Annotated in this window: 56 protein-coding genes and 2 tRNA genes (2 of these 58 cut by a window edge); 52 read left to right on the top strand and 6 right to left on the bottom strand. The window is 60.6% G+C overall.

What is annotated here, in order from left to right; genetic code table 11:
- The 4 genes from HMPREF9161_RS08465 to HMPREF9161_RS08480 form a co-directional block, all read left to right on the top strand.
- Window positions 1-848: the 3' portion of an efflux RND transporter periplasmic adaptor subunit gene (locus HMPREF9161_RS08465; protein WP_009729254.1), read on the top strand. The gene continues 274 nt to the left of window position 1, outside the view; 848 of the gene's 1,122 nt are visible here — the last part of the coding sequence; its start codon lies off the left edge, out of view; it ends in the stop codon at window positions 846-848.
- A gap of 14 nt (window positions 849-862) precedes the next feature.
- Window positions 863-1,585, top strand: a complete 723-nt coding sequence (locus tag HMPREF9161_RS08470; RefSeq protein WP_037348871.1) for an ABC transporter ATP-binding protein — start codon at window positions 863-865, stop codon at window positions 1,583-1,585.
- Window positions 1,575-2,792 carry an ABC transporter permease gene (locus tag HMPREF9161_RS08475; protein ID WP_009729256.1) on the top strand — a complete coding sequence of 406 codons (1,218 nt, stop codon included), beginning with the start codon at window positions 1,575-1,577 and terminating at the stop codon, window positions 2,790-2,792. Before HMPREF9161_RS08470 ends, HMPREF9161_RS08475 begins: the two co-directional genes overlap by 11 nt.
- A 66-nt stretch (window positions 2,793-2,858) precedes the next feature.
- A complete protein-coding gene (locus HMPREF9161_RS08480) occupies window positions 2,859-3,470 on the top strand; it encodes a hypothetical protein (protein WP_009438683.1) in 612 nt (203 codons plus the stop codon).
- Between the two features lie 144 nt (window positions 3,471-3,614).
- Here HMPREF9161_RS08480 and HMPREF9161_RS08485 read toward each other — a convergent pair whose 3' ends face one another.
- The gene (locus HMPREF9161_RS08485) at window positions 3,615-3,959 is read right to left on the bottom strand and encodes a cupin domain-containing protein (protein ID WP_009729257.1); all 345 of its coding nucleotides are present in this window, start codon (window positions 3,957-3,959) and stop codon (window positions 3,615-3,617) included.
- A gap of 125 nt (window positions 3,960-4,084) precedes the next feature.
- Between HMPREF9161_RS08485 and HMPREF9161_RS08490 the strand changes: the two genes are divergently transcribed.
- Both HMPREF9161_RS08490 and HMPREF9161_RS08495 read left to right on the top strand, forming a co-directional pair.
- A complete protein-coding gene (locus tag HMPREF9161_RS08490; protein ID WP_009729258.1) occupies window positions 4,085-4,840 on the top strand; it encodes a YdcF family protein in 756 nt (251 codons plus the stop codon).
- Entirely contained in the window at window positions 4,837-6,189 is a 1,353-nt protein-coding gene (locus HMPREF9161_RS08495) for an MATE family efflux transporter (protein ID WP_009729259.1), read from the top strand. The genes HMPREF9161_RS08490 and HMPREF9161_RS08495 overlap by 4 nt, the downstream gene beginning before the upstream one ends.
- 59 nt (window positions 6,190-6,248) lie before the next feature.
- On the opposite strand, the gene HMPREF9161_RS08500 is transcribed toward HMPREF9161_RS08495, so the two are convergent.
- Genes HMPREF9161_RS08500 through HMPREF9161_RS08510 form a run of 3 tightly spaced genes read right to left on the bottom strand, consistent with a single transcriptional unit; the run spans window position 6,249 to window position 8,525 of the window.
- The gene (locus tag HMPREF9161_RS08500; protein ID WP_009729260.1) at window positions 6,249-7,034 is read right to left on the bottom strand and encodes an amino acid ABC transporter ATP-binding protein; all 786 of its coding nucleotides are present in this window, start codon (window positions 7,032-7,034) and stop codon (window positions 6,249-6,251) included.
- Window positions 7,015-7,659: an amino acid ABC transporter permease gene (locus HMPREF9161_RS08505; protein ID WP_009729261.1), complete on the bottom strand. Its 645-nt coding sequence runs from the start codon at window positions 7,657-7,659 to the stop codon at window positions 7,015-7,017. Before HMPREF9161_RS08505 ends, HMPREF9161_RS08500 begins: the two co-directional genes overlap by 20 nt.
- A gap of 59 nt (window positions 7,660-7,718) precedes the next feature.
- Complete coding sequence (locus HMPREF9161_RS08510) at window positions 7,719-8,525, bottom strand: amino acid ABC transporter substrate-binding protein (protein WP_009729262.1); 807 nt, start codon at window positions 8,523-8,525, stop codon at window positions 7,719-7,721.
- A gap of 224 nt (window positions 8,526-8,749) precedes the next feature.
- Between HMPREF9161_RS08510 and HMPREF9161_RS08515 the strand changes: the two genes are divergently transcribed.
- Entirely contained in the window at window positions 8,750-9,769 is a 1,020-nt protein-coding gene (locus HMPREF9161_RS08515; protein ID WP_051010583.1) for an HD-GYP domain-containing protein, read from the top strand.
- A 60-nt stretch (window positions 9,770-9,829) separates the two neighbouring features.
- Here HMPREF9161_RS08515 and HMPREF9161_RS08520 read toward each other — a convergent pair whose 3' ends face one another.
- Window positions 9,830-11,053: an EAL and HDOD domain-containing protein gene (locus HMPREF9161_RS08520; protein ID WP_009729264.1), complete on the bottom strand. Its 1,224-nt coding sequence runs from the start codon at window positions 11,051-11,053 to the stop codon at window positions 9,830-9,832.
- 161 nt (window positions 11,054-11,214) lie between these two features.
- On the opposite strand from HMPREF9161_RS08520, the gene HMPREF9161_RS08525 reads away from it, so the two are divergent.
- The 14 genes from HMPREF9161_RS08525 (at window position 11,215) to HMPREF9161_RS08590 (ending at window position 28,433) form a co-directional block, all read left to right on the top strand.
- The gene (locus HMPREF9161_RS08525) at window positions 11,215-12,030 is read left to right on the top strand and encodes an energy-coupling factor transporter transmembrane protein EcfT (protein WP_009729265.1); all 816 of its coding nucleotides are present in this window, start codon (window positions 11,215-11,217) and stop codon (window positions 12,028-12,030) included.
- 13 nt (window positions 12,031-12,043) lie between these two features.
- Window positions 12,044-12,820: a tRNA pseudouridine(38-40) synthase TruA gene (gene truA, locus HMPREF9161_RS08530; protein WP_037348873.1), complete on the top strand. Its 777-nt coding sequence runs from the start codon at window positions 12,044-12,046 to the stop codon at window positions 12,818-12,820.
- 14 nt (window positions 12,821-12,834) lie between these two features.
- Window positions 12,835-14,079 (top strand): GspE/PulE family protein, encoded by a 1,245-nt coding sequence (locus HMPREF9161_RS08535; RefSeq protein WP_009729267.1) that lies wholly within the window; start codon window positions 12,835-12,837, stop codon window positions 14,077-14,079.
- On the top strand, window positions 14,072-15,070 hold the full coding sequence (locus HMPREF9161_RS08540; protein ID WP_009729268.1) for a type IV pilus twitching motility protein PilT: 999 nt from the start codon (window positions 14,072-14,074) through the stop codon (window positions 15,068-15,070). The genes HMPREF9161_RS08535 and HMPREF9161_RS08540 overlap by 8 nt, the downstream gene beginning before the upstream one ends.
- Window positions 15,067-16,284 (top strand): type II secretion system F family protein, encoded by a 1,218-nt coding sequence (locus HMPREF9161_RS08545; RefSeq protein ID WP_009729269.1) that lies wholly within the window; start codon window positions 15,067-15,069, stop codon window positions 16,282-16,284. Before HMPREF9161_RS08540 ends, HMPREF9161_RS08545 begins: the two co-directional genes overlap by 4 nt.
- Before the next feature lie 777 nt (window positions 16,285-17,061).
- Window positions 17,062-17,136, top strand: a tRNA-Gly gene (locus HMPREF9161_RS08550).
- A 6-nt stretch (window positions 17,137-17,142) separates the two neighbouring features.
- Window positions 17,143-17,216 (top strand) — tRNA-Cys (locus tag HMPREF9161_RS08555).
- A gap of 69 nt (window positions 17,217-17,285) precedes the next feature.
- The gene (miaB, locus tag HMPREF9161_RS08560; protein WP_009729270.1) at window positions 17,286-18,596 is read left to right on the top strand and encodes a tRNA (N6-isopentenyl adenosine(37)-C2)-methylthiotransferase MiaB; all 1,311 of its coding nucleotides are present in this window, start codon (window positions 17,286-17,288) and stop codon (window positions 18,594-18,596) included.
- Between the two features lie 63 nt (window positions 18,597-18,659).
- A complete protein-coding gene (gene mutS, locus HMPREF9161_RS08565; protein ID WP_009729271.1) occupies window positions 18,660-21,272 on the top strand; it encodes a DNA mismatch repair protein MutS in 2,613 nt (870 codons plus the stop codon).
- Complete coding sequence (gene mutL / locus HMPREF9161_RS08570) at window positions 21,269-23,143, top strand: DNA mismatch repair endonuclease MutL (protein WP_009729272.1); 1,875 nt, start codon at window positions 21,269-21,271, stop codon at window positions 23,141-23,143. The genes mutS and mutL overlap by 4 nt, the downstream gene beginning before the upstream one ends.
- Entirely contained in the window at window positions 23,140-23,937 is a 798-nt protein-coding gene (locus HMPREF9161_RS08575; protein WP_009729273.1) for a class I SAM-dependent methyltransferase, read from the top strand. The genes mutL and HMPREF9161_RS08575 overlap by 4 nt, the downstream gene beginning before the upstream one ends.
- A 357-nt stretch (window positions 23,938-24,294) precedes the next feature.
- A complete protein-coding gene (locus HMPREF9161_RS08580) occupies window positions 24,295-24,672 on the top strand; it encodes a TIGR02530 family flagellar biosynthesis protein (protein WP_009729274.1) in 378 nt (125 codons plus the stop codon).
- Between the two features lie 172 nt (window positions 24,673-24,844).
- Window positions 24,845-26,875 (top strand): flagellar hook-basal body complex protein, encoded by a 2,031-nt coding sequence (locus tag HMPREF9161_RS08585; RefSeq protein ID WP_009729275.1) that lies wholly within the window; start codon window positions 24,845-24,847, stop codon window positions 26,873-26,875.
- A gap of 214 nt (window positions 26,876-27,089) precedes the next feature.
- On the top strand, window positions 27,090-28,433 hold the full coding sequence (locus HMPREF9161_RS08590) for an anaerobic C4-dicarboxylate transporter (RefSeq protein WP_009729276.1): 1,344 nt from the start codon (window positions 27,090-27,092) through the stop codon (window positions 28,431-28,433).
- A gap of 145 nt (window positions 28,434-28,578) precedes the next feature.
- Here the strand turns inward: HMPREF9161_RS08590 and HMPREF9161_RS08595 are convergent, their stop codons facing one another.
- Window positions 28,579-29,475, bottom strand: a complete 897-nt coding sequence (locus HMPREF9161_RS08595) for a LysR family transcriptional regulator (protein ID WP_009729277.1) — start codon at window positions 29,473-29,475, stop codon at window positions 28,579-28,581.
- A 243-nt stretch (window positions 29,476-29,718) separates the two neighbouring features.
- Here HMPREF9161_RS08595 and motA point away from each other — a divergent pair, with 243 nt between their 5' ends.
- The 31 genes from motA to HMPREF9161_RS08750 all read left to right on the top strand — a co-directional run.
- Entirely contained in the window at window positions 29,719-30,510 is a 792-nt protein-coding gene (motA, locus tag HMPREF9161_RS08600; RefSeq protein ID WP_037348712.1) for a flagellar motor stator protein MotA, read from the top strand.
- A gap of 1 nt (window position 30,511) precedes the next feature.
- On the top strand, window positions 30,512-31,447 hold the full coding sequence (locus HMPREF9161_RS08605) for a flagellar motor protein MotB (RefSeq protein ID WP_009729279.1): 936 nt from the start codon (window positions 30,512-30,514) through the stop codon (window positions 31,445-31,447).
- Window positions 31,448-31,534: 87 nt separating this feature from the next.
- Entirely contained in the window at window positions 31,535-31,912 is a 378-nt protein-coding gene (gene acpS, locus HMPREF9161_RS08610) for a holo-ACP synthase (protein WP_009729280.1), read from the top strand.
- Window positions 31,909-33,456 (top strand): bifunctional ADP-dependent NAD(P)H-hydrate dehydratase/NAD(P)H-hydrate epimerase, encoded by a 1,548-nt coding sequence (locus HMPREF9161_RS08615; protein WP_009729281.1) that lies wholly within the window; start codon window positions 31,909-31,911, stop codon window positions 33,454-33,456. The genes acpS and HMPREF9161_RS08615 overlap by 4 nt, the downstream gene beginning before the upstream one ends.
- A 59-nt stretch (window positions 33,457-33,515) precedes the next feature.
- Complete coding sequence (locus HMPREF9161_RS08620; protein ID WP_255344695.1) at window positions 33,516-34,562, top strand: branched-chain amino acid aminotransferase; 1,047 nt, start codon at window positions 33,516-33,518, stop codon at window positions 34,560-34,562.
- A gap of 216 nt (window positions 34,563-34,778) precedes the next feature.
- A complete protein-coding gene (cdaA, locus tag HMPREF9161_RS08625) occupies window positions 34,779-35,618 on the top strand; it encodes a diadenylate cyclase CdaA (RefSeq protein WP_009729283.1) in 840 nt (279 codons plus the stop codon).
- The gene (locus HMPREF9161_RS08630) at window positions 35,615-36,547 is read left to right on the top strand and encodes a YbbR-like domain-containing protein (protein WP_037348714.1); all 933 of its coding nucleotides are present in this window, start codon (window positions 35,615-35,617) and stop codon (window positions 36,545-36,547) included. Before cdaA ends, HMPREF9161_RS08630 begins: the two co-directional genes overlap by 4 nt.
- A complete protein-coding gene (locus HMPREF9161_RS08635; RefSeq protein ID WP_009729285.1) occupies window positions 36,544-38,154 on the top strand; it encodes an NAD(P)/FAD-dependent oxidoreductase in 1,611 nt (536 codons plus the stop codon). The genes HMPREF9161_RS08630 and HMPREF9161_RS08635 overlap by 4 nt, the downstream gene beginning before the upstream one ends.
- A 42-nt stretch (window positions 38,155-38,196) precedes the next feature.
- Entirely contained in the window at window positions 38,197-39,552 is a 1,356-nt protein-coding gene (glmM, locus tag HMPREF9161_RS08640) for a phosphoglucosamine mutase (RefSeq protein WP_037348874.1), read from the top strand.
- Window positions 39,553-39,558: 6 nt separating this feature from the next.
- Complete coding sequence (locus tag HMPREF9161_RS08645) at window positions 39,559-40,464, top strand: DMT family transporter (RefSeq protein ID WP_009729287.1); 906 nt, start codon at window positions 39,559-39,561, stop codon at window positions 40,462-40,464.
- Window positions 40,461-41,090, top strand: coding sequence for a hypothetical protein (locus HMPREF9161_RS08650; RefSeq protein ID WP_009729288.1), 630 nt, complete (start codon window positions 40,461-40,463; stop codon window positions 41,088-41,090). The genes HMPREF9161_RS08645 and HMPREF9161_RS08650 overlap by 4 nt, the downstream gene beginning before the upstream one ends.
- 35 nt (window positions 41,091-41,125) lie before the next feature.
- Window positions 41,126-42,097, top strand: a complete 972-nt coding sequence (locus tag HMPREF9161_RS08655; RefSeq protein ID WP_009729289.1) for a PhoH family protein — start codon at window positions 41,126-41,128, stop codon at window positions 42,095-42,097.
- Window positions 42,097-42,558, top strand: a complete 462-nt coding sequence (gene ybeY / locus HMPREF9161_RS08660; RefSeq protein WP_037348876.1) for an rRNA maturation RNase YbeY — start codon at window positions 42,097-42,099, stop codon at window positions 42,556-42,558. Before HMPREF9161_RS08655 ends, ybeY begins: the two co-directional genes overlap by 1 nt.
- Window positions 42,555-43,451, top strand: a complete 897-nt coding sequence (era, locus tag HMPREF9161_RS08665) for a GTPase Era (RefSeq protein ID WP_009729291.1) — start codon at window positions 42,555-42,557, stop codon at window positions 43,449-43,451. The genes ybeY and era overlap by 4 nt, the downstream gene beginning before the upstream one ends.
- A 15-nt stretch (window positions 43,452-43,466) precedes the next feature.
- The gene (locus HMPREF9161_RS08670) at window positions 43,467-44,174 is read left to right on the top strand and encodes a DUF502 domain-containing protein (RefSeq protein ID WP_009729292.1); all 708 of its coding nucleotides are present in this window, start codon (window positions 43,467-43,469) and stop codon (window positions 44,172-44,174) included.
- A gap of 3 nt (window positions 44,175-44,177) precedes the next feature.
- Window positions 44,178-44,906, top strand: a complete 729-nt coding sequence (gene recO / locus HMPREF9161_RS08675) for a DNA repair protein RecO (RefSeq protein ID WP_009729293.1) — start codon at window positions 44,178-44,180, stop codon at window positions 44,904-44,906.
- A 150-nt stretch (window positions 44,907-45,056) separates the two neighbouring features.
- Entirely contained in the window at window positions 45,057-45,257 is a 201-nt protein-coding gene (locus HMPREF9161_RS08680; RefSeq protein WP_009729294.1) for a flagellar FlbD family protein, read from the top strand.
- 119 nt (window positions 45,258-45,376) lie between these two features.
- On the top strand, window positions 45,377-45,895 hold the full coding sequence (fliL, locus tag HMPREF9161_RS08685) for a flagellar basal body-associated protein FliL (protein ID WP_009729295.1): 519 nt from the start codon (window positions 45,377-45,379) through the stop codon (window positions 45,893-45,895).
- Window positions 45,896-45,934: 39 nt separating this feature from the next.
- Window positions 45,935-46,939 (top strand): flagellar motor switch protein FliM, encoded by a 1,005-nt coding sequence (gene fliM, locus HMPREF9161_RS08690; protein WP_009729296.1) that lies wholly within the window; start codon window positions 45,935-45,937, stop codon window positions 46,937-46,939.
- Window positions 46,929-48,113 carry a flagellar motor switch phosphatase FliY gene (gene fliY / locus HMPREF9161_RS08695; protein ID WP_009729297.1) on the top strand — a complete coding sequence of 395 codons (1,185 nt, stop codon included), beginning with the start codon at window positions 46,929-46,931 and terminating at the stop codon, window positions 48,111-48,113. Before fliM ends, fliY begins: the two co-directional genes overlap by 11 nt.
- A 164-nt stretch (window positions 48,114-48,277) precedes the next feature.
- Entirely contained in the window at window positions 48,278-48,640 is a 363-nt protein-coding gene (locus HMPREF9161_RS08700; protein WP_009729298.1) for a response regulator, read from the top strand.
- On the top strand, window positions 48,640-49,155 hold the full coding sequence (locus HMPREF9161_RS08705; RefSeq protein ID WP_009729299.1) for a flagellar biosynthetic protein FliO: 516 nt from the start codon (window positions 48,640-48,642) through the stop codon (window positions 49,153-49,155). Before HMPREF9161_RS08700 ends, HMPREF9161_RS08705 begins: the two co-directional genes overlap by 1 nt.
- A gap of 14 nt (window positions 49,156-49,169) precedes the next feature.
- Window positions 49,170-49,937, top strand: a complete 768-nt coding sequence (gene fliP / locus HMPREF9161_RS08710) for a flagellar type III secretion system pore protein FliP (protein WP_037348716.1) — start codon at window positions 49,170-49,172, stop codon at window positions 49,935-49,937.
- A gap of 15 nt (window positions 49,938-49,952) precedes the next feature.
- On the top strand, window positions 49,953-50,222 hold the full coding sequence (gene fliQ / locus HMPREF9161_RS08715) for a flagellar biosynthesis protein FliQ (RefSeq protein ID WP_009729301.1): 270 nt from the start codon (window positions 49,953-49,955) through the stop codon (window positions 50,220-50,222).
- 12 nt (window positions 50,223-50,234) lie between these two features.
- Window positions 50,235-51,017, top strand: coding sequence for a flagellar biosynthetic protein FliR (gene fliR / locus HMPREF9161_RS08720; RefSeq protein ID WP_009729302.1), 783 nt, complete (start codon window positions 50,235-50,237; stop codon window positions 51,015-51,017).
- Window positions 50,980-52,104, top strand: coding sequence for a flagellar biosynthesis protein FlhB (gene flhB, locus HMPREF9161_RS08725; RefSeq protein WP_037348718.1), 1,125 nt, complete (start codon window positions 50,980-50,982; stop codon window positions 52,102-52,104). Before fliR ends, flhB begins: the two co-directional genes overlap by 38 nt.
- A gap of 121 nt (window positions 52,105-52,225) precedes the next feature.
- On the top strand, window positions 52,226-54,310 hold the full coding sequence (gene flhA, locus HMPREF9161_RS08730; protein WP_009729304.1) for a flagellar biosynthesis protein FlhA: 2,085 nt from the start codon (window positions 52,226-52,228) through the stop codon (window positions 54,308-54,310).
- Complete coding sequence (gene flhF, locus HMPREF9161_RS08735; RefSeq protein ID WP_009729305.1) at window positions 54,311-55,696, top strand: flagellar biosynthesis protein FlhF; 1,386 nt, start codon at window positions 54,311-54,313, stop codon at window positions 55,694-55,696.
- Window position 55,697: 1 nt separating this feature from the next.
- The gene (locus tag HMPREF9161_RS08740) at window positions 55,698-56,612 is read left to right on the top strand and encodes a MinD/ParA family protein (RefSeq protein ID WP_009729306.1); all 915 of its coding nucleotides are present in this window, start codon (window positions 55,698-55,700) and stop codon (window positions 56,610-56,612) included.
- 18 nt (window positions 56,613-56,630) lie between these two features.
- On the top strand, window positions 56,631-57,323 hold the full coding sequence (locus HMPREF9161_RS08745) for a flagellar brake protein (protein WP_009729307.1): 693 nt from the start codon (window positions 56,631-56,633) through the stop codon (window positions 57,321-57,323).
- Window positions 57,316-57,408, top strand: the beginning of a protein-coding gene (locus tag HMPREF9161_RS08750) for a CheB methylesterase domain-containing protein (protein ID WP_009729308.1). The gene runs 537 nt beyond the window's last position; the window shows 93 of its 630 coding nt (coding positions 1-93); it begins with the start codon at window positions 57,316-57,318; its stop codon lies off the right edge, out of view. The genes HMPREF9161_RS08745 and HMPREF9161_RS08750 overlap by 8 nt, the downstream gene beginning before the upstream one ends.

The raw sequence follows: 57,408 nt of genomic DNA on the forward strand, positions 1-57,408 counted from the left end.
CGCTCGACGGCAAGGACTACGAGGCGAAGCGGGACCAGGCGCAGTACCGTGTGACGAATACGCGTGCAAAGTACAACCGTATGAACTATCTCGCGGGCATCGGGGCAAAATCCCAGCAGGATCTTGAAGATGCGGCATATAACTACGATACGGCGCAGTCGACGCTCGAAGAGGCGGTCTCCGACGCGAACGAGACCATCATCACCGCGCCGATCTCGGGCGTCGTCGTCGGCGAACCGAAGACGGCGGGGACGATGGCCGTGCAGGGGTCGGACAACCCGACCGTCATCATGCGCATCGCGGATCTCTCGCGCAAGCAGATCAAGGCGAAGGTTGATGAGACCGATATCGGCAATATCCGCGTGGGGCAGGATGCGACGTTCACGGTCGACGCCTTTACGGATCAAAAATTTACGGCGCGCGTCTCGAAGATCTCTCAGACCGACGTTTCAAACAGCTGGGATACGAGTTCATCGAGTTCGTCGAGTTCCTCGTCCTCGAGCGCGAGCGTTATCTATTACTACGTCACGCTCGACGTGGACGATCCGGACAGTATGCTTCTGCCCGCGATGACCGCGCGCGTCGTGATCAATACGGCGGACAAAGCGGATGCGCTCGTCGTTCCCCTTTCCGCGCTCAAGACGGATGCGCAGGGGTCCTACGTGTTTGTCCTCAAGGAGGACGGCACGCAGGAGCAGCGCTATGTCGAGACGGGCATCTACAGCGACGAATACGTCGAGATTCTTTCGGGGCTGGACGAGGGGGAACGCGTCGTCAATACCTACACGTCAAAGGCGGCAAAGGCGGCAAGCAGCGTGAAACAGGACGGCGGACCGCCGCCGTTCTGATGCGGGGGGACATCATGCAGACCAAAGAAACACATCCCGCGGCCATTCGTCTCCACGGCATCCGCAAGGTCTACCGCATCGGCGGGGAGGAGCTCGCGGCGCTCGACGGCATCGACCTCGACATTCATCGCGGCGAGTTTGCCGCGCTGATGGGACCCTCGGGTTCCGGCAAGTCTACGCTGATGAATATTCTCGGCTGTCTTGACCGTCCGACCGAGGGCTCCTACCGGCTCGACGGCGACGAGGTTGCGGGGCTCGACGACGACGCGCTCGCCGTCACGCGCAACAAAAAGATCGGCTTCGTCTTTCAGAATTTCAACCTGCTCCCGCGTATCTCCGCGCTTGAAAACGTCGCTCTCCCGCTTGTCTATGCGGGCGTACGCAAAAAAGAGCGCCTGGCGCGCGCACAGGAAGTGCTCGCATCCGTCGGTCTGGCCGACCGCGGCGGACATCTGCCGAACGAACTCTCGGGCGGCCAGCGCCAGCGCGTCGCGATCGCCCGCGCGCTCGTCAACGAGCCGCATATCATCATGGCGGACGAGCCGACGGGCAACCTCGACACCAAGTCCACGAAAGAGATCATGGATATCTTTGAAAAGATGCATGAGAAGGGGCATACGATCATCCTTGTCACGCACGAGCCGGAAATCGCCGTGCGCGCGAGCCGCCAGCTCCTCGTCCGCGACGGCAGGATCACGCGCGACGAAGGAAAGGGGGTCGTGATGGATGTTGTTTAAGGAATGCTTCGCCATGGCGCTGAATGCGCTCCTTGCGAACAAGCTCCGCTCCCTCCTCACGATGCTCGGTATCATCATCGGTGTCGGCGCGGTCATTGCGATGGTCTCCATCGGCATGGGCGTCCGAACGAGCGTGACGAACTCCTTTGCCAGTCTCGGTACGAATATGCTCATCGTTATGCCGGGCTCCACCAATAAGGGCGGCATCCGCGGTGCAGCAGGCTCGCGCAAATCCCTCAAATACGACGACGCTAAGGCGATTGCAGCCAAAATCAAGGGCATTGACTATGTTTCGCCGACGGTAAACACCTCCTATCAAGTCGTCAACGGCAACCTCAACTGGAATACGGAGGTGATGGGAGTCACGCCGGAGCTGATGCAGATCCGCTCGCTCAAGGTGGAAAACGGCTCTTTCATCACGGCGAGCGATCTCAGCAAACGCAGCCGCGTCGCCGTGATCGGCGCGACCGTCGCCGCGAATCTGTTCGGCGCGGAGAATCCGGTCGGTCAAAATATCCGCATCAATAATCAGCCGTTTAAGGTCATTGGCCTCATCGCTTCGAAGGGACAGTCGTCCATGGGGCAGGATCAGGACGATGTGATCTATATTCCGCTGACCACAGCGCAGGAGCGCATGCTTGCGATCACCCATGTGCAGTCGATCAATATTCAGGTGTCCGACCCGGCGCGCATGGATCAGGTACAGAGCGAGATCGAGACCTTGCTGCGGTCGCGGCATCATATACGTACCGGTACGGAGGACGACTTCACTGTGCGCAATATGACGAGCCTTATGGAGTCCTTTACAGAGAGCACAAATATGATCACGCTGCTGCTCGGCTCGATTGCGGGGATCTCTCTGCTCGTCGGCGGCATCGGCATCATGAACATCATGATGGTTTCTGTTACCGAGCGCACACGCGAGATCGGCATCCGCAAGGCGCTAGGGGCGACCTCGTCGAATGTCCTTATGCAGTTCATGATCGAGTCCATGGTGATCGGCATTGTCGGCGGGGTGATCGGGATTGTGATGGGCGTCTCGCTCTCGGAGACCATTGCAAAATTCGGCGCGCTCGAGACGACGATTTCACTGTTGCCGATCGTCGTCTCGTTCACCTTCGCGGTCGGCATCGGTCTCTTTTTCGGCATCTATCCCGCACGCAAGGCGGCGCGGCTCGATCCCATCGATGCTCTGCGCTACGAGTAAGCGGGAGGATATAGTTTTCGTTTTGTGATGTGTCCCGTGCGGACATGCAAGAGAGGAGAATATCTTATGCGAAAAAAACGTTCTTTCAAGATTCTTTCCGGGATGCTCGTGGCAGCGGCAGTGCTCGTCGCCGTTCCCCTGAACGTCCCTGCAGCACAGGCGCGCTCCTATACGTCTGCGCAGGAGATGGACGGTATGCCCAATCCGATGGTTGAATATCAGTCCGTTGCAGAGGCGGCGCAGGCGGCGGGCTATTATCCCCTGTCACTGTCGGAACTCACGGGCTATCAGGCGGAGCATATCTACGTCATTGCGGGCGACCTCATCGATATCCGTTATGCACGCATCCGGAACGACAACGCAAAGCTGCTCGTGCGCACGGCGCCCGCCAATCTGATGCAGAATGACGATATCAGCGGCATCTATGGCGCAACGTGGAAGAAGGTGACCATGCGCGGTGTCCCCGTGTCGATTGCGGAGGTCAAAGATGAGAACGGGATGACGACCAACTACGCCGCACATTGGGCAGTTGGCGACTATCTCTTTGCGGTACAATCTGAAGGGATTTCCTACACGGCGTTCATGCGCGCCTTGTTGGACGGGCCGGTCGATTTGTCGGTGAACTATTTTACGAAGATAGAGCATCACTCCATGGATGACGATACGATTCCGTATTGAAAAACAGAGATGCAGTACATCGCCGTTCGTTGTTATAGGGAACAGCAGCACGGCGCCGCTGCGAGGGCAGCGTCATTACGTTCAATTACAAATAAAAGAGCCGCATCTTTATCGGGTGCGGCTTCTTCGTTTGTGTACAAATATTTACTTATTGATGACGAGCGCCATAAAGACGAGATCCTCGTTGTCCGAGATGTTCTCGATGGCGTGCGCTTCGCCGTCGCCGCAGAACGTCGTCGTCCCGGGGCCGATCTCGACCTCCGTGCCGTTGTCGTTATAGCGGGCGCGGCCGGAGAGAATATGGTAGGTCTCCGTGTTGCCCTCGTGCCGATGCAGCCCCATCGAGGCGTGCGGCGGGATGGTGACGCGCGCATACATCGCGCATTTGCCGTCGAGCTCTGCCGGACCGAGGAGCTTTTCAATATGGATGGTGCCGCTGCCGCCGAAGCGGTTCTCGGCAGAGATGCGTTCGTGCCGTGTGATCGCCATGCGTGGATCTCTCCTTTTCTTTTTCCATAGAGTTTGATAGAATACAAAAGAGGGCGTTTAGAGAAATATACGCTCCCTATATCTTCTAAAAAAAATATTCGCGGTGGAGGCGCATTTTCCTTTTTATGATCTACGTTTTGAAATTTGGCGCGGCATGGATTCTGCCGCCGGGCATCTTCATCCTCGCGCTTTTTTGTATCGCCGTATATCTTTGGCGGCAGCGTATGAAGGCGGCTGCGGGGCTCCTCGCGGGAATTGCGCTCGTTTTCTATCTCCTCACGACGGGCGCGGTCGCCGACCTCCTGATGGGCGGCCTTGAGCGTACCTATGCAGTGCCGGCGCAGCCGCGGGGAGATATCATCGTCATGCTCGGCGGCGGCGCGATCGGCGGCGTGCAGGATGTGGACGGCGAGGGGATGCTGGCGCCCAGTCCCTCCTCCCGCCTCTTGACCGCCGTGCGCCTTCATGACAAACTCGGGCTGCCGATCCTGCTCTCGGGCGGCAGGGTGTTTAAGGACACGGGCTCGGAGTCCGAGATCGGGCGGCGCGTCCTCATTTCGCTCGGGGTGCCCGCGGATCAAATCTACGTGGAAGCGGACAGCCTCACCACGGGGCAAAATGCGCGCAACACGGCGGAGATCCTGCGCCGCGAAGGTTTTACGCATCCGATCCTCGTGACGTCGGCATTCCACCTGCCGCGCGCCGTGCTGAACTTTGAGAAGCAGGGCGTCGAGGTGACGCCTTATCCGTCGGATTTTTGGGTGCCCGCGCATCCGAACCTCAACCCGCTGAAATTCGCGCCGAGCGTCCCGCCCTTTCAGACCAATGTCACGTTCCTGCGTGAAGAACTGCGGACGTTCATCACGAGGTATTTGGAATGACGAAGAATTTGACCGTAGGCGATCCGCTGCGGCTGCTCTTCTTCTTTACGCTGCCGCTCGTTGCGGGGAATATGATGCAGCAGCTCTATGCGTTCGTCGATACGCTGATCGTCGGGCGGTTCCTCGGGGTCTCGGCGCTGGCGGCGGTCGGCTGTACGGGCAGTTTGATGTTCCTTGCGCTCGGTTTCATCATGGGTTTTTGCGTCGGCATGACCATCTGCACGGGCCAGCGCTTTGGCGCGGGGGATATGGAGGGCGTGCGGCGGAGCGCGGCCGCGTGCCTTGTGCTCGGGACGGCGGTGACACTCCTTCTTACGGCGCTTGTCCTGCCGCTCACACGCCCGCTGCTCATGCTTATGGAGACGCCCGCGGAGATCATTGACGGCGCGCAGGATTTTATCAGCGTTGTTTTCGCAGGGCTCGTCATCTTCCTCTTTCTCTATCTGCAAAACTGCCTCGTGCGCGCGCTTGGAGACAGTAAAATCCCGACCCTGATGCTTGGTATCGCGCTCTTTCTCAACATCGTCCTCGAGCCGATCGCGATTCTCGTGCTGGAATGGGGGATTCCCGGCGCAGCGCTCGCGACCGTCATTTCGCAGGGGCTTGGCGCGCTGATATTCTTCGCCTACATTCGGCGGCGCATCCCCGCGCTCCATGTGCGGCGGTCGGATTTTTTCCTTAACCGAGCGCTGCTTTGGGAGCATCTGCGCGTGGGTCTGCCGATGGGATTTCAGGGCACGGTCATTGCCGTCGGCGCGGTGATTCTCCAAATCGCGCTGAACAATCTCGGCGCGGTTGCCGTTGCCGCGTATGCGGCGTCGCAGAAAATTGACGCCGTCGCCGTCATGCCGATGCTGTCTTTTGGCTACGCGATGGCGGCGTACACCGCACAAAACTATGGCGCGCAGCAGTATGACCGCATTCGTGCGGGGGTGCGCGCCTGCCTGAAACTTTCGATGGGCTTTGCCGTGTTGATCGGAGCGCTGCTCATCGCGTTCGGTACGAATATTCTCGCGCTCTTCGTCGGTGACGATGCGGCGGCAGCCGATGTCATTTCCTACGGTCGTATGTTTCTTATCGTCAACGGTTCCTGCTATCTGATTCTCGCGCTCCTGCTCGTCTACCGGAACGTCCTGCAGGGACTCGGGCAGAGCGTGATGCCGACCGTTGCGGGGGCGATGGAACTCCTTATGCGCGCAGGTGCGGCGATCTTCCTCTGCGCGCAGTTCGGCTTCCTGGGAGCCTGCTTTGCAAACCCTCTCGCATGGATCGGCGCGGGGGTGCCTGTTGCGATTGCGTATTATTGGACGGAGAAAACGCTCGGCGCGGATCGGGATGTTTGCGCCTGACTTTTCACTAAAAAAGCTGCTGCACGAAGGGCGATACGTTCGTGCGGCAGCCTTTTTATCTACAGCATATTTCTCAAAAATTCCTTTGTCCGTTCCTCGCGCGGTGCGGAGAAGAGCGCGTCCGGCGCGCCCTCTTCGACGATGCGGCCGTGCTCCATGAAGATGACGTTCGTCGCGGCCTCGCGCGCGAACGCCATCTCGTGCGTGACGACGATCATCGTCATGCGCTCGGCGGCAAGCGCGCGCATCGTGCGCAGCACTTCGCCCGTCAGTTCGGGGTCGAGCGCGGAGGTGGGCTCGTCAAAGAGCATGATGTCCGGACACATCGCGAGCGCCCGCGCGATGGCGACGCGCTGCTGCTGGCCGCCCGAGAGCTGTGCGGGATAGGCGTTCTCGCGATCCGCAAGCCCGACCTTTTGGAGAAGTTCCCGGGCGTAGGGGAGAATCGCGCTCTTTGCCATCCCCTTGACATGACACGGCGCCTCGATGAGGTTCTCGATGACCGTCATATGGGGGAAGAGATTGAACTGCTGGAAGACCATCCCCGTGGAGGCGAGGATATCGCGCGCCGCACGCGGCTCCGCGTAGGCTGCCTGCATCTCGCCCGGCTTTGTTTGGCAGAGCGCCCTGCCGCGGATGACGATATCGCCGCTGTCGACGGTTTCGAGCTTGTTGATGCAGCGGAGCAGCGTGGATTTCCCGGAACCCGAGGGGCCGATGATCGCGAGGACTTCGCCGCGCGCGAGCGAGAGATCGATGCCGCGCAGCACCTCCGTTCCGCCGAATGTCTTGCGGATGCCGCGCATCGTGAGCATCGTTTCCGTATCAACGGTCATATCTGCCATAGTGCGCCTCCAATTTTTTGAATCCCCAAGTGAGCACGGCGGTCATCGCAAGGTAGAACGCCCCCGCAATGACGAGCGGCGTCATGTCGAACTCGCGCTGAACGATCGTGCGCGCAACGCGCAGGAGGTCGTTCATGGCGAGGATGTAGACCAGCGACGTGTCCTTGACGAGATTGATCGTCTCGTTGCTGACCGGCGGCAGCGTAATGCGCAGCACCTGCGGCAGAATGATCCGGCGCAGGGCGAGCGGATAACTCATACCGAGGACGCGCGCCGCCTCGTACTGTCCGCGCGGCACCGCCTGGATGCCCGCGCGGAAGATCTCCGCGAAGTACGCCGCGTAGTTCAGCACAAAGGCCAGGAACGCGGCGGAGAGATCCGACAGCTTGATGCCGATCATCGGCAGGGCAAAGTATACGAAGAGCAGCTGGAGCATCAGCGGCGTGCCGCGCATGACCCAGATGTAGAAGTCGATCAGTCGGCCGAGGATCCGGCTGCGCGAAAGGCGTCCCAGCGCAACGAAGAAGCCGAGCGGCAGCGAAAGCGCGAGCGTAACGCAGAAAATCTCGAGCGTGACCGTCGATCCCTCGAGCATGAGGAGGGCGGTATCCAGTATTTTATCCATCATATCTCCCGGCGTGAAAAAGGCTGCCGCAGGGAGCGCGGCAGCCTCGTTCCGTGCAGTTACTTAACCAAATTCGTTTGGAACCACTCTTCCGAGATCTTTGCGGCCGTGCCGTCCGCCTTCATCTCGTTCATGACCTTCTGCACTTCGTCGCGCAGCGCCGTATTGTCTTTTGCAAAGGCGATGCCGAGCTCGCCCTTGGGGCCGATCGGGATGTTGCGCTCTTCGATTTTATCGGGGTGTTTGCTCATGTAGTAGCGCCCGACAATCCGGTCGCCGACCACCGCGTCGAGACGCCCGTTCTCAAGATCCATAAAGGTCGCGACGAAATCGGGATATTTCTTGACCTCTTTGACGTCCTTTTTATAGAAGTCAGTCGCGTCGATGTATTCCTCCGCCGTACTTGCGCTCTGCGTGCCGATCACCTTGCCGGCGAGGCTTTGCTCGTCGGTAATCGCAGTGTCGCCTTTGCGGACGAAGATGACCTGTTGGCTGTCCATGTAGGGATCGGAGAAGAGCATGTTCTCTTTGCGTTTTTCCGTGATATCGAGTCCGTTCCACAGGATTTGGACGCGGCCGCTCTTGAGCTCGGCTTCCTTGCTCGACCAGTCGATCGCCTTGAACTCAACCTCGCGCCCGAGCCGCTTTGCCGCTTCCTTCGCGAGGTCGATGTCGAAGCCGACGATCTCGTTCTTTTCGTCCTTAAAGCCCATCGGCGGGAAATTGTCGTCGAGTCCTACGACAATTTTCCCCTTGTCTCCGTCCTTCGCAGGCGCGCCGGTCTTATCCCCTCCGCCGCAGCCCGCGAGCAGAGCGGCGGACATCATGGTCACGGCGGCTCCGGTCAAGATTGTTTTCCAATTCATCTTTTCCACTCTCCTTTTGCTGTTCTTTAACAAGATAAAGTGATGACGTGTTGATATTATAAGCGAAAGGATAAAATTATGTCAAGTATTTATTTTGTACAGGCAGGTTTTTTCTAAGAAAGGTAGAAATACATTATAGATATCATATTCGTATAACATTGACCGCGTAAACCGGGGGAGGGCTTACATTGCGTGCAATATCCGTGGACGATCTTGACAATGGAATGATACTTGCGCGAACGATCGTCAATGCCAAGCGCGTCGTCGTCGTGTCCGAGAACACCGAACTGACGCAGGCGCACATCACACGGCTTAAATTCCTGAAGATTCCCGTCGTTTACATCAAGGATGAGAACGAGCTGAAAGAGGCGATATCGCCGATTTTCTCGCGCAGCAATCTCTTCATCAAACAGTATGAAAACGTTGTCGGCACGGCAAAGTCCATCTTTGAACAGACGAAGAAGACGGGGAAGGTGCCCGTTGAAGAGACGAACGATATGGTGCAGGGGGATCTCCTGCCGCTCTCGCGCCGCAGCGGAGCAATCGATTACCTCAACGAGCTGAACCACCTCGCGAGCGACATCTACAACCACTCGCTGCGCGTGTCGATCCTTGCGGGCGTCTTTGCGAAGTGGATGCGGCTCGACCGTGAGACGGCAAAGGATATCGTGATGGCCGGTTTCCTGCACGATGTGGGAAAGGCAAGGTTCGATCAGCGGCTGCTCGAGAAGAACATCGATACGCTTACGGGGGAGGACTACGAGCGCTACATCCAGCATACGGTCGACGGGGCGCAGATCCTCAACGGGATTGCGGGGCTCACGGAGGGCGTGCGTCTGACGGCGCTGCAGCATCATGAGCGCATGGACGGGAGCGGGTTCCCGTTCAACGTCAAGGGAGACGATATCCATCTCTACGCGCGCATCGTTGCCGTTGCGGATCTCTACGACAATATTACGATTGAGCGCGAGGGCTATCCTCGCCGGACGCCGTTCGACGCGGTGGCGGTGATCGCCGGACAGATGTATACGAAGCTCGATCCCACGGTCTGTATGGCCGTTCTGACGAATATTAAAAATGCGTTCCTCGGGTCGCGCGTGCTCCTCAGCAACCATCGCGAGGGGACGCTCGTCTCCTACCCGCACGGCGTCGTTCCGATGCCGATCGTTTCAATAGGCGACGACGAGATGATCGATCTCAACGAGCAGAGGGAAATTTCGATTCTCGAATACAACCCGAAGTAAATCAAACGGCATATGAAAACGCCCGTCGGATGATTCCGACGGGCATTTGCGTTTCGTTTTTTACTCTACCGACTGGATCACGTTGTACCATTGGAGCACGGCGTCGTAATTCTGTTTGAGCCGGCGCGGCGGGATGTTCTCTTCGCCGCACAATGTGATCACGCGGTCCCAGTCGCCCTGTTCGTAAGCGACGGCAAGATCGAGAACTCTGCGCAGGTCGTTTTCCTCGCCGAGCAGCGCGGCGTTGAGTTCGGGCGAGAGCGCGATCTCTTTGAGGATTTCCTCCATCGGCTGGTTCAGCAGCGCGTCGATGAGGGAGAACATGCCGAGCAGGAAGCCGGTGTCCGGCGTAACGTTCGGACGGTTGAGATCCTCTGAGATCAGCTCGCAGAACTTCGCGCGCAGGAGCGAGATGGTGAAGAGTTCGGACGGCTTGTCCTTCGAGAATGTCTGCAGGCTGACGAGCGTCACCCAGCGGCGGATCCCTTCGAAGCCGAGCAATACGGTCGCTTGATGCAGATTCGACACGTTGTGCGTGAGACCTATGCCGACGGAATTGATGTAGGTGAGCAGCTTATGCACGAGATTGGTATCCGACGAGATGGCGTCGGTGATGGAGGAAAAGTCGAATTCGGGGCGGTTGATCTCCTTGAGCAGACGCATCTGCGAGAGCATACTGCTGCTGAGTTTTCTTTTGCTCAGCACGGTCGGCTTGCAGAAGAAGTACCCTTGGAAAAGCACATAACCAAACGCCAGCGCCTGTCGGAACTCGTCCTCCGTCTCGATCTTTTCGGCGAGCAGACGCACGTGGGCGGGGAGAATCTCCCGCAGTTTCCGGCGCTCTTCGGGATCCGTCGTGATGCGGAAATCCACCTTGATGATGTCCGCCATTTGGATCAGCGGCTCGTAGCCGGGCATGAGGACGAAATCGTCCAACGCGATCTTGTAGCCCGCTTCTTTCAGTTCCTTCACGGCGTTGAGGATCTCGGAGCGAGCCTGCACGGTCTCGAGAATCTCCACCACGATGGTGTCGGCGGGCAGGAGTTTTGGCGCGCGGTCGAGCAGGTTTTTCTCCGTGAAGTTGATGAACGCTTTCTTATTCGAGACGAGCTTCTTCATACCGAAATCCAGCATCGCGTTCACCATGACGCTCTGTGTGGCGACGTTGCCGTCCAAGCGCGGGTCGAAAGCGTTCTTTAGTCCGCTGCGAAAAAGTATTTCGTAAGCGAATACGCCTTTTTTCTTGTCCAAAATGGCCTGGCGTCCGATGAATAATTCGTCCATAAGATCGGCCTCTTTCTGTCGGTGAAAAATCCCAAAGGTTCCGTTGTGTCGTCATACGTAATTTTATGTGACGCATATTATAACATAGTTCCTGCGAAAAAGAAATGAAAAAGCGCCGCTTTATGATATAATGAGAAAAAACAACCGGGATGTGGTAACTTTTGCTTCAGGATATCCAAATCGGCCGATATTTGCCGGGGGATTCCTTCCTGCACCGTATGGACGCGCGCGTGAAGATCCTCCTGCTCGTCGGCTTTTTGCTGCTCGTTTTCTTTGTGGAAAATCCGGCGGGCGTCGCTGTGCTTTGCGCAGCGACGGCGCTCCTCATGGTGACCTCGCGGGTTCCTCTCATGCTGCAGCTGCGCTCCGTCCGTCCGATTCTGTGGATCGTCGTCTTTACGTTTCTTGTGCATCTCTTTATGACGCCGGGCACGGCGGCGTTCCGCCTCGGCGTGTTCACGGCAACGTGGGAGGGACTCGCGCGCGGCGGCTATATCGGCCTGCGTCTCATCCTGCTCATCCTGCTCAGCACGCTGCTGACGCTGACGACGAGCCCGCTGCGGCTGACGGATGGGCTTGAGGCGCTCATGTCTCCGCTGCGCCGTGTGGGCATCCCGGTACACGAGCTCTCGATGATGATGACGATCGCGCTGCGTTTCGTACCGACGCTGCTCGAGGAGATGGACCGCATTATGAAGGCGCAGAAAGCGCGCGGGATGGATTTTGAGCAGGGAAATATCCTGCGCCGCCTGCGCGCGGTTGTCCCCATCCTTGTGCCGCTCTTTCTCTCGGCATTCCGGCGCGCGGACGAACTTGCGCTCGCAATGGAAGCGCGCTGCTATCACGGGGGCGAGGGGCGCACGCGGATGAAGGAGATGCGCGTGGGGCGGCTCGACTATGCGGCAATCGGGATCTTTTTGGCGGGCGCGGCGTGCGTCTACCTTGCGAGCCTTGGAGGACTGCGTCTTGCGCCCTGAGCATGTGGAGATGATGAAGGCGCGCGCACGGAACCTTGCTCTGCGCGTTGCCTATGACGGGACGAACTACCGCGGGTTCCAGCGGCAGTCGCCGCCCGTCGTCGCCGTACAGAACGTGCTCGAGGTGGCGCTCGCGCAGGTCTGCGGAGAGCCGGTGGAAATTGCCGCGGCGGGGCGGACGGACGCGGGCGTGCATGCCTACGGGCAGGTGGTGAATTTCTTCACCGACGGGCGGATTCCTGCCGCGCGTCTGCCGCGTGCGGTGAACGGGCTCCTGCCGCCCGACATTGCCGTCACGGAGGCATGGGAAGCGGCGCGGGATTTCAGCGCGCGCCATGCGGCGACAGGCAAGGCGTATCTCTATCGTATCGAGCGGTGCGCGGTTCCAAATCCGTTTACGCGCAGCTATGCGTGGCAGATCTTCCGGCCGCTCGATGTCGAGGCGATGCGTACGGCGCTTGCGCTCCTCGTCGGAACGCACGACTACAGCTCGTTCCGTGCGGCGGGAGGGAAACCGATGTCGCCCGTGCGGACGCTGGACGAGATCCGGTTGGAGGCGGAGGTGGACGGGCGCCTTACCTGCTATATCCACGGCAACGGATTCCTCTATCATATGGTGCGGAATATTATGAGTACGGTCGTGCATGTGGGACTTGGGGATATTTCGACGCGGCGGTTTGCCGAGATCTTTGCCGCGCGGAACCGGAAACTGGCGAGTCCGACGGCACCGGCCTGCGGGCTGTATCTCCTTCGCGTGGACTACGAAGGGAATCCCCGTACGGCGGAATGAAAGGAGCGGAGGACATGGAGCGGCAGGCGGCAGAGCGGCTGGTGGCCGAGGCGGCGCGCGAGGTGCGCCGCGGATCGCTCGATGCGGGGGCACACGGCAGTCATGTCGTGGCGCTCGTCAACGAGATTCTCGATGCGGCGATCGCCGCGGGCGCGACGGATATTCACCTCGAACCGCAGCGCGACGGACTCCGCATCCGCCTGCGTGTCGACGGTCTGCTGCAGGAGCGCCCCGTTCCTCTGCCTGCGGAGCTCGCCCCGGTCGTCATTGCGCGGCTGAAGGTGATGGCGGGCATTGATATCGCCAAGCGCAACCGGCCGCAGGACGGACAGCTGAGGCGTGCCAGCGGCGGGCGTGCGGTCGATATGCGTGTCGCGGTGCTTCCCGTCGTCGACGGGGAGCGCATGGTCGTGCGCATTCTGGATGCCGACGCACGCTTCCTCGGCTGTGCGGAACTCGGCTTTTCATCCAAAAATCTCGCGCTGTTCGAGGGCCTGATCCGTCGCCCTACCGGATTGCTGCTCCTCTGCGGACCGATGAACTCGGGCAAGACGACGACCCTCTATGCGGCGCTTTCGGCGCTCAATGATCCGAGCTGCAATATCATGACGCTCGAGGATCCCGTGGAGCGGCGCATTGAGGGCGTCAGCCAGATTCAAGTGAATCCGGAAGCGGGGCTGACTTTTGTGGCGGGACTGCGCGCCGCGCTGCGGCAGGATGCGCAGAAGATTCTGCTCGGCGAGATCCGCGATCGCGAGACGGCGGAGATGGCCGTGCGCATCGCGCTCACGGGGCACGCGCTTTTCTCGACGCTCCATACGGAGGACGCGGTGTCGGCCGTGTTCCGCATGGTGGAGATGGGCGTGCCGCGCTATCTCCTCGCCGCGACGCTCTCGGGCGTCATTGCACAGAGGCTGGTGCGGCGGATCTGTCCGCACTGCCGCGAAACCTATGAAGTGGCGCCCGCGTCGCATGAGGCACTTCGGTTGGGGCCGCTGTACCGAGAAGGCCTGACCCTCACGCGCGGCGGCGGGTGCGTTCATTGCCGCGGCACCGGGTACCGCGGACGCATGGCGATTCACGAAGTGCTCCCCATCTCGGGGCGCATTCGTGCGGCAATCCTTCGGGAGGAAGATAAAGAAACGCTGCGTGCGGCGGCGGAAGCAGACGGCGTGGAGACGCTGTGGCAGGACGGCCTTGCAAAGGCGATTGCAGGCGAGACGACCTTGGATGAAGTCGGGAGGGCACTCTATGGATGAGCAGGCGCTGTGGGAGGATATTCTTCGGCGCGCGATGACGGCGGAGGCATCCGATCTGCATGCCGCGGCGGATCAGCGCGTGCAGATGCGCCGCGACGGCGTGCTTTATGCCGAAGAAATGGTGCCGAGCGCGGCGTTTATGCGCGCGCTCGCGGTGCAGATGCTCTCGGAAGCGCAGAGGGCGGAGCTGGCCGCGCACCGCGACGTCGACTTTTCATGGCGGTATGAGGGCCGGCGGTTTCGCGGCAATATATACGGCGTCCGGGATGTGCCGGCGCTTGCGCTTCGCCTTCTGCCCGCACGGATCCGAAGTGTGGAGGAGATCGGGATGCCCGCGGCGCTCCGCACCTTGTGTACCGCACGCGAAGGTCTGGCGCTTGTCTGCGGGGCGACCGGCTCGGGCAAGACGACCACGATTGCCGCTTTGCTGCAGGCGGTCAATCAAACGCGTGCGGCGCATATTGTGACGCTTGAGGATCCGATCGAGTATATTTTTGAGCCGGCCCGCGCGTTTGTAAGCCAGCGCGCCTTGGGGCGCGATTTTATTTCGTTCCCGGCGGCCGTGCGGAGCGCCCTGCGGGAAGACCCGGATATCGTGCTCATCGGTGAGATCCGCGACCGCGAGACGATGGAGGCTGCCCTTTCGGCCGCGTCGACGGGGGTTCTTGTCCTTGGCACGCTCCATACGCGGAGCGCGGAGCAGACGGCAATGCGTGTGGAGAGCATGTTTCCCGCGGATGTGCGCGACGCCGTGCGGGCACAGTTTGCAGACGTCGTGACGGGGATCTTTGCCCAGCGGCTCGTACCGGGAAAGGACGGCGGCCGCGTTGCCGTGATCGAGGCGCTCTGCGCGACGCCCGCGGTGCGCAACATGATCCGCCAAGGGCATTACGGGCAGCTCGGCTCCGTGATGATGAGCGGCGCCGCACAGGGGATGCAGACGTCCGCGATGGCCGAGGCGGCGCTGCGTGCCGCGGGGCTTATCCTATGAAGCCCTTTTCCTATCGTGCCTGTACGTCGGACGGCCGGCGCGTTAAAGGGCGGATCGAGGCGGAGACCGCGGTTGCTGCGGCGCGCGCTCTTGCCGCCGACGGGTTGGTCGTCGTGCAAATCGAGGAGCGGCGGCATATTTTTCCGATGAGGCGCATGCCTTTGCAGCTGCGCGGCCGCGTGGCGGAGGAGGAACGGATCGCTCTTTTTCAAGAGCTTGCCGCGCTTCTTGCCGCGGGGCTGCCTCTCCATGAGGCGTTGGGCAGGCTTGCGGACGGAACGAACGAAACGTCTGCGTTCGGCAGACTTGTCCGCGCGCTGCATGCAGAGGTGCTGCGCGGCACCGCATTGTCGCGGGCGATGGAACGGCACCCCGAGGATTTTCCGCCCAGTATTGTCGGTATGGTGCGCGCGGGCGAGGAGAGCGGAACGCTGGACGTAATCTTTGCCGAGGCGGCGGCGTTTTTGACCGAGGCGCATACGCTGCGGGAGTCTCTCAAGAGCGCGTTGGCTTATCCGATTTTTCTCCTTGCGGCAACGGCATGTTCTATTGTGTTGATGACGATATTTGTGCTGCCTGTGTTTGCCTCGCTCCTGCGGGATCTTGGCACGGAGCCGCCGCTGCCGACGCGGATCCTGCTGACGGCCGCGGATACGGCCGCCGCGCATCCCTATCTCTTGATTTTTGCACTCTCGGCACTGCTCATGGGAGGCGTTGTCTTAGTGCGTATCCCCGCGCTGCGGTTCCGGATCGACGCCGCGCTCCTGCGTATTCCTATCCTCGGACGTTTCATTCGCTTTGCGGCCTGGGGGATGATCCTGCGGACGCTTGCCATCCTCATGCACAGCGGCATCCGCCTCGATCGCGCCGTGCATCTAGCGCGGTCCGTGGCGGGGAACCGTGTGCTCGCCCGCTCGTTGGAACGGGTGGAGCGAGGGCTCCTTCAGGGGCAGACCCTGGCGCGGGCGCTGTCTCGGGAAAATCAGCTGCCGCAGATCCTGCAGGGAATGCTTGCGGCCGGGGAGTCCGCCGGGGATCTTGAACGCCTCCTGCGTCAGGCGGCGGAGTATTGTAAACGCATGTCGCAGCAGCTCTCCGCGCGTATGGAATCATTGGCCGAGCCTGTGATGATCGTCATGATTGCGTGCGTCATCTTCTTTGGCGTTCTTTCCTTTTTGCTGCCGGTTTTTGAGGCGATGGATCAATTGATGTAGAGGGGAACGCGCTCCGCGCCCCGCCTTATACGTCGGCGACGATTTTCAGATCAGCCGTATGGAAAATGCGGCATTGAACAGCGGGAAATAAACGCACTAAAAAACCGGCAACCGCTCTCTTTCGAACAGGCTGCCGGTTTATACCGATATCATCATAAAACTTAGATCCGTCCTTATTCAGTTGTGGCGGCTCGTCTCCGTCGTGCGAATCGCCGCGTGCGTTCGCGCCGGCGGAACCGGTCTATTTTGTACGTTCAGCTGAAACCGTTTTGGAGATCTCGTAGATTCATCCAATTTGCGCGCTTGGTTTTCGAAATCGAATCGTACAGATGGACATGTCATCTGCCCCGACAGTCGGGGAGTGACGACGCTGCGACCAGCCTTGCTGACACTATGCCATGGGAGCGCCGATGTGTCGTGCGCTCGTTGATTCTTCAAAGATGCATTCCCGTCAAGGGGCCCGGTCGCCGCGCTGAAGAATTTGTGTCAATAGACATTCTCCTTTCTGCTACTGTCGAACTGAGGAGATATATCTCTTTTCTGTGTTTATCATAGCATAAATGCGTATCCGGAGCAAGCTTTTTTTGCAAAATTACAGGATATTTGATACGATGGGTTATACTAAATACAGTCTAGATTTTTCTCCGGGAATCTCGCTTGCTGCCGCAATTCAGGGTCGACCGGCTAAAGCGATGCCGCGGGATTTTAGACTTGACAGCATTCCTGATTGTGGCTATAATATCCCATGTCGCGCATAACGCGGCGGGAAGACATTGTGCGGAAGTAGCTCAGTGGTAGAGCACCACCTTGCCAAGGTGGGGGTCGCGAGTTCGAGCCTCGTTTTCCGCTCCATTGTTCGGCGACATAGCCAAGTGGTAAGGCCGAGGTCTGCAAAACCTTTATCCCCAGTTCGATTCTGGGTGTCGCCTCCAAATAAGAAACACAGTCCGGAAAGCGTCTTCCGGACTTTTTTACTATCTGTGTCATGGGGAAGGAAACGAATGTCCACGGGACGCTATAAGATACTCGTCTACGGATGCCAAATGAATATCGCGGATGCCGAGCGCATGGAGGGGCAGCTCCAATCGGTCGGCTACGCGCGGTCGGAGGATATGGAGACCGCCGACGTGATTCTCATCAACACATGCTGTGTGCGCGAGTCCGCGGAGGATAAAGTCTACGGCAAGATTGGCGAGATAAAAAAACTCAAAGAGCGAAATCCGAATCTCATCTTCGGCATCGCGGGCTGCATGGCGCAGAAGGAGGGCGACCGCCTCATGCACCGCGCGCCGCACATCGACTTCGTGCTCGGCACGGGCAAGGTCCAGGAGCTGACGCGCATCATCGCGGAGATCGGCGCGGAACGCTCGCCCGTCGTCGATACGGCGATTGGGAGTGCCATTGCGGAGAACCTTCCCATCGCGCGCGGCGGCCGGTTCTCGGCGTGGGTGCCGATCATGTACGGCTGCAATAATTTCTGTACGTTCTGCATCGTCCCCTATGTGCGCGGGCGCGAGCGCAGCCGCACGCCCGGGGACGTCGTGGCGGAGGTGCGCCGCGCGGTCGAGGGGGGGTATACCGAGGTGACGCTCCTCGGGCAGAATGTGAACTCCTACGGAAAGGACCACAAGCAGGCAGACTTTGCCGACCTCCTGCGCATGGTGGACGAGGTGGAGGGCATCCGTCGTGTGCGCTTTATGACGTCGCATCCGAAGGACATCAGCGATAAACTCATCGATACCATCAAAAACGGGCGGCACATCTGCGAGCATATCCATCTCCCCGTGCAGTACGGCAGCAACCGCATCCTGAAGGCGATGAACCGCGTCTACACGGTGGAGTCCTACCGCGAGCGCGTGCGGCGCGTGCGTGAGGCGCTGCCCGAAGCGAGTCTCACGACCGATCTCATCGTGGGGTTCCCGGGGGAGACGGAGGAGGATTTCGCCGCAACGCTCGACTTCCTGCGCGAGATCCGCTACGACTCGGCGTATACGTTTCTCTACTCGAAACGTTCGGGCACGCCCGCGGCGCGCATGGAGGATCAGGTGCCGGACGACGTGAAGCACGCGCGGCTGAACCGCCTCATGGAGGAGCAGAACAGAATCAGCCGCGCGATCAACGAACGGCTTGCGGGTGAGACGCTCGAGGTCATGGTCGAGGGGGAGAGCAAGAACGACCCGGCCGTTTGGAGCGGGCGTACGCGCACGAATAAGATCGTGCTCTTCCCCCACGGCACGGAGCGGGCGGGCGATTTCGTCCGCGTGCATATCGACCGCGCGCAGACATGGGTGCTGAAGGGCGAAATCTGTTAAGGGTGCAGAAACAGACGCAAAAGAATCCGATGTGAAGAACATACCATAATAAGGAGGATCGCCGTGGAGCAACAGAATATCACGCCGATGATGCAGCAGTATCTCGCGGCAAAAGAAGCGCATCCGGGCGAGCTGCTCTTTTTCCGTCTCGGCGATTTCTACGAGATGTTCTTCGACGACGCGAAGATCGCGGCGAAGGAGCTCGGCCTGACGCTGACGAGCCGCAGCGGCGATCTCGACAAGAATCCCATGTGCGGCGTGCCCTACCATGCGGCCGACAGCTATATCGCGCGCCTCGTTGCGAAGGGGTTCAAGGTCGCGATCGCCGAGCAGATCGGCGATCCGAAGGCGAAGGGGCTGACGCCGCGCGAGGTGGTCAAGGTCGTGACGCCCGGCACCGCCCTCTCCGACGAAGTGTTAAAGGATGCGTCGAACGTCTACATTGCCCTCCTGCACGAGACGGCGCCGGGATGCTGCGCGCTCGCGGGGGCGGATATTTCGACGGGCGAATGCTTCTACGCCGCGTATGCGGGGGAGAGCGCCGCGCAGCAGATCCTCGACGAACTCTATCGGCGGATGACGGCGGAGCTGCTCTTTACCGAGGGACTGTCGATTGCGGACGATGTGCGCGCGTTTGTACGGCAGCGCCTGCCGCACTGCGCGATTTCGATCGTCTCGGCGGATGCGGGGGCGGAGGCTCTGCTCGCGCGGCATTTCCCGCCGGAGGAGATTCCGGCGGATGCGGGCGCGCGTACGGCGGTCGCGGCGCTTCTGCGCTATCTGCACGACACGGTCATGGCCGATCTCTCGCAGATCAATCGCCTTGCCTTCCTCGATGCGGCGGCGAGCATGCAGCTTGACACCTACACGCTGCGCAATCTCGAGATTACGCGCAGCCTGCGGGACGGCGGCAAGAAGAACACCCTCTTTGACGTGCTCGACTTCACGCGCACGCCGATGGGGACGCGTCTCCTCAAATCGTGGCTCGAGCACCCGCTGCTTGCGCCGCACCGCATCGACGCGCGGCTTGACGCCGTGGCGGAACTCGCGGATGCGTCGTCCCTGCGCGGCGCGCTGCGTGAACACCTGCGCTCGGTCTACGACTTCGAGCGCCTTTTGACGCGCATCGAAACGCAGTCCGCGAACGCCCGCGATCTCGTCGCGCTGCGCGTGTCTCTGGCGGCGCTCCCCGCTGTGCGCGAGACGCTTGCAGCGGCACGGAGCCGTTTGCTCATGCGCGCCGCCGCAGGCATCGAGACTTTTGACGACCTGCAGGGTCTCCTCATGCGGGCGATCGTCGACGAGCCGGGGCTTTCCGTTCGCGATGGAGACATCATCCGCAGGGGCTACAACGCGGAGCTCGACGAGCTGCACCGCTTTTCCCATGACAGCAAGTCGCTCCTGCAGGAGATGGAGGAGCGCGAGCGGGAACGCACGGGCATCAAGACGCTCAAGATCGGCTACAATAAGGTGTTCGGCTATTATATAGAAGTGCGCCACAGCGGCAGCGACCGCGTGCCCGCGGACTACATCCGAAAGCAGACGCTCGCGAATGCGGAGCGTTTCATCACCGAGGAGCTGAAGGAGTTCGAGACGAAGATTCTCGGCGCACAGGAAAAGATTACTGCGCTCGAGTACCATTTGTTCACCGAACTGCGGGACCGCGTGAAGGAGCGGCTCGTCCCCATTCAAGCCGTCGCCCGCACAATTGCGCGCGTCGACGTTCTCCAGAGCATGGCGGAGGCTGCCGCATCGTACCGCTACGTGCGCCCCGTAATCCGCCCCGCATCCGACGGCGAGATCGTCATCAAGGACGGGCGGCATCCGCTCGTGGAGCGGCTCCTGGGGCGCGACATCTTCGTGCCGAACGACACGCACCTCAGCCACGGCGGGACGGAGACCATGCTCATCACGGGGCCGAACATGGCGGGCAAATCCACCTATATGCGGCAGGTCGCGCTCTTAACGCTCATGGCGCAGGTCGGCAGTTTCGTTCCCGCGCGGTCGGCGGAGATCGCGCCCGTCGACCGCATCTTTACGCGCATCGGCGCGAGCGACGACCTCGTGAGCGGGCAGAGCACGTTCATGGTCGAGATGAACGAGGTCGCGCAGATTCTGCGCGAGGCGACGCGGGACAGCCTCGTCATTCTCGATGAGATCGGACGCGGGACGAGCACGTTCGACGGCATGAGCATCGCGCGCGCGGTCGTGGAGCATATCGACGCGCGCATCCATGCCAAGACGCTCTTTGCAACGCATTATCACGAGCTCACGGAGATGGCGAATGAGCGTATCCGCAACTACTGCATCGCCGTACGCGAAAAGGGGCGCCGGGTCGTGTTCCTGCGGCGCATCGTCGCGGGGGCGGCGGATAAATCCTACGGCATTCATGTCGCGCGGCTCGCGGGACTCCCGCCGAAGGTAACGGAGCGTGCAGAGGAGATTCTGCATACGCTCGAGCAATGCGCCGTGGGGCAGCGTGCCGCGGCGGCTGCGGGGCAGCCAGAGCCGGATATGCCGCCCGCGCCGGAGGAGCCGGGGATGGCGTCGCTCTTTGAAGGCGGCATGCTTGAAGAGCTGCGCGGACTCGACGTGATGACGATGACGCCGCTCGAGGCGATGAACACACTCTACCGCCTGCAGGAGCAGGCGCGGAAGGAGGCGGGGCAGATATGACGCGGATTCATGTGCTGGACGATGCGACCATCAATAAGATCGCGGCGGGCGAGGTCGTTGAACGCCCCGCCTCCGTCGTGAAGGAACTCGTGGAGAACGCGATCGACGCGGGCGCAACCGCCGTTGAGGTGGAAATCATGGGCGGCGGAACGAGCTTCATCCGCGTGACGGACAACGGGCGCGGCATGGCGCGCGCGGACGCCGAGACGGCGATTCTGCGCCATGCGACGAGTAAAATCGCCTCCGCCGCCGATTTGCAGACGGTCGGCACGCTCGGCTTCCGCGGCGAGGCGCTGCCGACGATCGCCTCCGTATCGCGCTTTTCCCTCCTCACGCGTACGGCGGACGCCGACCTCGGCACGCGTGTCGACATCATCGGCGGCAAGCCGCCCGAGATCGAGGAGGCGGGCTGCGACGCCGGAACGACCGTGCGCGTTGAGGAGCTCTTTTTCAACACGCCCGCGCGGAAAAAGTTCCTCAAAACGGACCGCACGGAGGCGGGCAAAATCAGCGACTACGTGATCATGCTCGCCCTTTCGCGCCCCGATATTGCGTTCCGGTTCGTCAACAACAACCGGCTGACCCTCATGACGGCGGGGGACGACAGCCTCCGTCGGACGATCGAGAGCATCTACGGCGGCGACGCCGCGGGGGCGCTCATCCCGCTCGACTTTACGGACGAGGCGGGGGACATCCGCATCACGGGGTACATCTCAAAGCCCTCCATGATCCGCAGTAGCCGCGCGTGGCAGACCTACATCGTCAACGGGCGCACGATTCAAAACCGTGCGATCGCGAAAGCCGTCGACAACGTCTATCGCTCCCTCGTGCCGAAGATGGGCTTCCCGCTCGCGGTGCTGCGCATCGAGGTGCCGCAGCGCACGATCGACGTGAACGTGCATCCGCAGAAGACGGAGATGAAATTCGAGGACGAGGGGCGCATCTTCAAGGCCGTCTATAAGGCTGTGCTCGACGCCGTACGCGGCGCAGCGGGCGAGACGGCGGCGATCGCGGCGGCGGTCGAGAAGCCGAAGTTCCGCTGCGAGGCGATGCCGCTGAACATTCCCGCCGCCGCCCCGCCCCGCATATCCGCGGCGCGCCCTTACGCGGTGCCGGAGACGCGCCCGCAGACCGTTCACGAGGCGGTCCGGCGGGCAGCGGGCGGCGTCGACCTGCGGACGGCGCAGGATGCGATCGGCAGGGCGCGGGCAGAGGACCGCGTGGCGCTCGCGGCGGCGGAGGACGCATCGCCCTACGGCCGGCGGGAGAATCATCCGGAGGGGACGATCGAGGGCGGCCTCCTGCCCATCGGACAGGTGGACCTCACCTACATCGTCGCGCAGAGCGCGCAGGCGCTCTATATCATCGATCAGCACGCGGCGCACGAGCGCATTCTCTTTGACCGATTTTCCGCGCGCGCGGAGGGGATCCCGTCGCAGCAGATGCTCGTCCATGCGATCCTTTCGTTCGATGCGCGCGAGGCCCAATATATTGAAGAAAACAGCGAACTCTTTTCCCGTTTAGGGTTTCGGTTAGAGCCGGCAGGCGACCGCGAATACCGTCTCACGGAGGCGCCCGCCGACGTGCCGACGGACGAGGCGGAGCACGTGATCCGCGAGATTCTCGTTTCGCTCGGCGATCTTCATGCGGCGACGCCCGCCGAGCTGCGGCAGGCGGCGCTTGCAACGATGGCATGCCGCGCCGCGATCAAGGCGGGCGAGGAACTGAACTTTCGTCAGATGGAAATTCTACTCGAGGAGCTGCGCGGGACGCCGTTCCCCTTCACCTGCCCGCACGGACGGCCGACAATTCTCAAATTCGACACGACGGATCTCGCGAAGATGTTCAAGCGCACGGGGTTCAACCTATGACGGCGGAGATTGACGCCGTCGTGACGACCGTGCGGCGCGGACATCGATTCGCGGAGGCGAATCGGCGGCTTGCGGCCGAGACGGCGGCGCGGCTCGGCATTCCGAACGTGCCGCGCGGGAACGATTCGCTCGACGATCTGCGCGCGCGCTGCGGCGTGCGGAATGTTCTTGTGGCGCGCAATGGACGCCTTACCCTCGACACGCCGTCGGGGGCACTTTTTTTTCACCCCGGCATGTCGCATCTGCGCATCAAGAACCTCACGCGCGGACAGGGGGATCATCTCGTCGCAGCGCTTGCGCTCTCGGAGGGGATGCGCGTGCTTGACTGTACGCTCGGCGCCGGGGCGGACGCCATCGTCGAGAGTTATGCCGTCGGGGAGACCGGGCGCGTCACGGCGCTCGAGTCGAATCCGCTCATAGCGGCGGTGATCGGCGACGGGCTTGCGCACGCCGCGGGGGACAACTACGAGATGCACGCCGCCATGCGGCGCATCGCCGTGCATGCGGCGGATGCGCTGACCTATCTGCGGGAGCAGCCTGACGGCAGCTTTGACGTCGTGTACTTTGATCCCATGTTCCGCCGTCCCCTGCATGAGAGCGCGGGGATGAACGCCCTGCGGGCGAGCGCCGACATGCGCGCGCTCACCCCCGAGACCGTCGCTGCCGCGTACCGCGTTGCCCGCCGGCGTGTCGTGATGAAGGAGCGGCGCGGGAGCGGCGAGTTTGAACGGCTCGGATTTAGTGAGGTTGTGGGAGGGAGGTATAGCAGAGTTGCTTACGGCGTGATGACGTGACAGCCGATCTTGGCGCCTAGCGTCGTTATTCGTCGAATACTTCGCTCGACATAGCTCTTAACTACGCCTTCGCTTGTATTCTCCTCATGCCTAGCTATGCATCCAAGCTTGACTGTCACTCGGGTTGCGGTATGACGTTGCGGCGTAACGCGGTATTTTCACACCTAGCATCGTCATTTTGTACGGGGATACGTTATGTCGCCCTCTTCCGAACGATGCGCGCCTTACATCGTGGGCAAATGCGCCTCACTGCAACGCGCCGAAAAACCTTCACCTAAATTTAAGTTTTTCCAATATCCTGCCGATATACACGGTGGAGCATTTTATTTATTTACATAGACCGGAGGAGGTGATGCGATGAGAATTGCAGACGAGCTGACGGCGCTGGTCGGGCAGGGAAGCGGGGGGACCCGACAGGGACGAAGAGCGATAGGCGGCAGCAAAGCGTCGTTTGCACAGGTACTCGAGGGAGAGAGACAGCGCGTCCGTTTCTCGCAGCATGCGGAAGAGCGGCTGCAAAAGCGCGGCGTGATGCTCACGAACAGCGAGCTCGAGAAGCTCGCCGGTACGATTGACCGCATGCGGGAAAAGGGCGCGAGGGAAGCCCTGATCTACATGAAGGACAGTACGGCGATGGTCGTCTCCGTGACGAACCGCACCGTGATTACGGCGCTTGACGACGTGACCGCGGCAGACAGTATTTTTACGAACATTGACAGTGCAGCCATTATCTGAGAAAGCTGGACCTACGGGAGGCTTTTGACCGCGCTCGACTAGTGCGGTCGGCATGGGGACACTGCGTATGATCGGTGTTTCCCGCGGCGATACGGACCTATAGGGATCCCGTCCGCCGCAAAGATAACGGCTCTTCCTTTGCACTGTCGCACAAGCAAAGGAGAGATTCATTATGATGCGTTCCATGTTCTCGGGTGTTTCGGGCCTCAAGGGCCATCAGACCCGCATGGATGTGATCGGCAACAACATCGCGAACGTCAACACGACGGGCTTTAAGGCGAGCCGCGTGACGTTTGCGGATATGATTTCGCAGAACCTTTCGGGCGCGTCCGCACCGCAGGGGACGATCGGCGGCGTGAACCCGAAGCAGGTCGGTCTCGGCATGTCGGTGGCGAGCACCGATCTCCTCTATACGAACGGTTCCGTGCAGTCCACGGGCAAGAATACGGATATCGCGATCTCGCGCGGCGACGGCCTTTTCGTCGTCTCGCGCGGCGAGCAGAAATACTATACGCGCAACGGTGCGTTCGAGTTCGACGCGCAGGGCAACCTCACGATCCCGAGCACGGGTCTCTATGTGCAGGGCTATATGGCGAACAACGGCGTTGTGCGGCCTGCGGGCGAGAATACGACAAAGATTAACGTCCCCGCGGGCAAGTCGATGGAGGCGACGACGACAACGACGGCGTCCTTTACGAAGAATCTCAATGCGAGCACGCCGGGCTACGAAGTGGCGAATACGCTCGTGCGCTATGCGGACGGCACGACGGGCACGGTCAGTTCCTATACGCCGACGGAGTCCGGCAGCTATATTCTGACGACCAGCACGGGGAAGAAAATCAGAATCGCAAATACGGCGCCGGCACAGGCAATCGGTTCCGCGCCCACCGGTACGCTCTATACGTCCAACATCTCCAATATCACGGCGAAAACCGGCGGTACGGTGGATTTGCAGCTCGACGTAGATACTTCCAATCCGTCGAGCCCACTCTCTATCGGCGGTGCGGCTACGGCGAACCGTACGGGGCTGACGACGGGCACCTATGCCTTCGGCGACACCTACAATATCAGCGGCTCGATCACGGCGGCCACGACGATTGCGGGGACGCCGCCGACAGTGAAGCTGACACTTGACACGGACAATAACATCAATCCGGGATCTACCGTCGACGTGGTCGTCCCCAACCCGACGAGTTTCACTTATAAAGTGGGAGATAAGTATACGGGCCAGCTCAAAATCAAAAAGGTTACGGGTCATAGTGGCGCCACGGTGACGACGGCAGACGGCAATAAAGCCGAACTCACCGGAACGCTTGCCGTGACGAGCGCGACGCAGTCATACTCGCATACGGGCAGCGCAACGGACGGCACGATCACGGCGATTACGCGCGAATCCTCCTATGAGTTTGGCGGAAAAACCGTATCCAGTATTTCGCTGAATACGAAGAGCGGCACCACTGTCGACGGTCTTGTCGGCCATAACTATGCTGCGGGAGATACGTTCTATCCTTCCGTCACGGCGATGATCGAGGTGTATGACTCGCTCGGCGCGAAGCACTCCGTGCCCGTGGTATTTACCAAATCGGCAAACAACAAGTGGACGATGTCGCTCGGCAGCGGCGGAGACACCTACAATATTACCGAGGCGGACGGGACCACGACGACCGTCGCGCTCACAAAGACCGATCTGACATTCGATACGTCGGGCGCTTATGTGAGCGGATCGGCATCGCTCAATATGACCTATACGAACGGCGCCGCGCCGCAGCAGCTGACGCTGAATCTGTCTCCCATCACGCAGTACTCGGGTACGAGCACGGTCTCGGGGACGGCGGACGGCAACGCGGCGGGCACGCTCTCGAAGGTCGAGATCGACAGCGCGGGCGTCATCACGGGCGTCTATACCAACGGCGTGCGTCGGACCGAGGCGCAGATCGCCATGGCGCAGTTCAACAACCCCTCGGGTCTGACGAAGATGGGCGGCAATCTCTATCAGGAGTCGAACAACTCCGGCACGCGCACGGTGAGCGGCGCGGCGGATATCGGATCGGAGCTGACGACTTCGGCACTCGAGATGTCAAACGTCGATATCGCGGATCAGTTCTCCGACATGATCATCACGCAGCGCGGATTCCAGTCGAACTCGAAGATCATCACGGTCTCCGACGAGATGCTGGAGACGCTCATCAACATGAAGCGGTAAGAATTTCATAGGATTTACGGGCGAGCCTGCTGCAATATGCGGCGGGCTCGTTTTTTGTTTGTAAGTATAGATTTTATTTATATATACGATACTTTACCTATAAAATGATCTGATGTATAATGAGGACATTGTGAGGACTGCATATAAGATGAAGAACTTGTGTGGGAAGCGTTGCGGGCGCGATGCTTTCTAAAAGAATGGAGGAATTATATTCATGGAAATGCTGTTAGGCTTCATCGTCCTCCTCGTCTGTCTGATCGTCGGCGTACGGCACGGCGGACTTGGTCTCGCGGTGATCAGCGGCTTCGGCCTCGTGATCTACACGTTCGGGTTCGGCTATCAGCCGGGCAAACCGCCCGTTGACGTCATGCTGATCATCCTCGCGGTCGTCACCTGCGCGGGATTCCTGCAAACCTCGGGCGGCCTTACGGTCATGCTGAAATATGCGGAGAGATTTCTGCGGAACAATCCGAAGCATATCACCATCCTCGCGCCGCTCACGACGTGGTTCCTGACGGTGCTTTGCGGGACGGGACACGTCGTCTATACGATGTTCCCGATCATCTACGATATCGCGATCAAGCAGAACATCCGTCCGGAACGTCCGATGGCGGTTGCGTCGGTCGCTTCGCAGATGGCGATCTGCGCGTCCCCCGTCTCCGTGGCCGTCGTTTCGCTCGTCGCATTTCTCTCGGTATCGGGGCATGAGTTCACGGTGTTCCAGGTGCTCTCGGTGTCGATTCCGGCGACGTTCTGCGGCGTGCTTTGTGCGGCGCTTTGGAGTTACCGCCGCGGCAAGGATCTGGATCAGGACGAACGGTTCCAAGAGTTCATCCGCGACCCGGAGAACAAGCAGTATGTCTACGGCGACTCCGAGACGCTGCTCGATAAGGAGCTCCCGAGGGAATATTACCGCGCGATGTTTATTTTCTTCGCGGGCATCATCGCTATTGCACTGCTCGGCAATTTCCCCGAACTCCTGCCGAAATTCGCCGCAAAGGAGGGCGCGGCGCCGAAGCCGATCTCGATGGTCGTGGTCATTCAGATGATCATGTTGCTTGTCGGCGGTTTGATTCTCGTCAGCTGCAAACTCAAGGCGAAGGATGTCGGCAACTCGCAGGTATTCCGCTCGGGCATCGTTGCGCTTGTCTCCGTCTACGGCGTCGCATGGATGGCCGACACCTATTTTATGAATCATATTACTTTCCTGAAGGGCTTCCTCGGTTCCGCGGTGCAGACGTATCCCTGGGCCTATGCGGTGCTGGTATTCCTGACGTCGAAACTTGTCAACTCGCAGGGGGCGGCGATCGCGATTGTTGTGCCGATGGCGATTAACGTGGGCATGGATCCCGTGCTCATCCTGTCGTTCGTATCGGCGTGCTACGGCTACTTCTTCCTGCCGACCTATCCGTCCGATCTCGCGTGTATCGGGTTTGACCGCTCGGGTACGACGCGCATCGGCAAATACATCCTGAACCATTCGTTCATGATCCCCGGCCTGATCGGCGTTATTTCGGGCTGCTGCGTCGGGTATGTCGTCGCGCATCTGCTCTTCTGAGCATAAGGCAAGGCGCGCGCGGCTTCCGGTAAGGAACGGCAGCGCCGCGCTCCTGCGAGATACATCATATAAATGTGCGCAAAAAATCCCATGCACCGTTGTGCATGGGATTTTTATATTTATGGGTATTGTTTTTCGCCGCGGTTCAGAGTATGCTGTGATCGTCGCTGCGGCTGAGGGTATCCTTGCTAAAGTCGATGAAGGACTGCGCCGCGCGCGAGATGTAGCGGTCGCGCTTCCACGCGAGCCCCACGTCGACATAGGTGGGCGTCGCGAGCGGAACGGCGCGGATGCCGGGCACCTCGCGGACGACCATATCGAGCAGGAAAGCGATGCCGACGCCGCTCGCCACGAGTCCCATGATGGTGACCACCTGGTTGGACTCGAGGACGATGTTTGGGGTGATGTCCGCCGTTTTCATTTTTTGCAGCATCGTCTGACGGAGGAAGGATCCCTCTTTGAGCATGATGAGGCTGCTGCCCTCGATGTCCTGCATCGTGATCGCCTTGCGGGCGGCCAACGGACTGTCCTCCGGGACACAGCAGACGACCTGGCTGCGTGCCATCGGCAGCAGCTGAAGACTGGGCGACGCCTCCGGGATGATGATGATGCCGAAGTCCAGTTCGTCGCGTTCAAGCTGCTCCCGGATCGCGACGGAGCCCTCTTCATGAAGATAGACCTCGAGGTGCGAGTAACGCCGTTGGAAGCTCGAGAAAATCTTCGGGAAGAGATACGCGCCCATCATGGGCGGGATGCCGATCTTGATCGTGCCTTTCTGGAGCTGCTTGTAATCGTTCACTTCGAGCACAGCATCCTGTATGCTGCGCAGCGCGACCTCGACGCGGCCGAGAAAGACGGCGCCCTCGGGTGTGAGCGCGAGCTGTTTCTGGCTGCGGTCGAAGAGTTGGATACCAAGCTCATTTTCCAGTTTTTTGATGGCAACGGTGATGTTCGGCTGGGAGACGCGAAGGCGTTCGGCGGCGCGCGTGATATTCTTCAAGCGGCTCGCCATTTGGAAATATTCCAATTGCCGTAGTTCCATGAAACCATCCTCCTAATAATTTTTTTTTATATGGGTTCTATTATATCATATTTTTGACGAATATATGATTGGATAATGTAAATTTATTGAAAAAATTTCTAGGATTTTTGAGAGTTTTTTTAAAAAGCAGGTAGGATTTTTCGGGGAATTATGGAATAATATAGGAAGATGTGGACGTGCGTCCGATACCTACGCTGTATGGGGCAGTCATGAGACGCGCGTTCGACGACCGCGAGAAATGGATTGGGGGCTTTTGCGTTGGAAAAATCAACGGTCATCGGGATTTGCATGGGACTTATCTCGGTCTTTGTTGGTATGATCCTAAAAGGCGCGCCGCTGACGGCAATGAACAACCCGGCGGCGTTCCTCATCATCATCGGAGGTACGTTCTCGTGCCTCTTTATCGGCTTCCGTATGGAGCAGCTGGGGAATTTTCTTAATCTCATCAAGAAGACCTGTAAGGTTCCGCAGCTCCAGGAAAAGGGACAGCTGGTACAGCAATTCATCGAACTGTCGCAGATTGCGCGGCGCGAGGGGATCCTCGCGCTCGAGAGCAAGGCGCAGGAGATAGAGGATCCGTTCTTCCGCACGGGCCTCGGCATGGTCATCGACGGCATGGACCCGGACTTTGTCGGCGACGTGCTCGATGCCGAGCTCGCCATCATGCAGGAACGTCACGCCGAGGGGCGTTCGATGTTCACGCAGGCCGGCACCTATGCCCCGACGCTGGGCGTTTTGGGCGCCGTCGTCGGTCTGATCGCGGCGCTCGGCAACCTGAACGATATCGATAAGCTCGGTCACTCCATTGCGGCGGCATTCGTCGCGACGATTCTCGGTATCTTCACGGGCTACGTTCTGTGGATGCCGTTCGCGAACAAACTCAAGATCATGTCCGAACAGGAAGTCAGTCAGAAACGCATGATCATTGAGGGGATTCTCTCGCTCCAAGCGGGCGACTCGCCCACGGCGATTGAGGCGAAACTCATGGTCTTTATCCCCCAGACGGAGCGTGAGGCGCTGAAGGGAGAGGGCTGATATGGCACGGAAAAAGCATCCGAAACCCCATGAGGAGGAAGTGGGTGAGGCTTGGCTGCTGCCTTATTCCGATCTGATGACGCTGCTGCTCGCGCTCTTTATCGCGCTGTTCGCCATGTCCCAAACCGACGCGTCGAAGATGCAGGCGCTTGCGGAGGCCTTTACGGCGGCGTTCAATATGGGCGGGCCGTCGTTCTTCTCGGGCATGGGGCCTTCGACGTCGCAGAACGCGCCGCTGGTGAGCGGCTCCGATAACGGCAACGGCGCCTATCTGAAGGAAAATGAAAACCTCTCGGAGGTACAGGAAAAGCTCGATCAGTATATCAAGGAACATGACCTCCAGGATCAAGTGAGTACGGAACTGTCCGAAGACGGACTGATGATCCGGCTCAAGGAGAGGGCTCTGTTCGAGTCGGGCTCGGCCGAACTGCAGGGACAGGCGGAGCAGATCGTTCCCGTGATCGCGGCGCTGCTCACGTCGTTGCCGGAGCGTGTGACGATCTCCGGACATACGGATAATGTGCCGATTTCTACGGCGCAGTTCCCGTCCAACTGGGAACTGAGTTCGGCGCGCGCCGTCAGCCTCATGCGCGGCCTGATGAGCGCGCAGCCGTCGCTCAATCCGGCGCGGTTCAGCGCGCTCGGCTACAGCGAATACCGTCCGATTGCAAGCAACGATACGGACGAGGGGCGCGCGCAGAACCGCCGCGTCGAGGTGCTCATCGCGCGGAGCATGCGGTTCAGTCAGGAGGATTCGGCGGCCTCCTCCGACGGGCAGGTCAAGACGAGCGCGAACGCGCCTTCGACATCGCTGCCGAAACAGGCGGCGACCACCCAGACGTCGGGGAACACGGGCGGCGGCGTCGCGCCGATGGGCGCGGAACAGCGGCCGATGCCGGCGACGCCGGGCGTTGTGCCGGCGCCGCTGCAGCATTGAGCGCATGGGAAATACAAGAGAGATTGAAAGGGGCTGTTGCGGGCGCAATGGCTCCTTTTCGTATCATTTTGAGGCGGAGGAGCACGCATGATTTTGGGCATCGGCAGCGATATCGTTCACGTGCCGCGTATAGCGCGCGCGATGGAGAAACCGCGCTTTCTCGCCCGGGTCTACACGCCGGGGGAACGCGCATATGCGCAGGGACGCCGCGCGGGTGCCGCCGCAAGTTTTGCCGCGCGGTTCGCGGGCAAGGAAGCCGTGCTCAAGGCGTTCGGCACGGGGCTGCGCGACGGAACGCTGCGCGATATCGAGATCCTGCCCGACGCGCTCGGCGCGCCGCAGGTGACTCTCGCGGGGCGATTTGCAGAGCGGGCGGCGAAGCTCGGCGTTGCAAAGATATGGATGACGCTCAGTCATGAGCGAGAGTATGCGACGGCATATTGTGTTTTGGAGGGACAGCGATGAATATAGCGTTTGCGGCGGATATGCGCGCCATCGACGAGCGTGTTGCGGGCGAGTACGGCCTGCCCGCTCTTGCACTCATGGAGAACGCGGGGCGGCGCACGGCCGAAGAGACGGCGACGCTTGTCGGCGACGCCCGGGGAAAGGCGATCTGCGTCTTTGCCGGCGGGGGCAACAACGGCGGCGACGCGTTTGCGGCGGCACGCCACCTCATGAATATGGGGGCGCGCGTGAAGCTCTTTTTCACCGGCCGCGCGGAACATCTCGGCGATGCCGCGCGCGCGATGCACGAGGCGGTCCGCGCGATGGGCGCGGAGGTGCGGCCGCTCGAGAGCGACCGCGACTGGGATCGGCTGCGCGTGTCGCTGCGATTTGCGGACGGCGTTGTGGACGGAGTCCTCGGCACGGGGGTGCAGGGAGAACTGCGCAAGCCCGTGCTGCGCCTGATTGAGGAAATCAATACGGCGGGGAAGCCGACGTTCTCCATCGATATGCCGAGCGGCGTGGAGGCGGATACCGGGCGCGTCGCTTCCCTCGCGGTGCAGGCAAATCGGACGCTCGCGCTGGGCCTCGCCAAGGTCGGGCATTTCCTCGGGCAGGGCGCAAACTATACGGGCGAACTGCTCGTCGACGATATCGGCATTCCGCACGCGCTTCTCGCGGGGAACGCGCTGCGCCAGTCGTTGATTACCGCGTCGGCGGCCGCCAAACTCCTGCCCGCACGCCGCCGCGATGTGCATAAGGGAGACTGCGGCCGGATCCTCGTCGTCGCGGGCTCCGTCGGGATGACGGGGGCTGCGGCGCTCGCCTCAGAGGCGGCGCTGCGCGTCGGCGCGGGGCTTGTGACGCTCGCCGTGCCGGAACGCGTTTACGAGGTGCTCGCCGCGAAGATGCAGGAGGTCATGGTCGTGCCGATTCCCGACGAGGGGAAAGGCTGCTTCGGCGGTATGGACGGACTGCAAAAGACGCTCTCGCGCGCGGCGGAGGCCGATGCGGTACTGATCGGCCCCGGCATCGGCCGCGCGCCGGAGACGGCGGAGTTTGTCCGCCTCTTTGCCGCGGACGTAAAGGCGCCGCTCGTGATGGACGCGGATGCGATTTGGGCATTTGCGGGACAGACGGGAGCCCTGCGCGAACTGCCGCAGGTGCCGATCCTCACGCCGCATATCGGAGAGTTCGCACATCTCCTCGGCAAGCCTGCCGACGAGGTGCGCGGGAACCTCCTGCAGACGGCGCGGGATGCCGCCCGCGAGTGCCAAGCGGTCTTTGTCGTCAAGAGCGAGTGCACGATTGTCGTCTATCCCGACGGCGACGCGTTCTTCACCTCCTGCGGCAACGCGGGGATGGCGACGGCGGGGAGCGGCGATGTGCTCGCGGGCACGATCGCGGGTCTGATGCGCCAGATGGAGAGCGGTATGACGCCGATCGTCGGCGTGCACCTGCACGGCCGCGCAGGGGATCTGACCTACGAGAGAAAAGGCAACGGTCTCATGGCGCGGGATATTTTGATGAAGCTCCCGAAGGCATTGAAAGAGTTGACAATGTAGTTTCAACGGTACTATGATAGGTTTTAAAATTTGAGGAGGCACAACCGTGCTTCTTAACGATAGGAAAGAGGCGTCGATCTATGGCAAAGGCGGATATCGATTGGGGGAATCTCGGATTTGCATATCGCACTCTGCCGCAGCGCTACGTGGCGCGTTATGCGGACGGTGCATGGGACGAGGGCGGACTGTCCTCCGATGCGACGGTGGCAATCAGCGAGTGCGCGGGCATTCTTCAATACTGCCAGGAGGTATTCGAGGGACTGAAGGCATATGAGACGGCAGACGGGCACATTGTGACGTTCCGGCCGGATCTCAACGCGGCGCGCATGTATGATTCGGCGGCGTATCTTGAGATGCCGTCCTTTCCCAAAGAGCGCTTCCTCGAGGCCGTCGACGCCGTCGTCTCGGCGAACAGGGACTACGTGCCCCCATACGGATCGGATGCCTCGCTCTATCTGCGGCCGTTCATGTTCGCCTCGGGTGAGGTGATCGGCGTGAAGCCTGCGGACGCCTACGAGTTCAGGCTCTTCGGGACGCCCGTGGGGCCGTATTTCAAGGGCGGCGCGAAGCCCGTCCGCCTTTGCGTGAGCGCGTTTGACCGCGCGGCGCCGCACGGCACGGGGCATATCAAGGCGGGGCTGAACTACGCGATGAGCCTCCATGCCTACATGGCGGCACATGCGGCGGGATTCGACGAGAATATGTTCCTCGACGCGGCGACGCGCACCTATGTCGAGGAGACGGGCGGCGCAAACTTCCTCTTCGTGACGGCGGACGGTACGGTCGTCACGCCGAAATCGGAGTCTATTCTGCCGTCGATTACGCGGCGCTCGCTCGTCTATATCGCGGAGCACATCCTCGGCATGAAGGTCGAGCATCGGCCCGTACCGTTCGAGGAAGTTGCCTCGTTCACGGAGTGCGGCCTCTGCGGGACGGCGGCGGTGATTTCGCCCGTCGGCTCCGTGACGCATGGGGACCGTGTGATTTCGTTCCCGAGCGGTTCGGAGCATATGGGCCCCGTACTGCAGAAACTCTACGATACGCTGCGCGGCATTCAGCTCGGCACCGTACCCGCGCCCGCGGGGTGGATCCGCAGGATTTGCTGAAATCAATAAGACATGTATTCGTCCTTCGCTTGCGGGGGACGAAATTTTTTTACAAAGAAAAGAAAAGATGAAAAGGATTTTTAGATGTTTTGAGAGAATCTCTAAAATATATCGGTTACAATCATTTGAAACGACGGGTGCGCCGCGTGGGGAAGCCGCGGACCGCACCGCGGACACGGAGAGACGGAGAGGGATTTCTAACGCTTGGGGGTTCATATGCCGTTTGATTTTACGATGCCGACGCAGTTTCGCGGCATCCTTTCAACGATTACGCCGCTCGATGTCATCGACATTCTCATCGTTGCGGTCATTCTCTATCGCGTCTATATTATGCTCGAGGATACCCGCGCCATTACGCTGGCGAAGGGAATCCTCGTGCTGCTCGGCGTCACGGTTGTGGCGAGCTGGTTTGATCTGCATGTGATCTCGTGGCTCCTGCAAAAAGCCGTGACGCTTCTCTTTGTCGCGCTGCCGATCGTCTTTCAGCCGGAACTCCGCCGCGCGCTCGAGCATCTCGGACAGGGGCGCTTCCTGGGATCGGGGCGGCTGCTGGACGACGAGGAGGCGCAGAGCACGATCCGCGAGATCCGCAGCGCGGTGAAGATCCTCTCGACGAATAAAATCGGCGCGCTGCTGGTCATTGAACGCAATATGGGGCTCAACGACATCAGCGCGACGGGCATACAGATCGACGGACTCATCACATCGGATTTTTTGATCAACGTGTTTATTCCAAACACGCCGCTGCACGACGGCGCCGCCGTGATCCGGGGCAAGCGGCTCATCGCGGCGGGCTGTCTTCTGCCGCTGACGGAGAACCGCACGCTCTCGACGGAGCTCGGCACGCGGCACCGCGCGGCGATCGGACTCTCGGAGCAGTGCGACGCGCTCATCGTCGTCGTCAGCGAGGAGACGGGGACGATCTCGATCGCGGAGAACGGCCGCATTCATCGGCACTTGGACGAGGATCAACTCACGCATATCCTCACCCCCGCGTTTGCGTACAGCGCGCGTTCGTCGATCTTTGAGATGCTTCGGGGGTGGAGGAGGAAATGATGACGGATCTTCGCAACATGCTGCAGCACAATCTGCCCATGAAAATCCTCGCGCTCGTGATCGCCATTGTGCTCTGGCTCTACGTGATGAACGATCAAAATCCCGCGATCGAGGGGAGTTACTCGGTGCCGGTGTCGATGGCCGACGCGCCGGAGGGCTATCAAATACACGCCGGCACGGATACGGTGACGATCCGCGTGCGCGGACCGCGTTCTCTGTTCGTCGCGGCGGACCGCGGGGATTTCCACGCGAAGCTGAATTTTACGGACTATGCCGAGGGAGAGAAACTCTACGCGGTCGAGACGACCGTTCCCAACGGATTCGAACTGATCGGAACGTCTCCGGATAAAATCTCGGTCACGTTGGACCGTATCGTGCAGAAGACGTTTAAGGTGGAGGTCCTGAGCAGCGGTACGCCGGCGAGCGGGGCTGCCGTGGATCAGATTACGCAGTCGACGGATGCCGCGACGGTCGAAGGGCCGCGCGCCGCAGTGGATCATGTGACGCGCATCGTGGCGCATGTGAATCTCGGCGGGCAGGGGCAGGACTTCTCGGTGATCGCGCCGCTCTTCGCGCTGAACGGCGACGGGCGGGAAGCGTCGGATGTGACGGTGGCGCCGGATCAGACGGAGATCGCGGTGAAACTCGCGAAAGGGCTTTCGCGCAAGATCGTCGAGATCAAGGTGAAATCGCGCAGCGACCTCCCGCCTACGATGAAGCTCGAGAGCATCTCCGCGGATCCGACGCGCATCGAGATCGCGGGCGCAGAGGACGTATTGAAGTCGATCGCAAGCATTGAGACGGAGGAACTCTCCCTTGCGGACGTGAAGGAAAATGAAACGCGCCGTGTGAAGCTCCGCCTGCCCGCGGGCGTGACAGTCACCGATCCGAACGTGACGGTAGAGATCAAGGTCGGAGCGATGAAATGATCCGGATTAAAAATCTGCGGGTTCCGTACGACGACCCGCAGCCGATTGCGGCGCATGCCGCAGAACGCCTTTCGATATCACCCCGGGCCGTGCACGGGGTGATTGTCGTTCATGAGGCGCTCGACGCGCGCCGGCACCGCGGCGCGCCCATCGTCCGGGTCTACGCGCTGGACGTGCAGGCGGAGGGGGAGGCCGCGGTGCTGAGGAAGCTGCGCCGTGATAAAAACGTCGCGCCGGCGCCGGATGAGACGGTACCCGATATACCGCCGCCCGATATCATGTGGAACAACCGCATGCGCCGCCGCCCCGTCGTTGTCGGATTCGGCCCCGCGGGTATCTTTGCCGCGTGGGTGCTGGCTCGGGCCGGCGCGGCGCCGCTCGTCCTCGAGCGCGGGCGGGACGTCGACCGGCGCACGCGCGACGCGGCGCACTTTTGGCAGACGGGGCGGCTCGATCCCGCGTCCAACGTGCAGTTCGGCGAAGGCGGGGCGGGGACGTTCTCCGACGGGAAACTGACGGCACGCAGCGGCGATCCGCGGATGCGGACCGTCGTTGAGGCATTGATCGCGGCGGGGGCGCCCGAGGAGATCCGGTACCTTCAAAAGCCGCACATCGGGACGGATATCCTGCGCACCGTTGTGAAGAATCTGCGCGCCGAGATCATCCGCCGCGGCGGCACGGTACGGTTCGAGGCGCAGGCAACGGGTATCGAGCGCAGGGACGGGCGCATTGCGGCGCTGGTTGTCAACGGGGAAGAACGCATTCCCGTCGACGCCGTCTTTATGGGCATCGGACACTCGGCGCGCGATACTTATGCGATGCTGCACGGCGCGGGCGTTGCTATGGCGCCGAAGGCGTTTGCCGTCGGCGTGCGCATCGAACATCCGCAGGACTTCATCGACCGCATGCAGTACGGCGCGGCCGCGGGGAGCGGACGGCTGCCGACGGCCGACTATGCGCTGACCTATCGCGACGAGGCGGGCGGGCGCGGCGTCTATTCGTTCTGTATGTGCCCCGGCGGCACGGTGGTCGCGGCGGCGTCCGAAGAAGGGGGCCTCGCGACCAACGGTATGAGCAATTATCGGCGCGATTCGGGGACGGCGAACAGCGCGCTCCTCGTACAGGTAAGCCCCGCGGATTGGGGCGGCGATACGCTGGGCGGGATACGCTTTCAGCGGGCGCTGGAGGCGCGGGCTTTTCGTGCCGGCGGCGGAGACTATTGCGCGCCCGTACAGGCGGTCGGCGATTTCCTCGCGCGGCGGACGGGGACGCGCGATTTTGCCGTGCGGCCGACCTATGCGCCCGGCGTACGGTGCGCCGGCCTGCATGAGATCCTGCCGTCATATGCGTCCGCGTCGCTTGCGCGGGCGCTCCGGCACTGGGGGGAGCGCATGAAGGGATTTGGGGCGGACGATGTTCCGCTGACGGGGGTTGAACCGCGTTCCTCCGCGCCCTGCCGGATCGTGCGCGATGCGCTGACAATGGAGGCAGAGGGCACGGCGGGGCTCTATCCCGTCGGCGAGGGCGCGGGCTATGCGGGCGGCATCATGAGCGCGGCGCTCGACGGAATGAAAGCCGCGCTTGCTTTTTTGACGAAGATACAGTAGATTATGGTAGAGCAAAAGATACCAAAGAATAAGGGGCGGTTCATAGTGAGACTTTTTGGGACGGACGGCGTACGCGGCGAGGCCAATACGGAGCTGACGCCGGAGCTGGCATACCGGCTGGGGCGCGCGGCGACGCTCTATTTCGGAGCGCATTCGGAGGTGCGGCCGCGTATTCTGATCGGACGCGATACGCGCATCTCGGGCGAGATGTTCGAGGCTGCGCTCACGTCGGGCATCTGTTCGGCCGGCGGCGTCGCGCTCCTGGCGGGGATCGTTCCGACGCCTGCAGTCGCCTATCTTGCGCGCAAGCACAAGGCGCAGGCCGGCATCGTGATCTCCGCGTCCCACAATCCGTTCGGCGACAACGGCATCAAGTTCTTCGGCGGCGACGGCTATAAGCTCCCCGACGCGGTGGAGGATGAACTCGAGGCGCTCGTATGCCGCCTTGCTTCCCATGATGACGAGGCGCGCCCGATCGGCGGGAAGATCGGCATTGTGGAGCACCGCGGCGATCTCGTCAATCAGTACGTGGACTATGTGACCGGCACCTGCGCGGAGCGGCTGGACGGCATGAAGATCGTGCTCGACTGTGCGAACGGCGCCGCCTATGAGACGATGCCAAGGATCCTGCGCCGCCTCGGCGCGGATCTGAAGGTCATCCACGCGCTGCCGAACGGCGTCAATATCAACGACAACTGCGGTTCGACGCATCTGGACTCTCTGCGCCGCACGGTAGTCGAGACGGGGGCGGACATCGGCATCGCGCATGACGGCGACGCCGACCGTTGTCTCTGCATCGACGAGAAGGGAGAACTCATCGACGGCGACCATATTCTCGTGGCATGCGTCGCGGAAATGCTGCGCGCGGGCAGACTCCCGCACAAGACGGTGGTCTCCACAGTGATGGCAAATATCGGATTCCATAAGGCGATTACGGCGCTCGGCGCGCGTGTCGAGGTAACGCAGGTGGGCGACCGCTATGTGCTCGAGGCAATGCGGCGCGGCGGCTATACGATCGGCGGCGAGCAGTCGGGGCACATCATCTTCGCGGACTACGGCACGACGGGCGACGGCCCGGTAACGGCGCTGCAAGTCCTGGCGGCGCTCAAGCGCAGCGGGAAAAAAGCGTCCGAACTGAGCGCGATGATGACGACCTATCCGCAGCTGCTCGTCAATGTACGGGTCAAAACGAAAGAGGGATGGGCGGAGAACGAGGCGATCCGCGCCGCGATCCGTGCGGGAGAGGAGCGCCTCGGGGCGGACGGGCGCGTGCTGGTGCGCCCTTCGGGGACGGAACCGCTCATCCGCGTGATGGCGGAGGGCGCCGACAACAAACAGCTCGAAGAGGTCTGCGGCGCGATCGCGGACGTCGTCCTGCGGGAACAGGGAGAGGCGTAAAACGCTATGTCACACGTATCGGCGATCCTGTTCGTACTCATCGCCGGCATTATGTGGGCGGCAAGCGGTACGGCGGCACAGCATTTTTACACACAGTCCACACATACGCCGATCGAACTAACGCAGGTGCGGCTGTTCCTCTCGAGCGGCCTCTTTTTCCTGCTCGCGTGGTGGAGCGGCGGCCTCCGCCGCGGCATTCGCTCGCTGCGGCGCAATCCGCCGATTTTGATGAAACTCGCGATCTTCGGGGGCGTCGGCATCATGTCGGTGCAGTATACGTATTTCGAGGGGATCGCGGCGGGCGATGCGGCGGCGACGACGGTCATCACCTATACGAGCCCGGTGATCATGATCTTCTATCTTGCGGCGCGGCATCGGCGGCTGCCGACGCACGCGGAGACGGTGACGGTTGCCGCGGCTGTGACGGGGGTCTTTCTGCTTGTGACGGGGGGCAATCCGGAGCGGCTCACGGTGCCGATCGCCTGCGTCGTGTGGAGCCTTGCCTCGGCGACGACGTTCACGTTTGCGATGATCTACCCCGTGCATCTCCTGCATCTCTTCGACCGTTTCTTCCTTTTGGCGGTTTGTATGCTGATCGGCGGTCTTGCGCTGCTGCCCGTCACGCGTGCGGTATTGGACGCGCCGAGCTTCTTTACGCCGCAGACGTGGGCCGATCTCTTCATTATCGTCGTGCTCGGCACGGTGGTCGCATTCTTTTCTTTCAATGTGGGTCTGCGCTGGCTTTCGCCCGAGACGGCCGCCGTTACGGCGACGATCGAGCCTGTGGCGAGCGTCTTGTTCGCTTGGTTTTTCTTTGACACGCACTTTGTGCCGATGCAGGCGGCGGGGATTTTCCTCGTCGTTGCGGCGATCGCCGTACCCAATATTCAAAAGAAGAGGAGAGCCGCATGAAGATCCCGCTGCGCTACCAGATGTCGGAGTACGACTGCGGTCCGACGGCGCTGCTCAACGGCGTGAGCTACCTCTTCGATCGGTCGGAGATTCCGCCCGAGATCATCCGCAGCGTCATGCTCTACTCGCTCGACTGCTACGGGACGGACGGGCATGCGTGCAAGGCGGGGACGTCGCGCATGGCGATGATGTATCTCGCGAACTGGCTCGAGGGCTTCGGCCGCGCGACGGGGTTCCCGATCTCGTGCCGCTATATTGCGGGGCGCGCCGTACACATTGGGCGCGACAGCTATATCAACGACGCCGTCCTGCGCGGAGGCGCGGCGGTCGTGCGCCTCTTTTACGAAGTGGAGCACTATGCGCTGATTACGGGGGCGGATGCGGATCGTATCTATCTCTTCGATCCCTATTATCTGGCGAAAGCCGAGACTGCGTTCCTGCGCGATCGCATCGGCGTGACCTGCGCACATCCGCACGCATATAACCGTATCGTTCCGTTCTCATGCTTCAACCGCGAGACGAAGGAACTCTACGCGTTTGGAAAGACGGACGAGCGCGAAGCGATCCTGCTGTTCGACGAGCGGACGCGCAGGGAACCCGGCGATATGATCGAATACTTTATTTAGGATATGAAAAATTAGGACGGACGGGAGGCCGGCACTTGCAGGAGATCACAGAGGAGATTTCATTTCAGGATCAACAGGAGGCGTACGCGGTTCTCGGCGACCGCGACGCGCTCCTGCGGCGTATAGAAGAGAGCTTTGACTGCCGGATCGTGAGCAGGGGCATGTCCCTTGCCGTAACGGGCACGCCCGAGGAGGTCGCCACGGTGCGGACGCTCGTGCGCGAACTCTTGTTTTTCCACCGTCAAGGGGCGAAGCCGACGACGCACGAGGCGACGTACGGCGCGCGGCTCGTCAAAGAAGGGCGTGCGGAAGAGCTGCACGAGCTCTTTTCCGAAGTGCTGCTCGTCACGGCGAAGGGAAAAGAGGTGCGCGCCAAGACGGCGGGACAACGCGACTATCTCGAAAAGATCCGCCGGAATGCGGTGACCCTCGGCGTTGGGCCCGCGGGAACGGGCAAGACCTATCTGGCGGTCGTCATGGCGGTGGCAGCGCTGCGCAGCCGCGCGGTCAACCGCATCATTCTCACGCGCCCCGCGGTGGAAGCGGGCGAACATCTCGGCTTTCTGCCCGGGGACCTGACGGAAAAGATCAACCCGTATCTGCGCCCGCTGTACGATGCGCTCCGGGACCTTCTCGGTACGGAGGCGTACCAGAAGATGATGAGCCGCGGCCTCATCGAGGTGGCGCCGCTCGCCTATATCCGCGGGCGGACGCTCGAGGATGCGTTCATCATCCTCGACGAGGCGCAGAACACGACGGGCGCGCAGATGAAGATGTTCCTCACGCGCCTCGGCTTCGGCTCGCGCATGGTGGTGACGGGGGATCTCGAGCAGGTGGACCTCCCGCACGGCGCGGTGTCGGGGCTGAAACAGGCGTGCCGGATCCTGCGCGGCGTGAAGGGGGTCGGCATCATAAAACTCGAGCCGGTCGACATCATCCGGCACGAGGTCGTGACGCGCATCGTCGAGGCGTACGGCGCGTGGGAGAAGAGACGGGGGCGCGCATGATGGAGATCACGATTTCGACCGAACCGGAAGAGCCGGCCGCCGTGCCGGAGGACGCGGCCGCAGTGCGCCGCGCGATCGAGACGGTGGGACGGCTCTACGGAGCGGAGGATGCCGAGGTCAGCGTGACGCTGACGAACGACGACTATATCCATACGCTGAACAGGCAATACCGTGGCGTTGACCGGCCGACGGACGTGCTCTCGTTTGCCCTTGCGGAGAGCGAGGAGCCGGAGATTTTAGGAAGTCCCGCGGGGGCGGTGCTCGGCGATCTCGTTATCTCCCTCGAACGCGCGCGGGCACAGGCGGAGGAATACGGGCACAGCTATCTGCGCGAACTCTCTTTTCTCACCGTACACGGAATGCTGCACCTCCTCGGATGCGATCACATGGAGGAAGCGGAGCGGCTGGAGATGGAGGAGCGGCAGCGGCATGTGATGGAGGCCTTGGGGATACTGCGATGAATACCTATCAATCGGGGTTTGCCGCCGTCATCGGACGGCCGAATGTCGGCAAGTCCACGCTGATCAACGCGCTCGTCGGGCAGAAGATCGCGATCATGAGCGATAAACCGCAGACGACCCGCAGCCGCATCCTCTGCATCCTGACGCAGGAGGACGCGCAGATTATCTTCCTCGATACGCCGGGCGTCCACAAGCCGAAGCACAAACTCGGCGGCCACATGGCCAAGGCGACGGAAGGCGCGCTGCACGGTGTGGACGTCGTCGTCTTCGTCGTGGACGCGACGGAGAAACCGGGGGCGGGCGAGCGGTATATTTTAAAACGGCTCGAAAATGTGCGCGTTCCCGTCGTGCTCGCGGTCAACAAGATCGATCTGCTCCCGCGCGCACGGACGCTGCCGATCATTGCGGACTATGCGCGGCGGTACGACTTCGCGGGCATCGTTCCCATCTCGGCGCGCGAAGAAGAGAATCTCGCGGGGCTGCTCTCGGAGATTAAGAAACACCTGCCCGAGGGACCGCGCTACTATCCCGAGGATATGGTGACGGATCAGCCCAAGCGGCTCATCATTGCGGAACTGGTACGGGAAAAGGCGCTCGAACTGACGCGGGACGAGATCCCGCACGCGGTTGCGGTGGATATCGAGGAGATCGCGGCGCGTCCCAAGGGGGATGTCTACGTCCGCGCGGCGATCTATGTCGAACGCGAATCGCAGAAGGGGATCGTCATCGGCGCGCACGGGGCGCTTCTGCGGACGATCGGCGCGCGCGCGCGCGCGGATATCGAAACGCTGCTCGGCGCGAAGGTTTATCTCGATCTTTGGGTTAAAACCCGCAAGGATTGGCGCAACCGCGAGAGCGCGCTGCGCCAGTTCGGACTCTCCGGGGACGACTGAGGAAGGGAGAAGGGGATGACAATCAAATTGAATCGTATGTACCGCAAAGCGGTAAACCGGATGTCGCGGCGTTTTATCAACGGTCTCCTGGTGATCGTGCCCCTCATCATCACGGTTTTCGTGATCGAGTGGACGCTGCGCTTCACGGAGGGCGTGCTCGGCCAGTATCTGCCCTTTTATTTCCCGGGGATGGGGATCATCACGCTCGTTATCATCATCTACGGCGTCGGCTGGGCGTCGACCAACTGGGTGCTCGCTTCGGTCATTTCCTTCGGGGAGAATATGATCGGCACGATCCCGTTTGTGAAATTCATTTATACCAGCGTCAAGCGCCTCTCGGAGGCCGTGCTCGATTCGAGCAGCAACTTCAAGCGCGTCGTGCATGTGCCGTTCCAAGGGGCGCGCGCCCTCGGGTTCGTCATGGCGGATCTGCCGCCGCGCTTTCGGGAGGCGATGGGCGGAGAAGACTATATCTGCGTGTTCATCCCGTGGAGCCTGAATATGACGTCGGGCACGACGCTTCTCGTGCGCGCGGAGGACGTCGTCGATATCGATATCTCAAAGGAGGACGCGCTGCGGTACATGCTGACCGCGGGGGCAGTGATGCCGTTTTCGGACACGAAGGAAACGCCCGCACAGAAGGCCGTACAGAAAAAAATGGAACAGCTCGCGGTCCTTGCCGCAGCGCAGGCCGCCGAACAGCGCGCCGCGCGGGAGGAGTAGCCCGTGCTCTATGCGGCGGAGGGCATCGTTCTCGGCGCGCGGAACTGGGGCGAGGCGGATAAGGTCGTGACGGTATTTACCCGCGAGCGGGGGATGCTGCGCGCCGCGGCATTCGGCTGCCGCCGGCCGCGCAGCGCGCTGGCGAGCGCGATGCAGATGTTCGTTCATGCGGAACTTCAGCTCGCGGAAGGAACGCGTCTCGAGACGGTCAAAACCGCCGCTGTGCGGGCACATCACGCAAAACTCACGGCGGATCTCACGGCGCTCGCTTATGCCACCTTTGTCGCCGAAGTCGTGCGCGAATTCCTGCCCGAGGGCGTGCCGGACGAGGCGTTTTTTGACCGTCTCGTACTGATCCTAACGGCGTTTGAAACGCGGAACCCGCGCGTCACGGCCTTGGCCGCCGTGCTTCAGGTTCTGACGGCGGCCGGCCTCCAGCAGAGTTACGAGCGCTGTCTGCACTGCGGCGCGGACATCGCGGGGGATGCGTTCTTCCTCGCCGGCGAGGGCGGCGTGCTTTGCCCGGCCTGCCGCACGGCGGATGCGGCGGCGTTCCCGGCGGAACTGCGGGAACTTTTAACGGGCCTTGCGCGGTTCGACTGGGAACATCCCGGGTCGCTGCATGTGCGCGGCGGAACGCTGATGAGCGCCGAAGCGATCGTGCTCGCGCATGTGCGGGAACTGACGGGGCGGCCGCTGCATTCCTTGGACTTTTTAGCGCAGCTCGGATGACGCGCACGGAAATATTTAAGATATAATGAAAAAATCGTTCATAAAAAAAGGAAAAGAGAAAGAGACGGCGAAGATATACAAGTACTCATTTGCATGTAGTTTTTATATGCGAAGGGAGAGACTGAAAAGGGAACGGAGGGGGAGCCTGTCATGATCATGCTGACGAAGTTCAACTCCAAGACGAACAAGAAAGGCGAGTTCGTCCTCAATGCAGAAATCATTGAGAGCATCGAAGAGACGCCGGACACCGTAGTGACGCTCACCAACGGGAAGAAGCTGATCGTCGAGGAGCCGATGGAGGAGATCGTGAAGCGTACGATCAAGTATCGCCGCGCACTTCATCAAAATTAGTTGGCGAATTTCCATTCCTTTGGTATAATGGAGGGACGGTGTTCCTTCACACGGCAAGGGAGTGCCCCAATGTGAAGTCCGTATGGCTTCGTAGTCATTTTTAGGGAGGGAATTAACTCATGGCGGAGGAAAAGGAAGAACAGGCGGCGGAGCAGTCCACGCAAAAATCGCCGATGCTCATGATGATCGTCGTGGTCGTTGTGGCGGTTCTTGTCGCGGTGGCGGCGGCCGGCGGTATTTCGTACTATATCTTTTCACAGGAGGGATCGACCTCTCATGGAGAGGACTCTTCGGGCGGTTCGCATCATGACCCGGGCGTGTTCTACAAACTCGGCGACGCGAAAGAGGGGGTTCTTGTCAATGTCGGCGGCGGCCGCGCGGGCAAGTTCCTCAAGGCGGGCATCGTGCTGGAACTCAACCCCGGCAAGAAGGACAACGTGATCGACGGCAAGGTCGGCTCCGTCGCGGAGACGAAGATCCTCGACACGACCATGCAGTTCCTGCGTGCGGCGCCGCTCGAGGAGTTCGACGCTTCGAAGCAGGACGAACTGAAAAAGCAGCTCAAGGACGCCCTGAACGATCGTCTTGGGCAAGGCTCTGTCTACGATGTTTACATCACGAGCTTCCTGCTGCAGTAAGCAACATGAAACACTGCACAAAGGGAAGGGGGAAGAGTCTTGGCTGAAGACGTACTGTCTCAATCCGAAATAGATAAGCTGCTCTCAGCGCTTTCGGACGGCTCGGTTTCCGCCGAGGAAGTCAAGGCGGAGGAAGAAGAGCGCAAGGTCAAGGTCTATGACTTCAAGCGGCCGGATAAGTTCTCCAAGGACCAGATTCGAACGCTCTTCATGCTGCACGAGAGTTTTTCGCGTCTGTTGAACACCTATCTGTCGGCGAGCCTGCGCACGATGGTCGACATCGAGGTCCTGTCCGTCGAGCAGATGACGTATCAGGAATTCGTCCAGTCTATGGCGAATCCCGCGGTGATCGGCATCCTCGCGCTGCCGCCGCTGAAGGGGAACATCATCATCGAGGTGGGGACGGATATCGCGTTCGCGTATATCGACCGTATCTTTGGCGGCGAGGGAAAACCCGGCGTCAAATCGCGTGCGCTGACCGACATCGAGTCGGCCGTCATGCGGCGCTTCATCGATACGATCATCAATCATTTCAGGGAGGCGTGGAGCAACGTCGTCGAGTTCCGCCCGAGCTTCGAGACGATGGAAACGAATCCGCAGTTTGCGCAGATCGTGCCGCCCAGCGATATGGTCGTGCTGATCACGATCCACATGAAGATCGGCGACGTCGAGGGAATGATGAATATCTGCATTCCCTATCTGGTCCTCGAGCCGGTCATGTCGAAACTCACGACCTCGTTCTGGGTGGCGTCCTCCGTGGATAAGGAGAGTACGCCGGAACAGGTTGCGGCGCTGCAGCGCAAGATCGAACGGACTTGGGTACCGTTCTCTGTGGAACTCGGAACCGTTGATATTACGATCAGCGAGTTCCTGACCCTCGGTTTCGGCGACGTGCTCCAGCTCGACACGCCGGCGAAGGATGAGCTGGTCTGCTATGTCGGCACGAACCCCAAGTTCCGTGCGCATCCCGGAACGACGGGAAAACACATGGCCGTCCAAATATCGGGCATTATAGAAGGGGATGAGGACGCGAATGAGCGATGAAATGATCTCACAGGAGGAGATTGATGCTCTCCTGAACGGCGGCGGTGCGGCCGGCGGCGACGCCCCCGCGGCGGAGGCCCCGTCCGAGGCGGACGCATCTTCTGTCGACGATGTGGGCGTCACCGAGATGGAGCGCGACGCGCTCGGGGAAATCGGCAATATATCGATGGGCGGCGCGGCGACGACGCTGTCCGTGCTGCTGGGGCGCAAGGTCTCCATTACGACGCCGACGGTATCGATTTCGAATCTGCGTCAGCTCAAAGAGCGGTACCCCATTCCGTTCCTCGTCGTCGAGGTTGGATACAGCATCGGCATCGAGGGCAACAATGTCCTCTGCATTCAAGCAAAGGACGCCGCGATCATTGCCGATCTCATGATGGGCAACGACGGTACGAATCCGGACGAGGAACTCAGCGAAATTCATATGAGTGCGGTTAGCGAGGCCATGAACCAGATGATGGGCAGCGTCGCGACCTCGCTTTCCTCAATGTTTAATAAGAAAGTAGACATCACTCCTCCCGTCGTCACGCTCGTCGATCTCGGAACAGAGGAAGTTGTCTCCAAGCTGTTGGATAAAGCGGATCCCATTGTCCAAGCCTCATTCCGTATGGAAGTAGACGGGCTCATCGACAGTGAGATTATGCAGCTCCTGCCCCTCGACGTCGCGAAGGACATGGTGAACGCACTGATGAATCAGCAGCCCGATGTGGATAATGAGGAAGCGGCCGTCGAGGCGGCTCAGGCGGCTCCGCCGCCCGCTTCGGCACCGGCATCCGAGGCCCCCGCGGCAGCGGCGGCCGCATCGGCAAACTATGGATATGGAGCACCACCTATGCAGCCACATGTAGCATCAAACGTCCCTGTGCAGTCGGCGCAGTTCACGCCGCTGAGCACCGTTCCCGTACAGGTCAACGACGCAAATATCGGTCTGATTCTCGACGTCCCGCTTCAGGTCAATGTGGAACTCGGCCGAACGAAGAAGTCCATCAAGGACATTCTCGACCTCACAAAAGGATCGATTGTGGAACTCGACAAGCTTGCCGGCGAGCCCGTGGATATCATGGTCAACGGCAAGTATCTGGCGAAGGGCGAGGTCGTCGTCATCGACGAAAACTTCGGCGTTCGCATCACGGAGATTGTCAGTCCGCTGGAACGCGCCGCGCGCCTTCAATAGCGGCATACATGGTGATCTTTTGAAAGAAACGTAGAAAGTCCTTGTCACAGACGGCACTTTTCGTTATAATGAGTAGCGATTGAAAACGGCACATCGAGGATGTGTACGATCGGTGCCCTTTGGAATGGGGATGCTCTGAGTCAAGTGTAAGGAGAGATGAGAAAATGGCAACTCGCGTTCTGATCGTTGATGATGCGGCGTTTATGCGGATGATGGTCAAGGACATTCTGTCAAAGAACGGCTATGAGATCGTCGGCGAAGCGGAAAACGGTGTGAAGGCGCTGGAGAAGTACCAGGAGCTCAAGCCGGATCTCGTGACGATGGATATCACGATGCCGGAGATGGACGGGATCACCGCCGTGAAGGAAATTAAGAAAGTGGATCCCGCGGCGAAGGTCGTCATGTGCAGCGCCATGGGTCAGCAGGCGATGGTCATCGAAGCGATCCAGGCGGGCGCGCGCGACTTTATCGTTAAGCCGTTCCAGGCGGATCGCGTGCTGGAGGCGATTCGCAAAGCCGTCGGCTGATGAAAGAACGGATTTTTTTTCTGTCCTTGCTGCTCGGATGTGCTCTCTTTGCGCTATGTATAGGGGACGTATCCGCCGCAGGCGAGACGGGCGGCGGATACCTAGCCGGTTATGAAGAGGCTGACCCGCGCCCGTCGGCCGTATCATGGTGGTCGACGGTCGCCTATGTGGTCAGCCTCTTTGCCGTTTTTGCATTCGTGGTTATTCTCGCCTACTTTGTTGCGCGCGCCTTTGGCAAAAGCTCTATGCGGACGTTTGCGGCACGCGGCGGACAGGTCTATATGCAGCTTCCGCTCGGGCCGAACCGCTCGGTCTGCGTCGTGGAACTTTTCGGGCGCGTTTTTGTGTTGGGGGTAACGGAGCACAGCGTTCGTCTGATCACGGAGATCGACGATCCGGAGGCCATCGAAGAGATCCGCACAAATGCCGCCGCGGGACAGACGGGCGTATTCAGCGAACAGTTCGGTTCGCTGTCGGATTTTGTTCGGAAGATACCGCCGCTCTTTCGGAAATGAGCGGGGTGAGAGGAATGGGGGGGACGGTTTTGCATCGGCGCAGTTTGCTCGCTCTGGGAGGAGCGGCGCTCTTTCTCATGCTTGCGGGAGACGCAAGCGCCGCGCCGCTCGTACCTACCGTCAGCGTCGGCGTTGGGACGTCGGAGAACCCGCAGGATGTCGCGACGAGCATGCAGCTGCTCGCCGTCCTTACGGTGCTGTCGCTTGCGCCCGCAATGCTCATCATGACGACGTCCTTTGTGCGCATCGTCGTCGTGATCGGCTTTTTGCGCAATGCGCTCTCGACGCAGAATGTGCCGCCCAACCAGGTGGTGATCGCGCTGTCCCTCTTCTTGACGTTCTATATCATGGCGCCCTATTGGGGACAAGCGAACGAGAACGGCATTCAGCCCTATCTGGAGGGGCAGATTTCGCAGGAGCAGGCGCTCGAAAATGTTGCGGAGCCTATGCGCGAATTCATGTTCCGCCAGACGCGGGAATCGGATCTCGCGCTCTTTGTGAACCTGTCGGATGCCGAGCGCCCCAATTCGCAGGACGACGTTTCGACGTTTACGCTCATCCCGGCATTCATCATCAGCGAACTCAAAACGGCGTTTCAGATCGGTTTTATGATCTATATTCCGTTCATCGTCATCGATATGATCGTCGCAAGCACGCTCATGTCGATGGGCATGATGATGCTGCCGCCGGTGATGATCTCGCTGCCGTTCAAGATACTGCTGTTCGTGATGGTCGACGGGTGGCATCTGCTGATCCAGTCGCTCATCATGAGCTTCCGCTGACGGGGAGGCGACGCGATGTCCGGAGATTTGGTCATCCAGCTTGCCCAGGAAGCGCTCATGGTCGTGCTCTTGGTGTCCGCCCCCATGCTCGGTCTGGGACTCATCGTCGGCCTCTTGGTCGCGGTGTTCCAGGCGACGACATCGATTCAGGAGCAGACGCTCGCGTTCATCCCGAAGATCGTGGCGGTGTTCGTCGCGATTCTCATCTTCGGTCCGTGGATGCTGCGCATCATGGTCGAATATGTGACGAATGTGTTCGTTAATCTGCCGCAGTATCTGCGGTGAAAGGGGCTTCACATGGATCTCTATGAGCTGCTCCAAGGCCATATCGCAGCGTTCCTGCTCACGCTCACGCGCATCAGCGGCATCTTTCTCATATCGCCGTTCTTCGGCAGTATGAACATCCCCATGTTCTTTCGCGTTGGGACTGCCCTCGCGATGACCGTTGTGCTCTTTCCCGTCGTGGACGGACTCGGCACACCGGCGGCGCCGCCGAGCGTCATGATGTTTGCCGCGGCGGCCGTCGGGGAGCTGTTCGTCGGCTGGCTGATCGGTTTTGTGGCGTACGTTTCGTTCGCCGCTATCACAATGGCGGGCAAGGTCATGGACATGCAGGTGGGCTTTGCCGTCGTCAATGTTGTGGATCCGACTTCCGGTCAGCAGATACCGCTCATCGGAAGTTTTCTTTATAATTTGGCTGTGATCATCTTTCTCGTGACAAACGGGCATCATATGCTCATCGCCGCGCTCGCCGAGAGTTTTCGCGCGGTGTCGCTGGGGGGGCCGGAGGCCAATATTTCCCTTGCGCTTATGATTGCGAAATTCACGGGAGATATTTTCCTCACGGGAATGAAGATCGCGATGCCGATCACATTTGCGATTCTCCTCACGAACGTGGGGCTCGGGATCCTTTCGCGCACGATGCCGCAGATGAACATCTTCGTCGTCGGCATCCCCATGCAGCTGATGATCGGCATTATTGTGCTCTCGATGATCATCCCGTTTTATGTTTTATTCCTGGATGTGCTGTTCAATGAAATGTATGGAAACATATCGCTTGCGGTGCGCGCCCTCCAATAGGGCGCCGTTCGTCTTCGACCTCCAGCGTTTCGCGGGCGGGGAAAAGACGGAAGAGCCGACCGCTAAAAAACGTGCCGATGCGCGAAAAAAAGGACAGGTCGGCCGCAGTCAGGAACTGAACACGGCGTTTGTCCTGCTGGTCGGTTTTTTTTCGCTGAAGCTCCTGTGGGATTCGATCTACCTATCGATTGCAACGTATACGACCTATGTGTTCGGCAATCTCAATCAAACGGTCGATACGGAGAACATCACGCGCATCTTCATCGGCATTATGACGCTGCTCGCGCAGACGGCGCTCCCGATCATGCTCTTCATCATGCTCATCGGGCTGGCGATAAATTTTTTCCAAGTCGGTTTGACATTCAACACGGAATCCATCGAGTTTAAACTGGATAAGCTCAACCCCATCAACGGGTTCGGCCGCATCTTTTCGAAGCGTTCCCTCGTGGAGCTGGTAAAATCCTTCTTCAAGATTCTCGTCATCGGGTTTTTCCTCTATCGCTTCATCCATGAGCAGATCCTCGCGATGCCGCAGTTCATGTTCTTTGACCTGACGACGAGCCTCGCGCTCGTGGCCGATCTCATTTTCAAGATGGCCTTCATCGTTATCGGCGTCATTATGATCATGGCGATCTGCGACTACGGTTATCAAAACTGGCAGACGACCCAGGACCTTAAGATGACGAAGCAGGAAGTCAAGGACGAGATGAAGCAGACGGAGGGCGACCCGCAGATCAAGGGGAAGATCCGGCAGAAGCAGCGTCAGATGGCGATGGCGCGTATGATGAAGGAAGTGCCGAAAGCGGACGTCATCATCACGAACCCGACGCATTACGCAGTCGCGCTCTCCTATGAAAAGGGCATGACCGCGCCGACGGTCGTTGCGAAAGGGCAGGACCTTGTCGCGCAGCGCATCAAGGACCTCGGCCGTGAGGCGCGCGTCCCCATCGTCGAGAACAAACCGCTCGCACGCACCCTGTACGCCGCCGTGCAGGTGGGCGACGCGGTGCCGCAGGAGCTGTATCAAGCGGTCGCCGAGGTGCTCGCGTATGTCTACCGTCTCAAGCATGCGAGACGCGGCGCATAATCCATGACAAAAGTCATATTAGCATTTGACGTGATTCCAATATTTGGTATAATATTAAGGAGATCGTAGCGAAGCGCATCGATCTTCGCAGGGGAAAGGGAAAGAAGGGGGGCGTAAGGGCATGGCGGCACCGCAGTCGGGAAGCGTCAATCCGCTTTCATCCGGCAACCTCATACAACGGTACAGCGATGTCCTGATCGCCGTCGCCATCGTGACGATCGTCATCATGATGATCATCCCGCTGCCGACGATGATTTTGGATGTCCTCATCTGTCTCAATATCACGATTGCCCTGCTCGTCGTCATGTCGGCCATCTACAACGTGGAGGCGCTCGATCTCTCGGTGTTCCCGTCGCTCCTCCTCATTACGACGCTCTTCCGATTGGCGCTCAACATTTCGTCGACCCGCCTCATCCTGCTCAACGGCTATGCGGGAGAGGTCATCACCGCATTCGGCAACTTTGTCGTCGGCGGCAACGCGGTCGTCGGATTTATCGTGTTCGTTATTCTCGTTATCGTGAACTTTATCGTCATCACCAAGGGCTCCGAACGCGTCGCGGAGGTTTCGGCACGCTTCACGCTCGACGCGATGCCCGGCAAACAGATGGCGATCGACGCCGACCTCAACCAAGGCGCGATCTCCGATGCGGAGGCAAAGCGGCGCCGCGAAAAAGTCCAGCGCGAGTCCGATTTCTTCGGCGCGATGGACGGCGCTTCAAAGTTCGTGAAGGGCGACGCCATTGCGGCCATCGTCATCATGATGATCAATATCGGCGGCGGCTTTGTTATCGGCATGCTGCAGCGCGGCATGGACGCGGGACAGGCGCTGCAGACCTATACGCTCCTGACCGTCGGCGAAGGCCTCGTCGCACAGATCCCCGCGCTGCTTATCTCAACGGCAACCGGTATCATTGTCACACGTTCCGCTGCGGAGGGGAACCTCGGCAGCGATCTCGTGCGCCAGCTCTTTAAAAACGAACGCATCTTTATGATCCTCGCGGGCGTTCTGGTCTTCCTCGCCATTATGCCGGGGCTGCCGGGGCTCCCGTTTTCCGCGCTTGCCTTACTCTGCGGCTTCATCGCCTGGAACCTCCACCGTGGACAGACCGTGGAGCAGGAGGTGCAAAAGGTCGAACAGAAGGCCAAAGCCAAAAAGGAGGCGACGACGCCCGAGAATATCGTCTCCCTCCTGCAGGTGGACCCGATGGAACTCGAGATCGGCTACAGCCTGATTCCTCTCGTCGATACGGGGCAGGGCGGCGATCTCCTCGACCGCATCGTCATGATCCGGCGGCAGTGCGCCTTGGAGCTCGGCCTCGTCGTGCCGACCATCCGCATCCGCGACAACATTCAGATCAAGCCCAACGCCTATATCATTAAACTCAAGGGCATCGAGATCGCGCGCGGCGAGTTGATGCTCGACCATTATCTCGCGATGAATTCCGGCACCGTCTTTGAGGAGGTGCCGGGGATCGAAACGGTGGAACCCGCCTTCGGCCTCCCCGCGCTTTGGATTTCGGAGAACGAGCGCGAACAGGCGGAGCTGAACGGTTATACCGTCGTCGATGCGGTCTCCGTGCTTGCGACACATCTGACGGAGATTATCAAGCAGCATGCCGACGAGATTCTCGGGCGCCAGGAAACGCAGAACCTCCTTGACAACCTGCGCAAGACGAACGCCGCCTTGGTGGACGAGGTCGTCCCGAATCTGCTCAGCGTGGGCGAGGTACAGAAAGTGCTCGCGAACCTGCTGCACGAGCGTATTTCCATCCGCGATATGAGCACGATCCTCGAGGTGCTGGCCGACTACGGCACGGCGACCAAGGATACGGATATCCTTACGGAATACGTGCGTCATACGATGGCGCGGCACATTACGCAGCAAAACGTACAGAACGGCGTCCTGCCCTGCATCACGCTGGATCCCGCCCTCGAGAACAAGATTGCGGGCGGCGTGCAGCGCACGGAGCACGGTTCCTACGTCAGCCTGGATCCGGACTCGATGCAGAAGCTCCTCACGGCGCTGCAGGAAGAACTGAACAAACTGACGGATCAGGGGTATCAGCCCATCGTGCTCACGAGCCCGACGGTACGGCCGTATTTCCGCAATCTCGTCGAGCGGTCCATCTCCGGCCTGATCGTGCTATCGCACGCGGAAATTGAACAGAACGTTGAAATCCAGATCCTAGGGGTGGTGAGAATCTAAGTGCAGGTCAAAACGGTACGCGCTTCCTCTGTGAAGGAGGCGATGGAACAGATTAAGGACGAACTCGGCAGCGACGCCGTTCTACTCCATACGAAAAAATACCGTGAGGGCGGCATGCTTGGCGGGGAGGAGATGATCGAAGTGACGGCAGCGGTCGACGAGACGCAGGCGCGCGTGCCTCGGTCGGCATCCGCCTACGTGCCGCCGCCCGCACCGATTCTCCCCACGAATGCGGCCGACCGCTATCGGATGAACGAGATGTCTCCGCAGGAGGAGGCCGTTTCTCTTACGGCCGCAGGAGCCGCGCTGCCGGCCTATGGCGCCTATACGGCGGCACCGGTGCCGCCGTCGGCCTATGTGCCGCCGGAGCCCGCATACATGCCGGAGGGATACGGTGCGGCGGGCACCGCCTCCGTCGTTCCTCCCGCGCCCGCCCCGTCGCCGCCCGTACGTCAAGCCGCCTATGAGGCGCCTCCCGCCGAACCGCTCCCGGCACAGGAGGCGGCGGCCGGGGAAGACGACGCATCGGCCGCGCGCATCCGCCTCCTGGAGGATGAGCTGGCACAGATGAAGACGATGCTCGCCTCGATGATTGCTGCGGCCCAGCCGAAAGAGGTCGTTTCTATCCGAGACGCCCTGCGCAGACAGGATGTGCGCGAAGAACTCGGCGAAGATCTCGCGGCCAAGGTCCCCGTTGCCGACATCAATCTGGACAGTCTCGATCCGCGCGCAAAAGATGTGCTCGCGGGTTATCTCGCGCAGGTGATGAAGTTCACGGACGGACTCCGGCCCAACCCGCACGGCTCGCGTGTGGTCGCATTCATCGGCACGACGGGGGTCGGCAAGACTACGACGCTTGCCAAAATTGCCGCCCATTTCGTTCTCGAGCAGAATCTCAAGGGCGCCCTCATCACGGCGGACACCTACCGCATTTCGGCGGTGGAGCAGCTCAAAAAATACGCCGAGATATTAGGGCTCCCCGTCGAGGTCGTCTACTCGGCCGCAGACCTGAAAAAGGCGATCACACGTCACCGCGGCAAGGATTTTATCCTCGTCGATACGGCGGGGCGCAGTCAGTACAACGAGTTCCAAATGGACGAACTCAAGGAACTCCTCGCCGCGCATCCGCGCATGGAGAAGCATCTCGTCGTGAGCGCGACGACGAAGGAACAGGATGCTTCCGAAATCATGATGCGGTTTTCCGCATGCAAGCCCGACCGCATCATCTTTACGAAGACGGACGAGACGCGTACGATCGGTATGGTGCTGAATCTCCTCGCCGGCAAAGAACTGCCGCTTTCCTTCCTGTCCAACGGGCAGAGCGTGCCGGACGATATCATTCCGGCGACGGCACAGCGATTGGCGGAACTGCTGTTGAGGGAATGATATGACAGATCAGGCAACGCGTCTGCGCCAAATGGTCGAACCGGCGCACACGGGCGTCGTACCCGCCGTCCCTGCGCCCGCACCTCTCGCACCGGCACAGACGGAGGCATGGTCGAACGTGCGCGTCGTCGCGGTCACGAGCGGCAAGGGCGGCGTCGGGAAAACGAATATTGCCGTCAACCTTGCGATTGCAATCAAGCGCATAGGATACCGCGTCCTCGTCATCGACGCCGATCTCGGCATGGCCAACGTGGATGTGCTCCTCGGCACAGCCTCCCGCAGGCACTTGCTGGACCTTCTGCAGCCCGAGGTAACGCTCGACGACGTCATTGTCGAGACGCCGCAGGGGATTCAGTACATCTCGGGCGGCTCGGGCATCGAGAAGGCGATGCACTACGATCATGCCGAAAAACTGCTGCTCCAGCAGAAACTTGCGGACTGTGCCGGGCGTGCGGATATCATCATCGTGGATACGGGGGCGGGCCTCGGGCGCAATGTGATGGATTTTATTCTCGCGGCGGACGAGGTGCTGCTCGTTACGACGCCCGAACCGACCTCGCTGACGGACGCCTATGCCGTCATGAAGGCCTACAGCATCTATGCCGCGCAGAAGAACCTCCGGCTCATCATCAACCGCGTGTACGAGCAGAAGGAAAGCCGCGAGGTCGCGCTCAAACTCCGGCGGGCGGCGGAAAAGTTCCTGCACATGCCGGTCGATTGTCTCGGCTACGTGTTCGAGGATACTGCCGTAACGAAGGCGGTCCGCCGGCAGACGCCGCTCATCGAGGCCGATCCGGACAGTGCGGCGGGGCGCTGCATCGAGGCGTTGGCGGAGGCGCTGATCACGGGGACAAAGATGAAAGTCAAACGCGGATGGAAAGGTTTTTTACAACAAATTTTTAAGTTTTCAACCTAAACAGGGAGGATATTTTAGATGGCGGGCGAATTGGTACAGGCAAGGAATATTTTGGCCATTGGGCAGCGGCTCGAAATATTTTTTGAAAACAGCGAGGAGGGAACCGCCGGCTATACGAGCCGCGTGGAAGATATCGTCGGGGACGATCTCGTTGTTGCCATGCCGGTGGATGAGCGGCATGTGCCGGTCATTCCGCACGCGCGCGAGAACCTTTACGTGCTTGCCGCCGGCGACGGGTGCCACTTCCGTTTTTTCAGCACCTATCGTTCGCACGGCCGGCACGAGGGACGCCTTCCCGTTCTGCACATATCCATCCCTGAGATCGCCGAGCGGTTCCAGAAGCGCGGCCTGTTCCGCGTGAAGGTGAACCTCATCGTGACGGTGCGTCTCGTGGATCAGGTGGGACAGATCGATGCCCCCGTGCGTGCGCGCGCCGTCGACCTGAGCGGCAGCGGCATGGCGTTTGTATGGCCGAAGGCCGTTCCGCTCGATTCGGATGCGGCGCTCGAGATCAACGACATCCCGGGCATCGGCACGCTCGAACTCATGTCGCGTATCGTGCGCTGCACACGGATTGAGCGCGAGGAGGAACTGCCCATCTACCACGTCGGGGTACAATTCCAAAGCCTCTCGCGCGCCCTGCGGGACAAGATCGTACGCTATCTCTTCCAGGTACAGCGCGCGCAGGTGGGACGGGCAAACAATGATTGAACGGGATCGGAGTCAGCCGTCCGGAAATCGGGGCGCGCCCGGCGCGCGTGCAGGGATGCGTTTGGTTGTGATCGGTTCCTCGACA

It is taken from the genome of Selenomonas sp. F0473 (genome assembly GCF_000315545.1).
In the GTDB taxonomy this organism is placed as follows: Bacteria; Bacillota; Negativicutes; order Selenomonadales; family Selenomonadaceae; genus Centipeda.

Coding starts and splice junctions, on each gene's coding strand:
- HMPREF9161_RS08495 (WP_009729259.1), top strand. CDS start 4,837: ATGACGAAGAATTTGACCGTAGGCGATCCGCTGCGGCTGCTCTTCTTC.
- HMPREF9161_RS08650 (WP_009729288.1), top strand. CDS start 40,461: ATGAAGATCCCGCTGCGCTACCAGATGTCGGAGTACGACTGCGGTCCG.
- HMPREF9161_RS08705 (WP_009729299.1), top strand. CDS start 48,640: ATGAAAGAACGGATTTTTTTTCTGTCCTTGCTGCTCGGATGTGCTCTC.
- HMPREF9161_RS08480 (WP_009438683.1), top strand. CDS start 2,859: ATGCGAAAAAAACGTTCTTTCAAGATTCTTTCCGGGATGCTCGTGGCA.
- HMPREF9161_RS08745 (WP_009729307.1), top strand. CDS start 56,631: ATGGCGGGCGAATTGGTACAGGCAAGGAATATTTTGGCCATTGGGCAG.
- HMPREF9161_RS08740 (WP_009729306.1), top strand. CDS start 55,698: ATGACAGATCAGGCAACGCGTCTGCGCCAAATGGTCGAACCGGCGCAC.
- HMPREF9161_RS08490 (WP_009729258.1), top strand. CDS start 4,085: ATGATCTACGTTTTGAAATTTGGCGCGGCATGGATTCTGCCGCCGGGC.
- HMPREF9161_RS08595 (WP_009729277.1), bottom strand. CDS start 29,475: ATGGAACTACGGCAATTGGAATATTTCCAAATGGCGAGCCGCTTGAAG.
- cdaA (WP_009729283.1), top strand. CDS start 34,779: ATGCCGTTTGATTTTACGATGCCGACGCAGTTTCGCGGCATCCTTTCA.
- HMPREF9161_RS08510 (WP_009729262.1), bottom strand. CDS start 8,525: ATGAATTGGAAAACAATCTTGACCGGAGCCGCCGTGACCATGATGTCC.
- mutL (WP_009729272.1), top strand. CDS start 21,269: ATGACGCGGATTCATGTGCTGGACGATGCGACCATCAATAAGATCGCG.
- fliL (WP_009729295.1), top strand. CDS start 45,377: ATGGCGGAGGAAAAGGAAGAACAGGCGGCGGAGCAGTCCACGCAAAAA.
- acpS (WP_009729280.1), top strand. CDS start 31,535: ATGATTTTGGGCATCGGCAGCGATATCGTTCACGTGCCGCGTATAGCG.
- HMPREF9161_RS08670 (WP_009729292.1), top strand. CDS start 43,467: ATGACAATCAAATTGAATCGTATGTACCGCAAAGCGGTAAACCGGATG.
- miaB (WP_009729270.1), top strand. CDS start 17,286: ATGTCCACGGGACGCTATAAGATACTCGTCTACGGATGCCAAATGAAT.
- HMPREF9161_RS08545 (WP_009729269.1), top strand. CDS start 15,067: ATGAAGCCCTTTTCCTATCGTGCCTGTACGTCGGACGGCCGGCGCGTT.
- truA (WP_037348873.1), top strand. CDS start 12,044: ATGAAGGCGCGCGCACGGAACCTTGCTCTGCGCGTTGCCTATGACGGG.
- HMPREF9161_RS08505 (WP_009729261.1), bottom strand. CDS start 7,659: ATGGATAAAATACTGGATACCGCCCTCCTCATGCTCGAGGGATCGACG.
- HMPREF9161_RS08475 (WP_009729256.1), top strand. CDS start 1,575: ATGTTGTTTAAGGAATGCTTCGCCATGGCGCTGAATGCGCTCCTTGCG.
- HMPREF9161_RS08470 (WP_037348871.1), top strand. CDS start 863: ATGCAGACCAAAGAAACACATCCCGCGGCCATTCGTCTCCACGGCATC.
- HMPREF9161_RS08585 (WP_009729275.1), top strand. CDS start 24,845: ATGATGCGTTCCATGTTCTCGGGTGTTTCGGGCCTCAAGGGCCATCAG.
- flhB (WP_037348718.1), top strand. CDS start 50,980: ATGGAAACATATCGCTTGCGGTGCGCGCCCTCCAATAGGGCGCCGTTC.
- HMPREF9161_RS08605 (WP_009729279.1), top strand. CDS start 30,512: ATGGCACGGAAAAAGCATCCGAAACCCCATGAGGAGGAAGTGGGTGAG.
- flhA (WP_009729304.1), top strand. CDS start 52,226: ATGGCGGCACCGCAGTCGGGAAGCGTCAATCCGCTTTCATCCGGCAAC.
- HMPREF9161_RS08580 (WP_009729274.1), top strand. CDS start 24,295: ATGAGAATTGCAGACGAGCTGACGGCGCTGGTCGGGCAGGGAAGCGGG.
- HMPREF9161_RS08645 (WP_009729287.1), top strand. CDS start 39,559: ATGTCACACGTATCGGCGATCCTGTTCGTACTCATCGCCGGCATTATG.
- HMPREF9161_RS08520 (WP_009729264.1), bottom strand. CDS start 11,053: ATGGACGAATTATTCATCGGACGCCAGGCCATTTTGGACAAGAAAAAA.
- HMPREF9161_RS08700 (WP_009729298.1), top strand. CDS start 48,278: ATGGCAACTCGCGTTCTGATCGTTGATGATGCGGCGTTTATGCGGATG.
- fliR (WP_009729302.1), top strand. CDS start 50,235: ATGGATCTCTATGAGCTGCTCCAAGGCCATATCGCAGCGTTCCTGCTC.
- HMPREF9161_RS08680 (WP_009729294.1), top strand. CDS start 45,057: ATGATCATGCTGACGAAGTTCAACTCCAAGACGAACAAGAAAGGCGAG.
- fliP (WP_037348716.1), top strand. CDS start 49,170: ATGGGGGGGACGGTTTTGCATCGGCGCAGTTTGCTCGCTCTGGGAGGA.
- HMPREF9161_RS08515 (WP_051010583.1), top strand. CDS start 8,750: ATGATACTTGCGCGAACGATCGTCAATGCCAAGCGCGTCGTCGTCGTG.
- HMPREF9161_RS08500 (WP_009729260.1), bottom strand. CDS start 7,034: ATGGCAGATATGACCGTTGATACGGAAACGATGCTCACGATGCGCGGC.
- HMPREF9161_RS08575 (WP_009729273.1), top strand. CDS start 23,140: ATGACGGCGGAGATTGACGCCGTCGTGACGACCGTGCGGCGCGGACAT.
- HMPREF9161_RS08635 (WP_009729285.1), top strand. CDS start 36,544: ATGATCCGGATTAAAAATCTGCGGGTTCCGTACGACGACCCGCAGCCG.
- fliQ (WP_009729301.1), top strand. CDS start 49,953: ATGTCCGGAGATTTGGTCATCCAGCTTGCCCAGGAAGCGCTCATGGTC.
- ybeY (WP_037348876.1), top strand. CDS start 42,097: ATGGAGATCACGATTTCGACCGAACCGGAAGAGCCGGCCGCCGTGCCG.
- era (WP_009729291.1), top strand. CDS start 42,555: ATGAATACCTATCAATCGGGGTTTGCCGCCGTCATCGGACGGCCGAAT.
- HMPREF9161_RS08540 (WP_009729268.1), top strand. CDS start 14,072: ATGGATGAGCAGGCGCTGTGGGAGGATATTCTTCGGCGCGCGATGACG.
- HMPREF9161_RS08590 (WP_009729276.1), top strand. CDS start 27,090: ATGGAAATGCTGTTAGGCTTCATCGTCCTCCTCGTCTGTCTGATCGTC.
- HMPREF9161_RS08485 (WP_009729257.1), bottom strand. CDS start 3,959: ATGGCGATCACACGGCACGAACGCATCTCTGCCGAGAACCGCTTCGGC.
- fliY (WP_009729297.1), top strand. CDS start 46,929: ATGAGCGATGAAATGATCTCACAGGAGGAGATTGATGCTCTCCTGAAC.
- HMPREF9161_RS08535 (WP_009729267.1), top strand. CDS start 12,835: ATGGAGCGGCAGGCGGCAGAGCGGCTGGTGGCCGAGGCGGCGCGCGAG.
- HMPREF9161_RS08615 (WP_009729281.1), top strand. CDS start 31,909: ATGAATATAGCGTTTGCGGCGGATATGCGCGCCATCGACGAGCGTGTT.
- HMPREF9161_RS08630 (WP_037348714.1), top strand. CDS start 35,615: ATGATGACGGATCTTCGCAACATGCTGCAGCACAATCTGCCCATGAAA.